The sequence below is a fragment of the Pseudomonas paraglycinae genome (genome assembly GCF_021601625.1).
GTDB classification, from domain to species: domain Bacteria; phylum Pseudomonadota; class Gammaproteobacteria; order Pseudomonadales; family Pseudomonadaceae; genus Aquipseudomonas; species Aquipseudomonas paraglycinae.
On record NZ_BQHR01000023.1, the window covers coordinates 1 to 56,585 of the forward strand.

55 protein-coding genes (1 of these 55 running past the window's edge) are annotated in these 56,585 nt (G+C 59.2%); 18 read left to right on the top strand and 37 right to left on the bottom strand.

Translation table 11 applies throughout. The features are described 5' to 3' along the window. From L6D82_RS25750 to L6D82_RS25765, 4 genes are all read left to right on the top strand, one after another. Positions 1–502, top strand: a 502-nt coding sequence (locus tag L6D82_RS25750) for an RNase A-like domain-containing protein (RefSeq protein WP_309295561.1), incomplete at its 5' end; no start/stop codon positions are given. Further along, complete coding sequence (locus L6D82_RS25755; protein WP_102688258.1) at positions 492–806, top strand: contact-dependent growth inhibition system immunity protein; 315 nt, start codon at positions 492–494, stop codon at positions 804–806. The genes L6D82_RS25750 and L6D82_RS25755, both read left to right, overlap by 11 nt. A gap of 71 nt (positions 807–877) precedes the next feature. Beyond that, positions 878–1,330: a hypothetical protein gene (locus L6D82_RS25760; protein ID WP_236191920.1), complete on the top strand. Its 453-nt coding sequence runs from the start codon at positions 878–880 to the stop codon at positions 1,328–1,330. After that, on the top strand, positions 1,330–1,746 hold the full coding sequence (locus L6D82_RS25765) for a hypothetical protein (RefSeq protein ID WP_102688259.1): 417 nt from the start codon (positions 1,330–1,332) through the stop codon (positions 1,744–1,746). The genes L6D82_RS25760 and L6D82_RS25765 overlap by 1 nt, the downstream gene beginning before the upstream one ends. A gap of 88 nt (positions 1,747–1,834) precedes the next feature. Here the strand turns inward: L6D82_RS25765 and L6D82_RS25770 are convergent, their stop codons facing one another. Together L6D82_RS25770 and L6D82_RS25775 are read right to left on the bottom strand one after the other, a co-directional pair. Then, complete coding sequence (locus L6D82_RS25770) at positions 1,835–3,625, bottom strand: bifunctional diguanylate cyclase/phosphodiesterase (RefSeq protein WP_236191921.1); 1,791 nt, start codon at positions 3,623–3,625, stop codon at positions 1,835–1,837. Positions 3,626–3,758: 133 nt separating this feature from the next. Further along, on the bottom strand, positions 3,759–5,843 hold the full coding sequence (locus L6D82_RS25775) for a carboxy terminal-processing peptidase (RefSeq protein ID WP_205350856.1): 2,085 nt from the start codon (positions 5,841–5,843) through the stop codon (positions 3,759–3,761). Between the two features lie 181 nt (positions 5,844–6,024). Here L6D82_RS25775 and L6D82_RS25780 point away from each other — a divergent pair, with 181 nt between their 5' ends. After that, positions 6,025–6,987: a zinc-binding dehydrogenase gene (locus L6D82_RS25780; RefSeq protein WP_236191922.1), complete on the top strand. Its 963-nt coding sequence runs from the start codon at positions 6,025–6,027 to the stop codon at positions 6,985–6,987. A 45-nt stretch (positions 6,988–7,032) separates the two neighbouring features. Here the strand turns inward: L6D82_RS25780 and L6D82_RS25785 are convergent, their stop codons facing one another. The 6 genes from L6D82_RS25785 to L6D82_RS25810 all read right to left on the bottom strand — a co-directional run bounded on the left by L6D82_RS25785 (position 7,033) and on the right by L6D82_RS25810 (position 12,388). Then, positions 7,033–7,686, bottom strand: coding sequence for an HAD family hydrolase (locus L6D82_RS25785; RefSeq protein WP_011333172.1), 654 nt, complete (start codon positions 7,684–7,686; stop codon positions 7,033–7,035). A gap of 34 nt (positions 7,687–7,720) precedes the next feature. Continuing rightward, positions 7,721–8,710: an ABC transporter ATP-binding protein gene (locus tag L6D82_RS25790; RefSeq protein WP_085748482.1), complete on the bottom strand. Its 990-nt coding sequence runs from the start codon at positions 8,708–8,710 to the stop codon at positions 7,721–7,723. Continuing rightward, positions 8,707–9,507 (bottom strand): ABC transporter permease, encoded by an 801-nt coding sequence (locus L6D82_RS25795; protein ID WP_007960203.1) that lies wholly within the window; start codon positions 9,505–9,507, stop codon positions 8,707–8,709. Before L6D82_RS25795 ends, L6D82_RS25790 begins: the two co-directional genes overlap by 4 nt. Then, positions 9,494–10,330, bottom strand: a complete 837-nt coding sequence (locus L6D82_RS25800) for an ABC transporter permease (protein WP_162130491.1) — start codon at positions 10,328–10,330, stop codon at positions 9,494–9,496. Before L6D82_RS25800 ends, L6D82_RS25795 begins: the two co-directional genes overlap by 14 nt. A 5-nt stretch (positions 10,331–10,335) precedes the next feature. Beyond that, positions 10,336–11,142 carry an alkaline phosphatase family protein gene (locus tag L6D82_RS25805; RefSeq protein ID WP_102718288.1) on the bottom strand — a complete coding sequence of 269 codons (807 nt, stop codon included), beginning with the start codon at positions 11,140–11,142 and terminating at the stop codon, positions 10,336–10,338. Positions 11,143–11,323: 181 nt separating this feature from the next. Beyond that, positions 11,324–12,388 carry an ABC transporter substrate-binding protein gene (locus L6D82_RS25810; RefSeq protein ID WP_102718287.1) on the bottom strand — a complete coding sequence of 355 codons (1,065 nt, stop codon included), beginning with the start codon at positions 12,386–12,388 and terminating at the stop codon, positions 11,324–11,326. Between the two features lie 351 nt (positions 12,389–12,739). Between L6D82_RS25810 and L6D82_RS25815 the strand changes: the two genes are divergently transcribed. From L6D82_RS25815 to L6D82_RS25825, 3 genes are all read left to right on the top strand, one after another. Continuing rightward, complete coding sequence (locus tag L6D82_RS25815) at positions 12,740–13,453, top strand: UTRA domain-containing protein (protein WP_085732333.1); 714 nt, start codon at positions 12,740–12,742, stop codon at positions 13,451–13,453. A 579-nt stretch (positions 13,454–14,032) separates the two neighbouring features. Further along, the gene (locus tag L6D82_RS25820; RefSeq protein WP_236191923.1) at positions 14,033–15,904 is read left to right on the top strand and encodes an S-type pyocin domain-containing protein; all 1,872 of its coding nucleotides are present in this window, start codon (positions 14,033–14,035) and stop codon (positions 15,902–15,904) included. Continuing rightward, on the top strand, positions 15,894–16,145 hold the full coding sequence (locus L6D82_RS25825) for a bacteriocin immunity protein (RefSeq protein WP_102718285.1): 252 nt from the start codon (positions 15,894–15,896) through the stop codon (positions 16,143–16,145). The genes L6D82_RS25820 and L6D82_RS25825 overlap by 11 nt, the downstream gene beginning before the upstream one ends. 55 nt (positions 16,146–16,200) lie before the next feature. Here L6D82_RS25825 and L6D82_RS25830 read toward each other — a convergent pair whose 3' ends face one another. The 8 genes from L6D82_RS25830 to minC all read right to left on the bottom strand — a co-directional run bounded on the left by L6D82_RS25830 (position 16,201) and on the right by minC (position 23,900). Further along, positions 16,201–18,360 carry a mechanosensitive ion channel family protein gene (locus L6D82_RS25830; protein WP_236191924.1) on the bottom strand — a complete coding sequence of 720 codons (2,160 nt, stop codon included), beginning with the start codon at positions 18,358–18,360 and terminating at the stop codon, positions 16,201–16,203. A 76-nt stretch (positions 18,361–18,436) separates the two neighbouring features. After that, positions 18,437–18,613 (bottom strand): hypothetical protein, encoded by a 177-nt coding sequence (locus L6D82_RS25835; RefSeq protein ID WP_007960078.1) that lies wholly within the window; start codon positions 18,611–18,613, stop codon positions 18,437–18,439. A 132-nt stretch (positions 18,614–18,745) separates the two neighbouring features. After that, complete coding sequence (locus L6D82_RS25840; protein ID WP_236191925.1) at positions 18,746–20,035, bottom strand: M18 family aminopeptidase; 1,290 nt, start codon at positions 20,033–20,035, stop codon at positions 18,746–18,748. Positions 20,036–20,204: 169 nt separating this feature from the next. Further along, positions 20,205–21,047 (bottom strand): protein kinase family protein, encoded by an 843-nt coding sequence (locus L6D82_RS25845; protein WP_085748488.1) that lies wholly within the window; start codon positions 21,045–21,047, stop codon positions 20,205–20,207. Positions 21,048–21,199: 152 nt separating this feature from the next. Beyond that, a complete protein-coding gene (locus tag L6D82_RS25850) occupies positions 21,200–21,835 on the bottom strand; it encodes an RluA family pseudouridine synthase (protein ID WP_007960072.1) in 636 nt (211 codons plus the stop codon). Between the two features lie 91 nt (positions 21,836–21,926). Beyond that, positions 21,927–22,181, bottom strand: a complete 255-nt coding sequence (gene minE / locus L6D82_RS25855; RefSeq protein WP_007960071.1) for a cell division topological specificity factor MinE — start codon at positions 22,179–22,181, stop codon at positions 21,927–21,929. Beyond that, positions 22,181–22,993 (bottom strand): septum site-determining protein MinD, encoded by an 813-nt coding sequence (gene minD / locus L6D82_RS25860; RefSeq protein ID WP_007960065.1) that lies wholly within the window; start codon positions 22,991–22,993, stop codon positions 22,181–22,183. Before minD ends, minE begins: the two co-directional genes overlap by 1 nt. Positions 22,994–23,162: 169 nt before the next feature. Beyond that, the gene (gene minC / locus L6D82_RS25865) at positions 23,163–23,900 is read right to left on the bottom strand and encodes a septum site-determining protein MinC (RefSeq protein WP_102688301.1); all 738 of its coding nucleotides are present in this window, start codon (positions 23,898–23,900) and stop codon (positions 23,163–23,165) included. Positions 23,901–24,017: 117 nt separating this feature from the next. Here minC and L6D82_RS25870 point away from each other — a divergent pair, with 117 nt between their 5' ends. Continuing rightward, positions 24,018–24,950 carry a lipid A biosynthesis lauroyl acyltransferase gene (locus tag L6D82_RS25870; RefSeq protein WP_007960061.1) on the top strand — a complete coding sequence of 311 codons (933 nt, stop codon included), beginning with the start codon at positions 24,018–24,020 and terminating at the stop codon, positions 24,948–24,950. A gap of 35 nt (positions 24,951–24,985) precedes the next feature. After that, positions 24,986–26,158, top strand: a complete 1,173-nt coding sequence (locus tag L6D82_RS25875) for a patatin-like phospholipase family protein (protein WP_085748490.1) — start codon at positions 24,986–24,988, stop codon at positions 26,156–26,158. A gap of 114 nt (positions 26,159–26,272) precedes the next feature. On the opposite strand, the gene L6D82_RS25880 is transcribed toward L6D82_RS25875, so the two are convergent. The 8 genes from L6D82_RS25880 to puuE form a co-directional block, all read right to left on the bottom strand. Next, entirely contained in the window at positions 26,273–27,058 is a 786-nt protein-coding gene (locus L6D82_RS25880) for an outer membrane protein OmpK (protein WP_085748491.1), read from the bottom strand. Between the two features lie 372 nt (positions 27,059–27,430). Next, positions 27,431–28,216, bottom strand: coding sequence for an outer membrane protein OmpK (locus L6D82_RS25885; RefSeq protein WP_011333187.1), 786 nt, complete (start codon positions 28,214–28,216; stop codon positions 27,431–27,433). Positions 28,217–28,302: 86 nt separating this feature from the next. After that, the gene (locus L6D82_RS25890; protein ID WP_085608811.1) at positions 28,303–29,661 is read right to left on the bottom strand and encodes a nucleobase:cation symporter-2 family protein; all 1,359 of its coding nucleotides are present in this window, start codon (positions 29,659–29,661) and stop codon (positions 28,303–28,305) included. Between the two features lie 168 nt (positions 29,662–29,829). Then, on the bottom strand, positions 29,830–31,143 hold the full coding sequence (locus L6D82_RS25895; RefSeq protein WP_085748492.1) for a urate hydroxylase PuuD: 1,314 nt from the start codon (positions 31,141–31,143) through the stop codon (positions 29,830–29,832). 51 nt (positions 31,144–31,194) lie between these two features. After that, on the bottom strand, positions 31,195–31,698 hold the full coding sequence (locus L6D82_RS25900; protein WP_027613342.1) for an ureidoglycolate lyase: 504 nt from the start codon (positions 31,696–31,698) through the stop codon (positions 31,195–31,197). A gap of 151 nt (positions 31,699–31,849) precedes the next feature. Then, positions 31,850–32,845 (bottom strand): allantoicase, encoded by a 996-nt coding sequence (gene alc, locus L6D82_RS25905; RefSeq protein ID WP_121184460.1) that lies wholly within the window; start codon positions 32,843–32,845, stop codon positions 31,850–31,852. 90 nt (positions 32,846–32,935) lie between these two features. Further along, complete coding sequence (gene uraD / locus L6D82_RS25910; protein ID WP_085748493.1) at positions 32,936–33,451, bottom strand: 2-oxo-4-hydroxy-4-carboxy-5-ureidoimidazoline decarboxylase; 516 nt, start codon at positions 33,449–33,451, stop codon at positions 32,936–32,938. Then, complete coding sequence (gene puuE / locus L6D82_RS25915) at positions 33,448–34,374, bottom strand: allantoinase PuuE (protein ID WP_007960032.1); 927 nt, start codon at positions 34,372–34,374, stop codon at positions 33,448–33,450. The genes uraD and puuE overlap by 4 nt, the downstream gene beginning before the upstream one ends. Positions 34,375–34,803: 429 nt before the next feature. Here puuE and uraH point away from each other — a divergent pair, with 429 nt between their 5' ends. Then, positions 34,804–35,157 carry a hydroxyisourate hydrolase gene (uraH, locus tag L6D82_RS25920; RefSeq protein WP_011333195.1) on the top strand — a complete coding sequence of 118 codons (354 nt, stop codon included), beginning with the start codon at positions 34,804–34,806 and terminating at the stop codon, positions 35,155–35,157. A gap of 108 nt (positions 35,158–35,265) precedes the next feature. On the opposite strand, the gene L6D82_RS25925 is transcribed toward uraH, so the two are convergent. The 6 genes from L6D82_RS25925 to L6D82_RS25950 form a co-directional block, all read right to left on the bottom strand. Beyond that, positions 35,266–36,801: a hypothetical protein gene (locus L6D82_RS25925; RefSeq protein ID WP_236191926.1), complete on the bottom strand. Its 1,536-nt coding sequence runs from the start codon at positions 36,799–36,801 to the stop codon at positions 35,266–35,268. A 6-nt stretch (positions 36,802–36,807) separates the two neighbouring features. Then, positions 36,808–38,418, bottom strand: coding sequence for a hypothetical protein (locus tag L6D82_RS25930; protein WP_236191927.1), 1,611 nt, complete (start codon positions 38,416–38,418; stop codon positions 36,808–36,810). A 171-nt stretch (positions 38,419–38,589) separates the two neighbouring features. Beyond that, on the bottom strand, positions 38,590–42,273 hold the full coding sequence (locus L6D82_RS25935; RefSeq protein WP_236191928.1) for a calcium-binding protein: 3,684 nt from the start codon (positions 42,271–42,273) through the stop codon (positions 38,590–38,592). 199 nt (positions 42,274–42,472) lie between these two features. After that, positions 42,473–43,102, bottom strand: coding sequence for a LysE family translocator (locus L6D82_RS25940; RefSeq protein ID WP_007960020.1), 630 nt, complete (start codon positions 43,100–43,102; stop codon positions 42,473–42,475). Between the two features lie 87 nt (positions 43,103–43,189). Then, positions 43,190–44,539, bottom strand: coding sequence for an NCS2 family permease (locus L6D82_RS25945; RefSeq protein WP_007960018.1), 1,350 nt, complete (start codon positions 44,537–44,539; stop codon positions 43,190–43,192). A 196-nt stretch (positions 44,540–44,735) separates the two neighbouring features. After that, entirely contained in the window at positions 44,736–45,179 is a 444-nt protein-coding gene (locus tag L6D82_RS25950) for a MarR family winged helix-turn-helix transcriptional regulator (RefSeq protein ID WP_236191929.1), read from the bottom strand. A gap of 82 nt (positions 45,180–45,261) precedes the next feature. Between L6D82_RS25950 and L6D82_RS25955 the strand changes: the two genes are divergently transcribed. Next, positions 45,262–46,428 (top strand): aminotransferase-like domain-containing protein, encoded by a 1,167-nt coding sequence (locus L6D82_RS25955; protein WP_085748498.1) that lies wholly within the window; start codon positions 45,262–45,264, stop codon positions 46,426–46,428. Between the two features lie 31 nt (positions 46,429–46,459). On the opposite strand, the gene L6D82_RS25960 is transcribed toward L6D82_RS25955, so the two are convergent. The 5 genes from L6D82_RS25960 to L6D82_RS25980 all read right to left on the bottom strand — a co-directional run bounded on the left by L6D82_RS25960 (position 46,460) and on the right by L6D82_RS25980 (position 49,232). After that, the gene (locus L6D82_RS25960) at positions 46,460–46,831 is read right to left on the bottom strand and encodes a glutathione S-transferase N-terminal domain-containing protein (RefSeq protein ID WP_007960011.1); all 372 of its coding nucleotides are present in this window, start codon (positions 46,829–46,831) and stop codon (positions 46,460–46,462) included. A 103-nt stretch (positions 46,832–46,934) separates the two neighbouring features. Then, entirely contained in the window at positions 46,935–47,480 is a 546-nt protein-coding gene (folE, locus tag L6D82_RS25965; RefSeq protein WP_003204506.1) for a GTP cyclohydrolase I FolE, read from the bottom strand. A 77-nt stretch (positions 47,481–47,557) separates the two neighbouring features. Continuing rightward, entirely contained in the window at positions 47,558–48,115 is a 558-nt protein-coding gene (locus L6D82_RS25970) for a Smr/MutS family protein (protein ID WP_085748499.1), read from the bottom strand. Between the two features lie 74 nt (positions 48,116–48,189). After that, positions 48,190–48,510: a hypothetical protein gene (locus tag L6D82_RS25975; RefSeq protein ID WP_007960009.1), complete on the bottom strand. Its 321-nt coding sequence runs from the start codon at positions 48,508–48,510 to the stop codon at positions 48,190–48,192. Positions 48,511–48,641: 131 nt separating this feature from the next. Beyond that, positions 48,642–49,232: a cysteine hydrolase family protein gene (locus tag L6D82_RS25980; protein WP_011333204.1), complete on the bottom strand. Its 591-nt coding sequence runs from the start codon at positions 49,230–49,232 to the stop codon at positions 48,642–48,644. Between the two features lie 239 nt (positions 49,233–49,471). On the opposite strand from L6D82_RS25980, the gene prmB reads away from it, so the two are divergent. Then, positions 49,472–50,380 carry a 50S ribosomal protein L3 N(5)-glutamine methyltransferase gene (prmB, locus tag L6D82_RS25985; RefSeq protein ID WP_236191930.1) on the top strand — a complete coding sequence of 303 codons (909 nt, stop codon included), beginning with the start codon at positions 49,472–49,474 and terminating at the stop codon, positions 50,378–50,380. A 42-nt stretch (positions 50,381–50,422) separates the two neighbouring features. On the opposite strand, the gene L6D82_RS25990 is transcribed toward prmB, so the two are convergent. Further along, positions 50,423–51,214 carry a hypothetical protein gene (locus L6D82_RS25990; protein ID WP_085649374.1) on the bottom strand — a complete coding sequence of 264 codons (792 nt, stop codon included), beginning with the start codon at positions 51,212–51,214 and terminating at the stop codon, positions 50,423–50,425. 96 nt (positions 51,215–51,310) lie between these two features. Next, positions 51,311–52,264, bottom strand: a complete 954-nt coding sequence (locus L6D82_RS25995) for an alpha/beta hydrolase (protein WP_102688278.1) — start codon at positions 52,262–52,264, stop codon at positions 51,311–51,313. Positions 52,265–52,394: 130 nt separating this feature from the next. Between L6D82_RS25995 and aroC the strand changes: the two genes are divergently transcribed. The 5 genes from aroC to mtnC all read left to right on the top strand — a co-directional run. Next, positions 52,395–53,486 (top strand): chorismate synthase, encoded by a 1,092-nt coding sequence (aroC, locus tag L6D82_RS26000; RefSeq protein WP_011333207.1) that lies wholly within the window; start codon positions 52,395–52,397, stop codon positions 53,484–53,486. Between the two features lie 31 nt (positions 53,487–53,517). Then, positions 53,518–54,663 (top strand): MFS transporter, encoded by a 1,146-nt coding sequence (locus tag L6D82_RS26005; protein ID WP_011333208.1) that lies wholly within the window; start codon positions 53,518–53,520, stop codon positions 54,661–54,663. Next, positions 54,660–55,286 (top strand): methylthioribulose 1-phosphate dehydratase, encoded by a 627-nt coding sequence (locus tag L6D82_RS26010; RefSeq protein ID WP_007959997.1) that lies wholly within the window; start codon positions 54,660–54,662, stop codon positions 55,284–55,286. The genes L6D82_RS26005 and L6D82_RS26010 overlap by 4 nt, the downstream gene beginning before the upstream one ends. Before the next feature lie 91 nt (positions 55,287–55,377). Next, positions 55,378–55,923 carry a 1,2-dihydroxy-3-keto-5-methylthiopentene dioxygenase gene (locus tag L6D82_RS26015; protein WP_039770173.1) on the top strand — a complete coding sequence of 182 codons (546 nt, stop codon included), beginning with the start codon at positions 55,378–55,380 and terminating at the stop codon, positions 55,921–55,923. A 4-nt stretch (positions 55,924–55,927) separates the two neighbouring features. Further along, positions 55,928–56,585 carry the 5' portion of an acireductone synthase gene (gene mtnC, locus L6D82_RS26020; protein ID WP_236191931.1) on the top strand. It continues 26 nt past the right edge of the window, so 658 of the gene's 684 nt are visible here — the first part of the coding sequence; its start codon is at positions 55,928–55,930; its stop codon lies off the right edge, out of view.

Below are 56,585 nucleotides of genomic sequence, written 5' to 3' on the forward strand. Positions count from 1 at the left end.
GGCGGGTGGGTTGAATCAGTACCGGTATGTGCCGAATCCGACGGGGTGGGTGGATCCGTTGGGATTGAGCTGCAACTGCCCCGGAGCCATTGCTGCTGATGGACCTTATAGTGAAATTGTTCCTGGTGGAGGCTTAGAAGCCCATGAGTCGCGCGGTGGACATGCTATTGCGAGACATGTAGATAGATCGGAGGCTCAACTCAGGGCTAGGCTAGCGGCCGAGCCGAACATACCTATTGCGTCAACATTTCTAAATAGATCAGAAGCTGAAGCTGCACTCTCGAATGTTATTAGAAACAACAAGGTGGCAATTGATAATTTTGTGCAGGGTAATGCAAGCAAACTTGTAATTAATGAACAGGTTTCTGCTCCTGCAGGGGTGGGTGTAGTGAGGCAGAGCGGAAGGTTGGAACCTTTGTCTAGCATAAGATTGGTGTTGCGACGAGATGCAACTTCACCGCTTGGATACTTTATTTTGACGGGGTTTGTAAATGACAATTGAAGATTTTCCTAGCCTTTTTCAGTTTCTCGGGGCCTATTTTCATGAGGACTGGATGTGTGAGTTTGACTCGGCAGATGATGTTGTTAAATCTTTCATAGCGGACTCGGAATCTCGCGTACTTGAGAAGGTGGTAAAGGAAATCGATTCTCTTTTGGCGATGAAAATTTCAGAAAATGAAACTCGAGATTTTTTGCTGAAAAAAAATGGTTGTTGTTATTGCTATTGGAATGAGTGGCAAGACGGAAATTCGTGGTTGAAGCACATTTCTGTACTTTTTAGTGAGGCTTCGCATAGTAATATTTAAGTGTTTCTGGGGTTTTTAGTGTTATTTGATATTCGTTGGGTAAGAAAGTGGTTTTGAGAGGAGTTGGTATTGTGGTTGAGCAGAGTCGTAAAGTTGGTTTTTTATCTAGGATTTTGTTTTTTTGTAAAGGTATAGGGTTTTTTGTGATGCAAGGGGCGAAGCTTCAGTTTCAGGAAGTTGAAGAGTCTGCTAATAATAAAAAAGAATTAAACCTGGGGGCTGCTGCTAAATCTAAAAAATTCCGAGGAGTTCATAGTTCTCGATTTTTGAGCCACAAAGCACAGATGAATGCATATAACGAGGCTGTGACGAGAGAATCCAGAAAAATGCCCCGCTTCACGGGAGAGGATAGTATGGGAAATCTGGTAGTGAGAATGGAAACTGAAAATATTGGTGAAGGATATGAGCCAAATCCTGCAGATCCATCTGATCCACGCTACATTTCTGAAATGAACGGCTTTGAAATGAGATTTGATTTCGAGACGCTAAAGCCTTGGGCTCTTTATCCGATAGAGAAAGCATAATGTTGATGCATCCTTATCTTGATATTCCTTATCGTCCAAGGTTGTCTCACTTTCTCGGTGGGTTTGATACATATGATCGCGAGGAGAGCTTGGGTGAGACGCTGTCTGCATACGATCCGGAGGATCCATCAGACAGAAGTATTTTAATATCCAGGTACGTAATCAAGCGGTTTTCGAAACTGAGCCATCGGCATAAGTTCGTTTTGTTTGCTGTCTTGGGAGAGGCGCTTGAAGAAAGTGGTGATGTCTTTCAAGAGGTGCTGGAGCATGATCCATACTCTCACTCCTTGCTACCAGACGGCTGGGATGAGATGAATGATCCAAGGGCATTTTTCGAAGGTATGTACTTTCAGTTGTCCGAAGCATGGATGGACGAGCTTTACAAAGCCAGTCAAGAAGACTTATCAACTTGGTAGGCGCGACTTGGTGGTCGCTGCGATTTTGTAAGTTTTGGGGGCATTCATAGGGTGAAGATGCTGGTTGCACGAATTCGGTTATGTCGAATCACCGATGTCCGAGTGTAAGTGCTTCTGTAGATGGCTGAGCGAAAAGGCTATCAATCAAATGCACGCTATACCCCGGAACATTCTTCGCATGATGCTTCGCCTGCGAAGCCATTTCCGCCAACTGACTCGCATCCAACTGCGCACACGCTTCGGGATGCAAATGCACCACGCCAATGGACAATGACAGCAACGGAAACTCCTGACGAATGCCCTGGCGGTTCGGCGCAACAAAACACCCAGCCTCCAGATGTTCCGGGCGGTAGAAACGCCGGCATTGGCTCTGGAAATCATCAAGCAATTGGTTCAGCCGTTTGCGCCAATCCTCCGGGCCGAGCACCAACAAGAAATCATCCCCCCCAATATGCCCGACGAAATCGCGGGACGGGTCGACGCGTTCGTTGAGGCATTGCGCCAGACACAGCAGCACCTCATCCCCGCGCCCATACCCATAGATATCGTTAAAGGGTTTGAAGCTGTCGATGTCGACATAACAAATGACCGACTCGCGCCCCTGTTGCAGCAGGCGGGTGAGGCATTGCTGAATCGGCACATTCCCCGGCAGCAAGGTCAGCGGATTGGCATAGCGGGCCTGCTGGATCTTCAGTTCGGTGATCAGTTTGAGTACGTCAATCACCCGGCCCAGGCCCAGGTAGCTGCCGTTGAGGGTGATGATGAAATCTTCTTCGATGCGTTGTCGGGCGCGGCTGGTGATCAGGCGGCTGACCTGTTGCAGCGACTGGCTCATTTCCACGGCGAGAAAGTCGTCGTTCATCAGGCGGCTGATCGGTTTGCGGGCGAACAGGTCGGTGGCGAACGGTTTGAGCAGCGCATCGGACAGCGAGTGACGATGAACGATGCCGCATGGCTGACCCTGTTCGTCGAGCACCGCCAGTGAGTTCAGGTTGGCCTGACGGCGGAAGGCTTCCAGTACGGTAGCGGTCGGTGTGTCGCGATTCACGGCCGGTTGATCGTTGAGCAGGGCGCTGAGGTCGCTGCCTTCATCGTTCAATGTGACGGCGCTGCTGTCGTGCTTGGGCATCAAGGCGCGGGCATCGCGCGGCGGGTGTTCCTGAGGGCGGCCGAGCAGGTATCCCTGCACCAGATCCACACCCATCTCGGTCAGCACCGCCAGTTCTTCCGGCAATTCGATGCCTTCGGCAATCACCTGCGCCCTTGAGGCCTTGGCGATTTGCAGGATCGATCCGACAAACTCGCGCTTCAACGCGTCCTGATGAATGCCGTCGATAAAGTGCCGGTCGATCTTCACGTAATCCGGCCGCAGCTCCGACCACAGGCGCAGGCTCGAATAACCAGCCCCAAGATCATCGAGGGCAATCGAAAAACCCATCGCCCGATAGTGATGCAGCGCAGTTTGCAGCAACTGAAAGTCATCGATCGGCGTTTGTTCGGTGAGTTCGATCACCACCTGACTCGGCGGGATACCAAAATCCTGCAGCAGCTGCAGCGTGCGCCCCGGCTGGTGCGCGGCTTCAAGCAGGGATTCCGGGGAGACATTGAGAAACAGCTTGCCCGGCAACTGCTGTTCGTTGAAACGGCGACAGGCGCTTTGGCGGCAGGCGATTTCCAGTTCGCTCAAGCGTCCGGCCTGGCGGGCCACGGCGAACAGGGCGATGGGGGAGTGCAGCGGGCTGTTGGACGGGCCGCGGGTCAGGGCTTCGTAGCCGAGAATGCGCCGTTCAGAGAGGCAAATGATCGGCTGGAACAGGCTGTGTAATCCGCTTTGAGTCAGGATCGAGCTCAAGGCACTCAGCTGTTCGGTCGTGGTCATGGCAATCTCTGGCGATAAAAAAAGGACTGGGAGCGTTCTCGATGAAGAGAACAGCTCCCAGTCCTTTATTGCACGACAGAATGATGACTGTTTGATGACGATCCGGGGATCGCCAGCATTAAATTGCCATCACCTACTTCTTTGCCACCTGATTGCTCAGCTTCAGGTAATCCAGCAGCACGCGCCCGGTCTCGCTCAGGTAGGCGTCGTCTTCCGGTTTGACCTTGTCCGGCTCGGCGGCTGCCAGGGCGTCGTCGTCTTCTTTTTTCAGCTCTTTGAGCGGTTCTTCGCCTTTGGCCTTGCGACGGATGTTTTCCATCGCCAGTTGCTTGGCGTCGATGTCGGCGTGCTGGGCACGGCGTTCGGCTTCATTGAGGCTGACGGTTTTCTCTTCCAGCAGCTTCTGCGCCAGGGCCAGCTTGTCGCGGATGAACACGAACTCCGCGTCCTTGGCGGAACGGGTGTCATGCTCGGATTTCAGCTGGGCCAGGTACGGCTTGAATGGATCGCTTGCCGGTTTGATCGCCGCGCGGATGGTGTCCCACGGCATGGCTTCCGGCAGGGCGCTTTCGCCGATTTCCTTGGTGTCAATGATCGACGGGTAATCGATGTCCGGCAGTACGCCCTGATGCTGGGTGCTCTGACCGGAAACCCGGTAGAACTTGGCCAGAGTCAGTTTCAGTTCGCCATGGTTCAGCGGCTGAATGGTTTGCACGGTGCCTTTGCCGAAGGTCTGGCCACCGATGATCAGCGCACGGTGGTAGTCCTGCATGGCGCCGGCGAAGATCTCCGAAGCCGAGGCGGACAGGCGGTTGACCAGCAGCGCCATCGGGCCTTTGTAGAACGCGCCCGGGTTTTCATCTTCAAGTACATCGACCCGGCCATCGGCGTTACGCACGAGCACGGTAGGGCCCTTGTCGATGAACAGGCTGGTCAGCTCGGTGGCTTCCTGCAGGGAACCGCCGCCGTTGTTGCGCAGGTCGATGACCACGCCGTCGACTTTCTCTTTCTGCAGTTCGGTCAGCAGCTTCTTGACGTCGCGAGTGGTGCTCTTGTAGTCCGGATCGCCGGCACGAAAGGCCTTGAAGTCGAGGTAGAAGGCCGGAATCTCGATCACGCCGAGCTTGTAGTCTCGGCCGTCCTGTTTCAGGTTCAGCACGGACTTCTTCACGGCCTGGTCTTCGAGCTTCACCGCTTCACGGGTGATCGGCACGATCTTGCTGGTCTGGTCGTTCGGCGCATTGCTCGCCGGGATGACTTCCAGACGCACCACGGTGCCCTTCGGGCCACGGATCAGCTTGACCACTTCATCCAGACGCCAGCCGACCACGTCGACCATCTCTTTGTTGCCCTGGGCAACGCCGATGATCTTGTCGGCCGGAGCAACCTGCTTGGTCTTGTCGGCCGGGCCTGCCGGCACCAGACGCACGACTTTCACCTGGTCGTTGTCGCTCTGCAACACGGCGCCGATACCCTCGAGGGACAGGCTCATGTTGATGTCGAAGTTCTCCGCGTTATCCGGCGACAGATAGTTGGTGTGCGGATCGTAAGACATGGCGAAGGTGTTGATGTACGCCTGGAAGATGTCTTCGGCGCGGGTCTGGTCCAGACGCGCCAGTTGATTCTTGTAGCGCTTGGTCAGGGTTTCCTGGATCTGCTTCGGCTCTTTGCCGGCGATCTTCTGCCGCAGCACCTCGTCCTTGACGCGTTTGCGCCACAGGTCATCGAGTTCGGCGGTGGACTTGAGCCACGGAGCGTCCTTGCGATCGATCAGCAAGGTTTCCTTGGTGGTGAAGTCCATCTTGTCGACGCCTTTGTTCAGCTCGGCAAGGGCGAAGTCCAGACGCGCTTTCACGCGGTCCAGGTAGCGCTTGTAGATGGTGAACCCGGCGTTGAGGTCGCCGCTCTTGAGGAAGTCGTCGAACTGGGTCTTCCACTTGTCGAATTCGGCGATGTCGCTAGCCATGAAGTAGCTGCGCGACGGGTCGAGCAGCTTGATGTAGCTGTCGTAGATGATCACCGAGCGCGCATCGTCGAGCGGCGGCTTGCTGTAGTGGTGACGCTTGAGCAACTCGACGACGTTCAGACTGGCAATCACTTCGTCGCGATCAGGCTGCAACTTGTCCCAGCTGTTGGCTGCGAATGTGGTGCCCGACACCGGCAACAGACCGATACCGATGAAAAGAGCGAGGGCGGTGCTGGGGAGCAGATGCTTCATGCTGATTCGACGCGGGGACAATTGATAACGCATATTAGGCCGTCTTTGAAGTCGCCGGTACCTCTACGCTCTGTACGATAACTGCTGTTCAGCGTTCGTTCAGACCCCAGGGCCGGTCGCATAATGCAAAAAGCCCGGCGCTACAGCTTCGGGCTCAGTCCAGACTCACTATGGAGGCACTGTGAAGGCATTGCAAGGCGTTGAAGGTCAAGTGGCATGGGTTGATGAACCAAGTCCTACATGTGATGTAGGACAAGTTCGCATCCGGGTGGCGGCAGCGGGCCTCAATCGCGCGGATTTATTACAGAAAGCCGGACTTTATCCGCCCCCTCCGGGTGCCAGCCAGGTGCTGGGTCTTGAGTGTTCCGGGGTGATCAGCGAGGTCGGCGCAGGCTCGTCCTGGCAGGTCGGTGACCGGGTTTGCGCCTTGCTGGCCGGGGGCGGGATGGCGCAAGAGGTGGTCGTCGACGGAAGGCATGTGCTGCCGGTTCCGGAAGGTGTATCGCTGATCGAGGCCGCTGCGTTGCCCGAGGTGTACGCGACCGTCTGGCTGAATGTGTTTCAACTCGCTGCGCTCAAACCGGGTGAGAAAGTTCTTCTGCACGCCGGAGCCAGTGGTATCGGTTCAGCCGCCATTCAACTGTGCAAAGGTTTCGGCAATCCCTGCTGGGTCAGCGTCGGCTCGGCCGAGCGGCTGGCCTACTGTGAATCGCTGGGGGCCCAGGGCGGGGTGGTTCGCACCGACGATCTGGAAAGCCTGCGGGATTTCGGGCCGTTCGATGTGATTCTGGATCCGGTGGGCGGCAATTATTCGGCTTTGAACCTCAAGTTGATGGCTCAGGACGGCCGCTGGGTGCTGATCGGCCTGATGGGCGGCCGCGAAGCGAAGCTGGATCTGGCCCAGGTGCTGGCCAAACGCGTGCAACTGCTGGGCTCGACCCTGCGCAGCCGTGACGATCAGTTCAAGGCCGATCTGTTCAGCGATCTGAGTCAGCACGTGTGGCCGCTGTTTTCCGAAGGGCGCCTGAAGCCACAACTGGCCAAGGCATTCCCGATCAAGGATGCCGAGGCAGCGTTCGCCGAGCTGGCAAGCAACACGGTGGCGGGGAAGCTGGTGCTGGTGATCGACGAAAGCCTGAGCTGATCGTCGATGCTTGTGGGAGCAGGCTTGCTCCCACAAGACAACCGCTTACTTCCAGAGGTGGATCGGCCAGCCGGACTTCTCGGCCTCTGCAAGCAGCACCGGATCCGGATTGACCACATGCGGGTAATCCACTTTCAGCAGCAGCGGCAGATCATTGCGTGAGTCGGAATAGAAACTCGCGCCCTCAAGGTTTTCCTCTTCGGCATCCAGCCATTCCAGCAAGCGGGTGATTTTGCCTTCGCGGTAGGTCAGGGTGCCCACGGTGTGGCCGCTGTAAACGCCATGCGCCACTTCCAGTTCGATCCCCAGCACCTCGTCGATGCCCAGTCGATCGGCAATCGGTTTGACCAGGTGCGTGCCCGAGGCCGAGATCACCAGAATCCGGTCGCCGGCCTTGCGGTGGGCAGCAATGGTTTTGGTCGCATCGCTGAAGATGATCGGCTCGATGAAGTCTTCCACCCACGGTCCGACCAGATGCTCGACTTCTTCCGGGGTGCGCCCGATCAGCGGCTCGAGGCTGAAGTCCATGTAGTCTTCCATGCGCAACTTGCCATGGCTGTAGGCATCCATCAGCTCGTTGTTCCGGCGCATGAACGACTCGGGATCGACCCAGCCCAGGCGCCCCATCTGCTCGCTCCAGAGGGTGGCGCAGTCGCCGTGGATCAGGGTTTCGTCCAGATCAAAAATTGCCAGGGCCATCAGTTCAGTTCCCTCTTGGGTGTCAGCAAAGTCATCAGGCTACCTCACACAGAGCGGTGGGATCGATGGAAAGTGACAGGCGCTGACCATCGGGATGCAGATCCGCCGCCGAACGGTTGAGCACATCCACCACCAGTTCCACGCCCCGGGCTTCGACGCGGTAGCGGATCACGTTGCCCAGCAGACTGTGGCTGCGGATTTGCGCATCGGGTTCACCGCTGAGGCTGAGTTCAATGGCTTCCGGGCGAATCGCGATGCGATGGTTGATCGGCCGCTGCAACAGCTTCGACGCGCTCTCGGCATCCAGCAGGTTGTAGTTGCCGATGAAGCCGGCGGCGAATACGTCGACCGGTGCGGTGTAGAGGGTTTCGGCATCGCCGCTTTGTACGATTTTTCCCTGATTCATCAGGAAAATCCGGTCAGACATGGTCAGGGCTTCTTCCTGATCGTGTGTGACGAAGATCGTGGTCAGGCCAAGTTCGCGCTGGATCTGACGGATCTGTTCGCGCAGGTGTTTGCGAATTCGCGCATCGAGGGCCGACAGCGGTTCATCCAGCAGCAACAGGCGCGGACGGGTCACCAGCGAACGGGCGAGGGCGACACGCTGACACTGGCCGCCGGACAGCTGATGCGGATAGCGACTGGCGAAATCGTTGAGTTCAACCAGTTTCAACACTTCGGCAACCCGCTTGTGGCTGTCGTCGGCGTTGACCTTTTGCATGCGCAGGCCGAAGGCGACGTTCTGTTCGACGGTCATGTTGGGGAACAGCGCGTAGCTCTGGAACACCATGCCGATCCCGCGCTTCTGCGGGGTGAGCGGCACGATGTCGACGCCATCGAGCAGAATCTTGCCGCCATCCACCGGCGTCAGCCCGGCGATGCAACGCAGCAGGGTGGATTTGCCGCAACCGGACGGACCAAGCAGGGTGACGAATTCACCCTTGTTGATTTCGCAGTTGATGTCGCTGAACACCGTGGTGCCCGCGTAGTTTTTCTGAAGGTGTTGGACGCTGACATAGCTCATTCGCTTTTGTCCTTGTTCAAGATGTTGGCGACCCAGGTCAGGACCAGCACGAAAAAGAAGTAGGAGATCACCAGCGCACTGGTGAAGTGGCCGCTGCTGTTGCGCATGTTGTTCAGATAAACCTGCAGGGTTTCGTAGCGGGTGCCGACCAGGATGTTGGCGAACACGAACTCACCGAACAGGAACGAGAACGACAGCAGCAACGCGACCATCAGGCCTTTGCGCAGGTTCGGCAGCACCACCAGGAAAGCTGCCTGAAAAGTGCTGGCGCCAAGCAGTTGGGCGGCGTCCATCAGGTCGCGCAGGTTGATCGCTTGCAGGTTGTTGGTGATCGCCCGGTACATGAACGGCAGCGCCACGGTGAAGTAGCAACCGATCAGGATCCACGGCGTGCCGACCATCGCGAACGGCCCGGAACCGTAGAGCTGCAACAGGCCCACCGACGACACCACCGGCGGTACGGCGAAGGGCAGCAGGATCAGGATGTTCATCAGCGCATCGAGTTTCGGGAAGTGGTAATGCACCACGAACAGCAGCGGCAGGATCAACACCACCGACAGGATCAGCGCGCCGACGCACACCAGCAGCGACTGACCGAAGGCGTGCAGAAAACGCGGATCGCTCCACAACTGGATGTACCACTTGAAGGTGAAACCGCTGGGCAGGATGGTGGCCGACCAACTGCTGGCGATCGAGTAGATCAGCGTGCCCACCAGCGGCAGCAGCAGGATGGCGAACAACAGATAGACCACGACGCGGTGGTAGACGCCGGCCGGGCCGGATTCAGCGCGAGACATGGTAGCTCCTCTTCAGCAGCAGTTGATGCACGACGGTCACCAGGGTCATCAGCGCCACCAGCACCACGGCCAGGGCGCTGGCCAGGTTCGGGTCGAGGGAAATGTCACCGGAGACCATCGCCGCAATCCGGATCGGCAATACGTTGAAGTTGCCGGTGGTCAGCGCGTAGACCGTGGCGTAGGCGCCAAGGGCGTTTGCCAGCAGGATCACGAAGGTGCCGAGCAGGGCCGGAGTCAGTACCGGCAGGCCAATGTGGCGCCAGAACTGCCAGCCGTCAGCGCCGAGCAGTGCGGCGGATTCGCGCCAGTCTTCACGCAGGGCGTCGAATGCCGGGTACAACAGCAACACGCCGAGCGGAATCTGGAAGTAGGTGTAGAGGATTATCAACCCGGTTTTCGAGTACAGGTTGAAGTCCTCGATGATCCCGGCCTGCTTCAACATGATGGTGATGCTGCCGTTGAAGCCGAGCAGGATGATGAACGCAAACGCCAGCGGCACGCCGGCGAAGTTGCTGGTCATGTTGGCGAAGGCGTTGACGAAGTTGCGCAGCTTCGAATCGACCCGGCGCAGGGAGTAGGCGCCCAGCACCGCGATGATGATGCCGAACACACTCGACCAGAAACTGATTTCGAGGCTGTACTGGATCGCCTGCAAATAGAACTTCGAACTGAAGATCTTGCTGAAGTTGGCGAAGCCCCAACCGAATTCTTCCGATTGCAGGCTGTTGATCATCACCCAGATCAGCGGGGCGATTTCGAACACGATAAAGAACAGTGCGAAAGGCACCAGGCACAGGGCGGCCAGCCATTTACCGCGAGTCATTGAGTTCACTTGAGTAACTCCCGGCACACAGGTTTGTCGTGGGGCACGCCGAGCAGTTCGCAGACGGTGCCGCAGATGTCGGTCTGCTTCGGTGCAGCTTCGCTGTCCAGGCTGAAGGCATCACCGAATACGAACAACGGCACCTGGCGTTCTTCCGGCAGCAGGCCGTTGTGCGAGCGGTCGTTGTTCATGCCATGGTCGGCGGTCACCAGCACCTGGCAGCCGGCGTCGAGCCAGCCTTGCAGGTAGTCGGCGAGGATGATGTCGGCGCTGCGCGCACTGTTGCGGTATTGCGGGGTGTCGAGGCCGTGCTTGTGCCCGGCGTCGTCGATGTTCATCGGGTGGATCAGCAGAAAGTCCGGTGCATGGCGCAGGCGCAGGTTTTCGGCGTCGGCGAACAGGTGCGAATCCGGGTAGTGATCGTTCCAGTAGAAGTGGCCGTGCTGGATCGGTAGCGTCGGGTCATCGGTATGCCGATCCCGTGCTGCCACGAACGGCGAGCGGTTGTAGAGCTCGCTGACCCAGTGGTACGCCGCGGCGGCGGTTTTCAGACCGGCATCACGGGCGTAGTGATAGATGCTGCGCTGGTTGGACAGGCGCGAGACGTTGTTGTGGACGATGCCGCTGTCGATCGGCGGTACGCCCGTGAGGATGCATTCGTAAAGCGGTCGGGACAGGGCCGGCAGCTCGCACTCCAACTGATAGAGCGCGGCGCGTCCTGCGCCAACGTAAGCCTGCAGATGCCCCATGGCGTGACGCGCAACCTCGTAGTTGAGGCCGTCGAGCACGACAAGGATGACGGTGTGCTTCATAGGGGCAAAAACTCCGCGAAACAGAAAATTTCAGATTCAACCCGGATCCCCCTGTGGGAGCGGGCTTGCTCGCGAATGCGGAGTGTCAGTCAATAATTTTTTGACTGATCCACCGCTTTCGCGAGCAGGCTCGCTCCCACATTTGGATCTCCAACAAATCACATAGCGGTGATTCGCCGGCTTACTTCATCTCGACGATGACTTCTTCGTTCCACTTCTGCGGCAGGGCCTTGGAGGTTTTTTCCCACGCATCGGCGTCCTTGATCGGGGTGACCTTCTTGTACTGATCGTTCGGCAGCAGCTTGGCTTTCACGTCTTCCGGCAGTTGCAGGTGCTCGGCGCGGATCGGGCGGGCGTTGCCGCGGGCGAGGTTGGTCTGGCCGGCGTCGCTGAAGATGTATTCGCGGGTCAGCTTGGCGGCGTTCGGGTTTTTCGCGTACTTGTTGATGATGGTGGTGTAGCCGGAAATCACCGAACCGTCGGACGGGATCAGCACCACGTAGTCATCCGGATTGGCCATTTTGGCCTTGTAGCTCAGGCCGTTGAAGTCCCAGACCACGCCGACTTCGATCTCGCCTTTTTCCATGGTGGCGATGGTCGGGTTGGCCATCGACAGGCGCCCCTGCTTGGCGATGTCTGCGAACAGCAGCAAGGCCGGCTGGAGGTTTTTCTCGTCGCCGCCGTTGGCCAGTGCTGCGGCGAGTACGCCGTTGGCAGCCTGTGCGGCAGTGCTCACGTCACCGATGGAAACCTTGTATTTGCCGCCCTTGAGGTCAGCCCATTTGGTCGGTACTTCGGAGCCGTGCAGCAGCTTCTTGTTGACGATGAAGGCGATGGTGCCGGTGTAGGCCAGTGCCCAGTTGCCGTCCTTGTCCTTGGCCCAGTCTGGCACTTGATCCCAGGTGGTCGGCTTGTACGGTTGCACCACGCCTTGCTTGACCGCGATCGGGCCGAAGGCCGCGCCGACGTCGCCGATGTCGGCGGTGGCATTGTCTTTTTCAGCGGCGAACTTGGCGATTTCCTGGGCCGAGCTCATGTCGGTGTCGATGTGTTTCAGGCCGTATTTCTTGGCCAGGTCTTCCCAGGTGCCTTTCCAGTTGGCCCAGTCATCGGGCATGCCGACGCTGTTGACGGCGCCTTCCGCTTTCGCAGCGGCTTCGAGGGTTTTCAGATCATCAGCCGCCATGGCGGCGGTGCACATGGCAATGGTCGAGCCTAACAGTGTTGCCAGGAAAAGCTGTTTCATTCCGAAGCTCCTTGGTCGTGTTCAACGCTGCGATTGCGGTTTGTGTTGGTCTAGGTCAGCAATACCTGAGCCAATGTAGGGGGGCTGGATGACACTTTGATGTCGGCGGATACCTGACCCGCGCTTTATTTCTCCTGTATCGACGGCTGCCCGCTAAGCGTAGACCACCCGCAAAGTCCCGGTGGGCAAGGGACTTGGCCGATGTATTGCAAGTTGTCAGGGCGACCGTTCGGTAGTTTTGTCATCTCTCGGTCATCTGCACTGCCTAGGCTTGCAACATGACCAAACGGCGCAATAGCTGTGCGGTTTTGCCCCGAAACAGTGCTGGTCTAGTCCAGATAGGTAACGTTGATGCGCGATGAGGCAACAAAAGCGGTGACAGCGATTGGCCAGATCCTTCAGGAGCAACTCGACCATGGGTTGCTGGCGGCGGGGAGCAAGTTGCCGGCCGAGCGCAAGCTCAGTGAGTTGTTCGGCACGACGCGGATTACGGTACGGGAAGCCTTGTTGCAGCTGGAGGCGCAAGGGCAGATTTATCGCGAGGAGCGGCGGGGCTGGTTCGTGTCGCCACCGCGTCTGGCCTATAACCTGATGCAGCGCAGTCACTTTCACGCGATGGTCAGTGCGCAGGGGCGGGTGCCGTCGACCGAGGTGATTTCGGCTCGGTTGCAGCCAGCGTCAGCGGCGGTCTGTGCGTGGTTGCAGTTGCCGGCGTTGTCGAGCGTGATCCAGATTTGCCGGTCGCGGCGGATCGATGGGCGGCTGGTGTTGTATGTGGAGCATTATCTGAATCCGCAGTTTTTTCCGGGGATTCTGGAGTTTGATTTGAATCAGTCGATTACCGAGCTTTATGCGCGGCATTACGATTTGCACTATGGGCGGGTGCGGTTCGAGATTGTGCCTACGTCTTTATCGGTCGATGCGGCGGCTGCTTTACGGGTTTCGGTGGGGAGTCCGGGGTTGAGGATTGCTCGGGTTAATTATGATCAGTCTGGGCGGTTGATTGATTGTGATCTGGAGTTTTGGCGGCATGATGCGATACACGTTGGGGTTGATGTGGTTTGATCGCTTTGTGTGAATATCCGTTGCTGCGGTAACGGCTTCTTAGGGTTTCGCCCTTACGGCGAGTCACTTTTTTCAAACGCCAAAAAAGTAACCAAAAACGCTGGGCCCCGGCGTTCGGCACCTCGCCTGGGCTCGGTGTTCCTTCGTTACGGGATTCATCCGGGGGCATCGCCTACGGTTTGCTTCGCTGCACCTCCTCTCGATGCATGCGGCTGCGCCGCACGGTCGCTGCGCTCCCCCCCCCCCGGATCAATCCCTCCACTCAGCCTTCCGATGGGGCCGGCACGTCAAAAGCTTTTCTTGAGCTAACGCTCATCGTGTTCTGGATATGTGCCTCTTAAGCGTTGGTTTAGCTGTTTAAGTTGGATTTTTTCAATTGGGCGAATCCGGATTTTAATTTCTGGACGTTTCCTACTTGTTGTTCGGCTGCATCTGACGCGACAGATTTTTTTGTGCGAGGTACATATATACCGCAGTCCGTGGTTGTTATTTCCATACATTTCTCCAGGCGCCGGACGCAATGTTTGAATTTGTTTCCGGTTGTCGAGCACTGCATTTAATTCAAGGAGGAATGTATTTATGGCACGGCGTGGAATTGAGCTTCCAGCTTCAATCGTGAGGCCGGACAATCAAGATGTTTATGTGCACTACTTAGGTCTCGGTGATGGCTCCGGGCCGGCAATTGATTTTGCCCCCTTGGGGGAAATACTGGATATGGAAAATACCTACAAGGCATTTTCCGGAAGTTTACCTCAAATCCTTGAAGTTGAACTTGCCCAGGTCAGGGCTGGCGGTGATTCGAGTTCATTGCCTCCCTTGGACACGCTGGCGCGTGAGCTGCGTTTCCGGGATGCGCTGATCGCCAGAAAGTTTGGTGCGCTGATCGCGGCGAAGGACATTGCGATTCAGCGGTTTGGTCATGCGCAGGTCGAAACGTTTTTCAATGGCGGTCGGTTACCGCAGGTCAATCGGCGTGGCGGTAACGTCAGCGTTCGCCAGGCCTATAGCGAGTTGTTCAATGCCAAGTTGCTGGTAGAAGGCATCGGCCAGTTGAACAGTCAGTCCGCAACTGTCAGGAATGTAATCGCGGCTGTGCAGGTGCAAGAGGCTAATCGAATTGCACATGAGCAGGCGCGCATCGCTGCGCAGAATCAGGCTCGGCTTGTGGCCGAGGAACAGGCGCGTGTAGCTGCACAAGCGGCAGAAATCGCCCGGCTGGCGGCCGTTGATGAAGCTCGTCAAAAGGCTGAAGAGCAGGCGCGACGTGAAGCCGATGAGCATGCACGGCAACTGCTTGAGGATCGATTGCGCGACGCGGATCGGGCGCGCCGGGAGGCGCAAGCCTTCCATTTGCAGGGCGCTGCCTGGAATCCGCAACTTGTATTTTCGACGTCGACCGGGCCGGTTTCCATCCGCGAGAGCGCAAGGTCGAGATTGCGGGCGGCCATCCGTTCCGCGTCGGCCGGATTATCCGCTCTGGCCGCGGGCACGGTGTCGGGTTTGATGGTGGGTGTTGCAGCACTGGTTTACTCGCCCGCGCTGGGAAACGGTGAGCTGCCCAAGCGGTTTCTGGTCAGCGTGCCGTTGTCCGATCTGCTGTCCGGTCCCGTGCCAGACTTGGGTCAGCTCGCGGCTACCGGTGGTTCTCTGGATTTGCCCGTGCGTGTCAATTCCAGAGCTGGCGAGGGCGATCACACCGAGCTGCTGGTCATTCCAGTCGATGGCGTCAGGTTTCCCACCGGCGTGCCGGTGATTGCTGCCGTTCACAACCCGCAGGACAACACCTATCGCGCGACGACCACCGACATTCCATCAGAAACATTGGTATGGACGCCGTCAATTACGCCCGCTGACAGTTCGACTGTATTGCCCGTTCCCGAACCGGATCCTGCGCAATATACCGGCGGCGACATCGTCCCTGTCGAGGGGCGAATTGATCGTCATCCTGATCTGGGTGATTTTGATTTCAATGACTGGATTCTGGTTTTTCCACCGGATTCCGGCATCCCCCCGCAATACATCATGTTCCGGGATCCGCGAAACGATTCCGGGATTGCTTCCGGGTACGGAGAGCCAGTGGCGACGGGGTGGCTCGAGGCGGCTTCGCAAGGCAATGGTGCGGCGATTCCGGCGCAGATTGCAGAGCAATTGAGAGGTCGGCAGTTCAGCGATTTCAGGACGTTCAGAGAGTCCTTCTGGAAAGCAGTAGGGGCAGACTCCGAGCTCTCTTCACAATTTGGCAATACCAATAGAGAGCGGTTAATGCGCGGGCATTCTCCATTTACCATTCCTGGTGAGCAGGTAGGCGGTAATAAAGTTTATGAAATTCATCATCTGGATTTCATCAAGAATGGAGGTGCGGTCTACGATATGGATAACTTAAGATTGTTGACACCTAAGCAGCACGTGGAAGTTCATTCTGCTAGTGGAGGAGAAAGAAATGCATCGTAAACTCGAAGACTATACGGAGTCAGAGTTTCTTGAGCTTTTGAAAGGTCTCTGTTATGTAACCAGCTGCAGTGAAAGAGAATACATGGTCCTTGTTGAAAAGTTTGACGCTGCAGTGGATCACCCAAGGGGTAATGGAATTATTTATTATCCGCTGGATGGCGAAGATGATAGCCCTGAAGGAATACTCCAAACGCTGAAGAGCTGGCGTGCGGAGAACGGGATGCCCGGATTCAAAGGGTAAGCCCAAATCAAAGGACCCCAATCGAAGTGCATTCCGATTGGGGTTTATTCGGTAACTATTTTTCAGTCTCCACTCCACCGCCCGCCGTGATCACCTGCACATTCATCCTCGGCGTCGCCAGGTCCAGCCCGGCCTCGTCCAGATGCCGTTTCAGCGACAAATTGAACGCCCGTGAAACCTCCCACTGTTTGATCGGTGCGGTCTTGAACCTTGCGCGCAATATCGCGTTGCCGGATTCAAAGCTTTCCACGCCCTGAAATTCCAGTGGCGACCAGATGTTGCGTCGCTGCAGTGGGTCGGTGCGCATTTTCTGGCCGACGTCGCGCATCAGTTTGATGGCTTCGTCGATGCTCATGTTGAAGGGCACCGCCACGCGGAAAATCGCGTAGCCGAATTCGCGGGAGTAGTTTTTGATGCTTTTGATTTCGCTGAACGGGATGGTGTGGACGATGCCGTCGATGTCCCGCAGGCGTACGGTGCGGATGGTCAGGCCTTCGACGGTGCCCAGGTGGCCGCCGACGTCGACGTAGTCATCGATGGCCAGAGAGTCTTCGATGATGATGAACAGGCCGGTGATCAGGTCGGCTACGAGCGACTGGGCGCCGAAGCCGATGGCCAGGCCGATCACGCCGGCACCGGCCAGCAGGGGCGTGACGTTCATGCCCATGTTCGCCAGCGCGACGATCAGGGCGATGATGAAGATCGCCACGAACAGCACGTTGCGGATCAGCGGCATCATGGTTTGCGCGCGGGCGTTGGCCAGGCCTTTGCGAGAGCGGGTGAGGGCGTGGTGCACGGCGGTGTCGCTGAGGATCCAGATCAGCCAGGCGAAGATCAGCGTGCCGATCAAACTGAACAGTTTGACGCTGACGTCGTGGCCTTCGCCTTCGGTGAAGCCGATCAGCGACATGCCCCACACCCGCAGGCCGAGTTCGATGAAGGCCAGCCACACCAGCAAATGGGCGAGGGTGTAGAAGAAGCTTTTCAGGCGCTCGGAATACAGCGCGTGGCGTTTCGGCCCGCGTTGGGGTTTGAGGGCGTGGCGGCGGACGAGGCCGTTGATGACCATGCACAACACCAGCAGCACGGTGCAGATCAGCGACTGGCGCAAGGCGGTGCTGGTGTCGCCGGCGGAGACGAAGGTGGCGAACAGCGAAATACCCACCAGCACCAGCGCCGGGACGTACCAGAAGGTGCCGAGGATTTCGATGGTGTCGCTGAGGGCGCGGCGGGTCAGGCGGCGGGACAGGGGCTGGTTGCGGATCAGGTGGGCGATCGGTCGGCGGAAGCGCAGGATGAACAGGCCGGTCGACAGCGCCGCGAGGACATTGGCGACGGTGGCGGCGGTGTGGGCCAGGTGCACACCAAGGCCGGCCACCAGGCGCGGATCGCTCAGGGCTTCACCGAACGCGGCGAAGCTGCCGATCAGCCACAACGGCCGAAAGGCCTGGTGACGCAGGATGTACAGCGCGCGGTGCCGGTGCGGACCGTCGAGTACGGAGAAGGCGATCACGCAGATGGCCGAGAAACAGGTGCCGACCACCAGTGCGTAAGCCAGCACCATCGCCAGGCTTTTGCCCAGTGACGAGGGTAGTGCGTAGCTCATGTAGACCGTGATCACCAACGCGATCAGCCAGGGCCCGAGCTTGCGCAGGGCGAAGCGCAGCATGTCGAGGGCCCGGGGGTTTTGCGGCAGTTCTTCGGTCAGGCCGAAGCGCATGCGTACCCGGTGGCCGAGCCAGATCAGCGCGGCGGCGAGCAGGCTCCAGACCGCGAGGATCACGGCGAAGGCGAAGATGATCGGCAGCCATTCGCTGGCCGGCAGCATCAGGCCTTTAAGCTCGTCCTGGGCCATGTCGAATTCGGTGGACCAGCGATTGAGCGGGCTGTCGGCGCCGGTGAACTGTTTTTCGAAAGTGGCGAGGGTGCCGCCGATCAGTCCCAGCACACCTTCTTCGGGGCTGGCCTGGGCTTTTTTCGTGGCGTCGCGCAGTTTTTTCAGGTCGGTCAGCAACTGGGCGCGTTGCTTGTCGTTTTCCAGCGACTTGATGACTTCGTCCAGCGACTGGCCGAGCGGTTCCTGAGCCTCGGGCTGGGCCTTGCCGGAACCCGTGAGCAGTCCCGGCAGACCGGCAGCGTCGGCGGGCGCCGGCGACATCAGGGTCATCAGGCAGACGAGAAACAGGCAGGGCAGGGCAAAAAGACGAGCGAACACTAGGCGGTCAACCTCGCAAGGGGCGGATCGGGCGAGTGTACGAGCCCGCCAGATTCAATGCGAGCCGGGCGCGGATTTATTCGTTAAGTTTGGCGAGGATCTTGTAGACCACGGTGGCCAGGATCATCAGCATGCCGATCCACATGGCGAAGACACCGGCGTTCTTGTCACGGAAGTTGAAGCCGATGGCCAGCAGAATCATTCCGCACAGGATGGGAATGAGCATGGAGTGGAACGCAGACATCGAGATCATGGCGACAGCCTTGTCGAAGGGAATGATTCAAGTCTAGGTGGGTTTTCGATGGACGGTGCTGATGTGTATCAGAAATGAGCCGGTTTTACGGGCCGGGGGATCGCAGCTCCACGCTGCGATCCCGGCTGCTTGCTACGGCAATTCGCGACTGGCGTAGAACGCGCTCAGCACTTTGACCAGGTGGGCCAGGTCATGGCTGCCGCACAGTTCGCGGATCGAGTGCATGGCGAAGGTCGGCAGGCCGATGTCGACGGTGCGCACGCCCAGGTGGCTGGCGGTGATCGGGCCGATGGTCGAGCCGCAGCCCATGTCGCTGCGCACCACGAAGCTTTGCACCGGCACTTCTTCGGCCATGCACAGATGGCGGAAGAAACCGGCGGTTTCGCTGTTGGTGGCGTAGCGCTGGTTGCTGTTGACCTTGATCACCGGGCCGGCGTTGAGTTTCGGGCCGTGGTTGGCGTCGTGCTTCTCGGCGTAGTTCGGGTGCACGCCGTGGGCGTTGTCGGCCGAAACCAGCAGGGATTTCTGGATGGTGCGTACGAATTCGTCACCTTCCGGCAGCAGACGGCGCAGGGTCTGTTCCAGCATCGGGCCGTCGGCGCCACACGCCGAGCAGGAGCCGACTTCTTCGTGGTCGTTGCACACCAGCACGCAGGTTTCTTCGGTGTCGGTGGTCAGCAAGGCTTGCAGGCCGGCGTAGCACGACAGCAGGTTATCGAGGCGTGCGCCGGCGATGAAGTCGCCATGCAGGCCGATGACCGCAGCGCTCTGGGTATCGTAGAAACTCAGCTCGTAATCGAGCACCACGTCGGCGTTGAGGCCGTGTTCGCGAGCCAGTTGATCGGTGAGTACCGCGCGGAAGTCCACGCGCTCGTCACCGGCGAACTGCGCGAGAATCGGCGGCAGTTCGGTCTGGGCGTTGATGGCCCAGCCTTGGTTGGCTTCACGATTGAGGTGGATGGCCAGGTTGGGAATGATCGCGATCGGGGCCTTGAAGTCGATCAGCTGGCTCTCGACTTTGCCGTCGCGGCGGAAGGTGACGCGGCCGGCTAGCGACAGGTCGCGGTCGAACCACGGCGCCAACAGCGCGCCGCCGTAGACTTCGACACCGAGCTGCCAGAAGCCCTGGCGTTGCAGTTCAGGTTGTGGCTTGACCCGCAGGCACGGGCTATCGGTGTGGGCGCCGACCAGACGGATGCCGTCGTGCAGCGGCGAGTTGCGGCCCATCTTGATCGCGACAATCGAGGAATCGTTACGGGTGACGTAGTAACGACCATTGGCTTCGGTGTGCCAGGTTTCGCGCTCGTCGAGGCGCACATAACCGGCGGCCTCCAGGCGTTGAACAAGGCTGGCGGTGGCGTGGAACGGGGTAGGGGAGGCCTTGAGGAAGTCGATCAGGCCTTGGTTCAACTCTTCGCGCATAAGAAGCTCCAGACAGCAATGGGCGGGAGTTTAACGCATCACTCCGCCCCATTGGGACGTGGTTGCGCGGGTATTGTCAGGAGTGATGACCGATGCGCTTGTGCCCCACCCTTCATGACGGCCGATTTGCTGGTCACACACATGCTTCAAGGTGTTGCCTGGCAGGGTCTCAACCGGTGATCAGTCTGCCATTGAGGAAGACTTCACGGCGTTGCTTGCGACCGATGTCTTCATGCTTGCTCGACTGATAGACCGCTTCGAACTTGTCTCGAGATAAATCGGGCAGCGCACTGAGGTATTGATCGACCAGTTGATCGTAGGCGGCTTCGGTAATGAATTTGTAGACTTCCCGACGATAGAAAAAGCCCAGTTGAAAACCGAGTGTTTCACTCAAGTGCGCGGTCGGGCCGGCGAAGCAGTTTTCAAAGTCGATGGCTTTCAGTGGTCTGTGCGTTTGCTCGGGCACCATGATGTTGCCCACCCAGAAATCCATGTGAGTGATGTTTTTGCTGGCCAGCGAGCTGAGCAGTTGAAACGCGTCGAGGATGAAAGCTTCGATGTTCTGGGGATTGCGTCTGATGCACTGAGCGCCATCAATATGGCCTTCGAGCAGGTGTGTCAGAAGGAAAAATTCCTCGGTCAGGCCAAGCCTGCTGCGGGTATAGCCATAGCCCTTCAATGGCGGCATATCCACGCCCCGGCGCTGAGCTTCGAGGGAGTTCATCAACTCTTCGAGCGGCCAGTCGAAGCGCCCGTTGCGTTGCGGTTTGTTCAGGCTCACCCGCACCTTTGCCTTGAAAGTGTCCAATGGCTGGACCTTGGCAAAGAGCGGGGTTTCACACGAGGACAGCGGTGCGCTGGCCCGGGTCAGTTTGCGCGCGCGACGTTTTTTTATCAGCTGCTCGAGGGCCTCGCGCGCCGGGATGCTGGGTGGTTCGCTCAGGTGCAGGGTAGTGTTACCGAATGCATAGATGATTGGATATTCGGATTGGAGCGTTTTACTGCATAACACGGGAAAAGGCCTCCTGCCTGATGTCGAGGTGCCAAAATTTATAATTGATTACAATTTTATGACAGTTCTTTACGTCAATCTATTGCCGGTGGGATTTTGACAGGACAAAAAAAAGCCCTTCATCAGGAAGGGCTTTCAGAGGCAGACGCGATTCAGAAGGGTGCCGGGCATTCGAAGCGCAAACGCTCGCCGCTTTGCGGATGAGTGAAGCTGAGCATGCTCGCGTGCAGGCACAGGCGGGGCCACGCCGCCAAGGCTTGCTCGTGGGCGTAGAGGCCGTCACCGAGTAACGGGTGACCGATCGATAGCATGTGCACGCGCAACTGGTGCGAACGCCCGGTGATCGGCGTGAGCTCGACACGACACCAGTCGCCACAACGCTCCAGCACGCGCCAGAAGGTCAGGGCGTGCTTGCCGAGTTCGTGATCGACCACGTGGCGCGGTTTGGTCGGCGGGTCGTAGCGCAATGGCAGGTCGATGCTGCCGCTGTCCAGTTCCGGCTGACCCCAGCAGAGCGCAGTGTAGGCTTTCTCTGTTTCACGATCGTGAAACTGGCGCGACAGTTCGCGGTGGGTATCGGCGTCACGTGCGAGCAGAATGATCCCCGAGGTTTCCCAGTCCAGGCGATGGACGATACGCGCTTCCGGGTAGCCGTTTTCCTGCAGGCGGGTGATCAGGCAGTCCTTGTTGTCGTCGGCCCGGCCAGGGACGGAGAGCAACAGGGTGGGTTTGTTCACCACCAGTACGGCGGCGTCCTGATGAATGATTTGGACGTTGGACAACGGCATTAAAACAGCCTCGTAACAAATGCCAACGGCGGCTCAGGGCCCCTCCGGTGTCGGAAGGGCCCTGAGCCGCCGTCGTTCCTGCCGGATCGACTCAGCGATCTGGCAGGGTGATGTTGAGTTCCAGAATCGAGCAGCTGCCCTGGCTCTCCAGTGCCACGTGTACGTCGTCGTTGCCGATGTTGACGTATTTGCGGATCACTTCCACCAGTTCCTTCTGCAAGGATGGCAGGTAGTCAGGGGTGCTGCGCTGGCCACGTTCATGCGCCACGATGATCTGTAGACGCTCTTTCGCGACCGAGGCGGTACTTGGCTTTTTGTTGGCACGAAAGAAGTCAAAAAGGTTCATTACCTACCTCCAAACAGACGCTCGAAGAATCCCTTCTTCTCGACATTCAGGAACCGGTGTTCTTTTTCCTTGCCCAGCAGGCGATCAACGGTATCGCTGTAGGCCTGGCCGGCGTCGCTCTGATCATCGAGGATCACAGGTACGCCCTGGTTGGAGGCCTTGAGTACGGCCTGGGATTCCGGAATGACGCCCAACAGGCGTACGGCGAGGATTTCCTTGACGTCTTCGACGCCGAGCATTTCGCCTTTTTCGACGCGCTCCGGGTGGTAGCGGGTGATCAGCAGGTGTTCCTGGATCGGCTCTTCGCCACGTTCGGCGCGACGGGACTTGCTGGCCAGCAGGCCGAGCATGCGGTCCGAGTCACGTACCGATGACACTTCCGGGTTGGTCACGACGATCGCTTCGTCAGCGAAGTACATGGCCAGGTGGGCGCCTTTCTCGATGCCGGCAGGGGAGTCGCAGACCACGAACTCGAATTGTTCCTTGAGCTCCATCAGGACTTTTTCCACGCCTTCGACGGTCAGTGCGTCTTTGTCGCGGGTCTGGCTGGCGGCCAGCACATAGAGGTTTTCCAGGCGCTTGTCTTTGATCAGGGCCTGTTGCAGGTTGGCTTCGCCGTTCACGACGTTGACGAAGTCATACACCACGCGGCGCTCGCAACCCATGATCAGGTCAAGGTTACGCAAGCCCACGTCGAAGTCGACGATCACTGTTTTGTGGCCGCGCAGAGCGAGGCCGGTACCGATAGCGGCGCTGGTGGTGGTCTTACCCACACCACCCTTGCCGGATGTAACCACGAGAATCTTGGCCAAGGTGTTTCACCCCTAAGGAAGAAGGACTGTTCAGCCCCTGAAAAACATCTCTAGAAAACTACTGCAGTCGGACAGCCTTGGCTGGAATTCGGCTTTTGGCCTTTTTCCTACTTCGTTTGAGCCGTTTTCGCTACGTTTTAGAGATGCTTGGAAAATGCGGCAGTATCCGTTAAAGCCGAATGATGTTCAACACGTCGCCCGACAGGCTGACCTGTACGCCCGAGCCCCACATCGGATCGCGACGCAGGTCCTCGGAAACCTTGTAATGGCCTGCGATGGAGATCAGTTCAGCGCTCAATTGCTGACAGAAGATCCGCGCCTTGGTGTCGCCCTTGACCCCGGCCAGCGCACGACCGCGCATCGGGCCGTATACATGGATGTTGCCATCGGCGAGAAGTTCCGCCCCCGGGCTGACCGAGGAAACCACGACCAGATCGCCACCTTGTGCATATATCTGTTGGCCACCACGTACTGGCGTGGTGATGACGCGGGTCGGTTTGACGGCTGGCTCCGGTGGTTTTTCCGGCTTCTTCGGTGCGACGGGTTCGGCGCTTTCCAGCGGTCGTTCGCGGGCGCCGGACGGCGGTAGCACCGGGATGTCGATGGCGATGGCGGCGGCGATGTCTTCGATGCGGCTGGCGCGGATCGCCAGGGTGCGCAGGCCGTGCTGGCGGCACACGCGCATCAGGCCCGGCAGGTCGACGGCGCCTTCGCTTGGCGGCAGTTTGTCCAGCGCCAGAACCAGCGGCGCGTTGCTGAAGAAATTCGGTGCCTGGGCGACTTTGGCGGCCAGTTGCCGATCGAGGCTGTCCAGGTTATTGCGGGACAGCTCCAGCACCGTAATGGCGAGCATGCTGCCCTTCAGCTGGAACACGGGATCTTGGTCTAGCGGTTCGGTTTGGCTCATGTCGGCATACAACGGCTTGTCACTAAAAGTGCCGAGACTTATAACGAGAACGCCCGCAGGCCGCAAGCCGGGTCGAACGATGTAGAATGCGCGGCCACTGTATTTACGGAAGCTTTAATGGATCGCCCGCGTTTTCGAAAAGCATTTCTTGCCCCACGCTTCTGGCCGCTCTGGTGCGGCCTCGGGCTGTTGTGGCTGATCGTGCAGCTGCCGTATCCAGCCTTGCTGGCCATCGGTCGTTTTCTTGGTGCCCTGATGTATCGCTTCGCCGGCGACCGGCGGCGCATTGCCAAGCGCAATCTGGAACTGTGTTTCCCGGAAAAGTCCGCCGCCGAACGCAAGCGTCTGCTCAAGGAAAACTTCGCGTCCACCGGCATCGCCTTCTTTGAAATGGCGATGAGCTGGTGGTGGTCGCGTCAGCGCCTGGCGAAACTGGCTCATGTCGAAGGTCTTGAGCACCTGCAAAAGGCCCAGCGCGAAGGCAAGGGCGTGATTCTGATGGCGGTGCATTTCACCACCCTGGAAATCGGCGCAGCGCTGCTCGGCCAGCAACACACCATCGACGGCATGTACCGCGAACACAAGAACCCGTTGTTCGACTTCGTCCAGCGTCAGGGCCGCGAGCGGCACAACCTCGATTCGCTGGCGGTGGAACGTGACGACGTGCGCGGCATGCTCAAGCTGCTGCGCGCGGGCCGGGCGATCTGGTACGCACCGGATCAGGACTACGGCGCCAAGCAAAGCATTTTCGTGCCGCTGTTCGGGATTCAGGCCGCGACGGTCACCGCCACCAGCAAGTTCGCCCGGTTGGGCAAGGCACTGGTGGTGCCGTTCACTCAGGAGCGTCTGGCCGACGGCAGCGGTTATCGTCTGGTGATTCATCCGCCGCTGGAAGGTTTCCCGGGCGAGACCGAAGAGGAAGATTGCATCCGCATCAATCAGTGGGTCGAAGGCGTGTTGCGTGAGTGCCCCGAGCAATACCTGTGGGCACACCGGCGCTTCAAGAGCCGGCCACCGGGTGAGCCGAAGCTGTACGCCAAACGCGGTTGATTGACCCATCCCCATAAGCACCACGGAGCGTTGCGATGAGCCCAGCTGAACCGGTCACAGGTTTGATTCTTTCCGGCGGCGGGGCTCGGGCGGCGTATCAGGTGGGGGTTCTGGCGGCGATTGCCGAATTGCTGCCGTTGGGGGCGGACAATCCGTTTCCGGTGATTGTCGGCACGTCGGCCGGGGCGATCAACGCGGTCAGCCTGGCCAGCGGTGCCACGGATTTTCGCGCCGCCATCGAACGCCTGACGCTGTTCTGGCAAGGCTTTCGCAGCCATCGCGTGTTGCGCAGCGACTGGCCGGGGGTGATCCGCCAGGCCAGTCGTTTCGTCAGTCACAGTCTGTTGGGCATGGGCCGGCAAATGCCGGTGGCGCTGCTCGACAGTTCGCCGCTGCGTCATCTGCTCAACGAAAAACTGCATCTGCCCGGCATCGCCGAGTCCATCGCGCGCAAGCAACTGCACGCGGTGGCGGTGACGGCGTTCGGCTACGAGTCGGGGCAGGCGGTGACCTTCTACGAGGGCGGCGGGACTATTGACTCCTGGCTGCGTCATCGGCGCATCGGTGTACCGACGCAGTTGGCGGTGGAGCACTTGCTGGCCAGTTCGGCGATCCCGCTGTTGTTCGCGCCGGTGAAGATCGGCGATGAATATTTCGGTGATGGCGCGGTGCGGCAGTCGGCACCGATCAGCCCGGCACTGCACCTGGGCGCGAGTCGGGTGCTGGTGGTGGGCGTCAGCGGCAACCCGCGCGGTTTCGATCCGGCGCAACCGCTGGAACGCACCTACACCGGGCAGCAGCCGACGCTGGCGCAGATCGGCGGGCACATGCTCAACAGTACGTTCATTGATAGCCTGGAAAGCGATATCGAGTTGCTTCAGCGCCTGAACCAGTTCAGTCATCTGATGCCCGAAGGCACGCCGACCCGCGCGCTGGGTGTGGCGCCGGTGGAAGTGCTGGTGATCTCGCCGAGTCAGCCGATCGATGAAATCGCGGCGCGGCATCGCCAGGAACTGCCGGCGGCGTTGCGGTTGTTTCTGCGTGGGCCGGGAGCGACCAAGACGAGCGGGGCAGGGGTGTTGAGTTACTTGCTGTTCGAGGCGGGGTATTGCAGTGAATTGATCGACCTTGGACGGCGCGATGCCTTGGCCAAGCGCGATGAGCTGTGCCGGTTTCTCGGGATTGGCGAGGCGCTGGTTCCGGCTTGAGATTAGTGGTGCGGCAATCGCCAGCAGGCTGGCTCCCACCGGGATTTGTGTCGTGCACAAAACCAATGTGGGAGCGAGCCTGCTCGCGATGGCGTCCGTGAAGACGCCGCACTATCAGAAGTGGAACTTCACCAGGAAGCTGGTCACGTTCTGATTGGTGGTGAAGGCCTTGGTGTCGTCGATACCGTACTTGTCTTTCCAGTAGTCGTATTCAACACCGACGTACAACTGCTTCTCGCCGAAATTCAGCGCCTTGCCCAGGTCGTATTTGACCTGAGGGTTGAAGTGCAGGTTGGCGTGGTATTCGCCTTTGTTGTTGACGTCGTTGTCGACCACCCAGTCCATGTAGCCGTCGATCAGGATGTTCGAATCGCCCACCGGAATGGTGTAGGACCAGACCGGCGTGATCTGCCAGACGTTGTCACCCGCACGCGAGCCTTCGGTGTGACGCTGGTAGAAGTTCAGCTGGAAGTAGTCGAAGCCCGGAATGGCCAGGTCGAAGCCCGGGCCGATCAGGTAGGACTCGGTGTCACCCTCGCCGAACTCGTAGGTCATCGCCAGCAGGACGTCCTTGATCGGGCCGAACTCGATCTTCTGGTCGAGCACCTTGCCCAGCGAGATGCGTGGCTGGAACTCGCCGTAGTAGGTGTTCGGACCGTTGTTGAAGTCCTTGTCACCGTTGTAGAAGATCTTGTCGAGGAAGAAGAAGTTGTCCCCGTACTTCCACGCATCGGCGTGCTCGAAGGTCACGGTCTGCTGGATGGCCGGGTTGACCTTGAAGTCTTTACCGTAGAGGTAGGTCAGGCTGTTGTTCTGCCATTGCAGCAGGCCGTCGGCCATGGCCTGACCCCCTGCCAGCAGCGATCCCGCAAGCATCAGGCTGGTGCACATACGTTTCATTCGGTTGCTCCCAAAGTAGGTGTTCCACGTTTATTTTTTTGAGTCGGCGCTCTGGTGTGGCGCCTTTTTTCGTTGCTGCAAAAGTCATCCATCCGGTCAGCTTTCATGCTGTTAGCAAGAGCTGAGCCAAGGCTTTTCGAAAAGCAAAAAAACGCCCGTCGGCTGCTGAAAAACAGTCGATTGAGCGTGTTTTCGGGATGCCTCGGTACTGACCGAAGCCTGGATAAGTTGGCTTTTCGGTCAGGAATTAAATTCGGGCTTTTTTTTAGACCGAATTCAGGAGGCCGCGGAGAATACTGACTCAACGGCCAGGCCTCAAGTGCCCCGCAACAGAGCACCGACGACAGGTAGGGGGCACGGTTGCGGGTCATCTTAGAAGTGCACCTTCACCAGCAGGCTGGCGGTGTTCTGGTTGGTGTCGAAACTGTGGGTGCTTTCGACCCCGTATTTGTTTTTCCAGTAGCTGTATTCGGTGCCGACGTACACCTGCTTTTCACCCCAGCCGAGGGCTTTGCCCAGGTCGTATTTGATCTGCGGGTTGATGTGCAGGTTTGCGTGATAGGTGCCACGGGAGTTCTGGTCGTTGTCGACCACCCAGTCCAGATAGCCGTCGATCAGCAGGTCGGAATTGCCCACGGGAATGCTGTAGGACCAGCCGGGCGTGATCTGCCAGACGCCGTCGCCCGGGCGCGGGCCTTCGGTCTGGCGGCGGTAGAAGTTCAGGGTGAAATAGTTGAAGCCCGGTACCTTGAGGTCGAAGCCGGGGCCGATCAGATAGGCCTCGCTGTCGCCTTCGCCGTACTCGTAGGTCATGGCCAGCAGCACGTCCTTGATCGGGCCGAACTCCAGCTTCCTGTCGAAGATCTTGCCGAACGACAGGCGCGGGCTGAATTCGCCGTAGAACGCGTGGGGGCCTTTGTTGCGGTCTTCCTGGCCGTTGTAGAAGATCTTGTCGACGAACAGGAAGTTGTCGCCGTACTTCCACTTGTCGGCGTGCTCGAACGTCACCGTCTGCTGGATCGACGGGTTGATCGCGAAGTTCTTGCCGTACAGGTAGCTCAGGCTGTTGGTCTGCCACAGCAATAAATCGCCGGCCATGGCTTGCGATGCGGCCAGCAGGCCGCCGCTCAACAACACGTTGGTTTGAGTCCGGATCATCTGTTGCTCCCTCTTGTTTTTATTGTTTGAGGCAAAGCTGTCGCGAGGGGGCAGGCTTGGGCGAGCCCCCTTTTTTTCTCTTCGGATCAGTGCGGGTGTGCGTGGCAGTCGTTGATCGCGGCGCGTTCGGCGCCGCCGAGGATGTTGAACAACAGGTTCAGCGTCAGCGCGCTGAGGGTGGCCATGGCGATCCCGCTGTGGGTGATCGGGCTCATCCACAACGGCAGGTGGGCGAAAAATTCCGGACGCACCACCGGGATCAGGCCCATGCCGATGCTCACGGCTACCAGCAATTGATTGCGGCGGTCGCCGATGTCGGCTTCCTGCAGGATCTTGATGCCGGTCGCTGCCACCATGCCGAACATCGCAATCGCCGCGCCACCGAGCACCGCCGGTGGAATCGACGCCACCAGGAATGCCGCTTTCGGCAGCAGGCTCAGGACGATCAACAGACCGCCGGCAACGATAGTCACTGAACGGCAACGCACGCCGGTCATCTGCACCAGGCCGATGTTCTGCGCGAAGGAGGAGTGGGTGAAGGTGTTGAAGAAGCCGGCAACGAACGATGCGCCGGCATCACACAGCAGGCCGCGACGCAGCATGCGCGGGCAGACTTCCTGGCCGGTGATCTTGCCCAGTGCGAGGAACATCCCGGTGGACTCGACGAAGATGATCACCACCACCAGGCACATCGACAGGATCGGTGCCAGTTCGAACTTCGGCATGCCGAAATGCAGCGGGGTGACGAACTGAACCCACGGCGCGTTGGCCATGCCGCTCAGGTCGACCATGCCGATGGCGCCGCAGAGCACGTAGCCCAGGCACATGCCGATCAGCACGGAAATGTTGACCCAGAAACCGCGCATGAAGCGGTGGATCAACAGAATGGTGGCCAGCACCAGTGCGGCGATGGCCAGGTAAATCGGTGAACCGAATTGAGCAGCACCAGCGCCGCCACCGGCCCAGTTCACGGCCACGGGGAACAGCGACAAACCGATCGAGGTGATGACCGTGCCGGTCACCAGAGGCGGGAAGAAGCGCACGACCTTGGACATGAACGGCGCGATGATCATGCCGAAGAACCCGGCGGCGATGGTGGCGCCGAAGATTCCCTGCAGACCGATGCCGGGCATGCCGGCCATGGCGACCATGCTGCCGACGGCGGCGAAACTGGCGCCCATCATTACCGGCATGCGAATGCCCATCGGGCCGATGCCCAGAGATTGCACGATGGTGGCGATGCCAGCGACCAGCAGGTCGGCGTTGATCAGGAAGGCGATTTCTTCACGACTCAGGCCAGCGGCCTGTCCAATGATCAGCGGTACCGCGATGGCGCCGCCGTACATCAGCAGTACATGTTGCAAACCGACCAGGATCAGTTGCAAAAGGGGCAAACGCTGAATGGCGGGTGCGTCGGGGATGCGCGCTTTGGACAGCTCGGACATGCAACACCTCGGATCTTTTTTATTCTTGTGATTAACAGCTGCCGGGTTGCTCACAGCTGTTTCTTTGCATCAGGTAAGCCGCGTTGCGGCTAATCGCTGGCAAGCCAGCTCCCACACAGGCAGTGCAAAACCCTGTGGGAGCTGGCTTGCCAGCGATGCTTTTACTGCTTAGTTGGTCTGGGCTCCCTGGGCGATCCATGCACCGATCAGGTCACGTTCCTGCTGGGTCATCTGTGTGATGTTGCCCAGTGGCATGATCTGCGTGGTGATGGCTTGCGCCTGGATCCGTGCCGCGTTCTGGCGGATCTGCTCGGGGGTGTCGAACATCACGCCGGCCGGTGCAGCGCTGAACAGCGGGCTGGTCGGTTTGGCCGAGTGACAGACCGCGCAGCGTTCCTGGATCACGTTGTGCACCTTGTCGAACGCAGGACCGGCGTTGGACGCCTGAGCCGGAGCGGCGGCCGGTGCAGCAGGGGCGGCCGGTTGTGCAGCTTCAGCCGGTTTCGCGCCACCACCCAGCGCCGTTTCCGGCAGTGGCTGGTACTCGATTTTCGCAGGCGCCTTGGCCACGTCTGGAGCGGTCGACATCGGCGCAGGGCCGGTGACGTACGCCAGACTGATCATGCCCACCGCTGCCACAGGCAGGGTCCAGGCAAACTTGTGGCTGTCGTGACGGGTGTTGAAGTAGTGACGCACCAACACCGCCAACACTGCGATCCCGGCCAGGATCAGCCAGTTGTACTGGCTGCCGTAAGTGCTCGGGAAGTGGTTGCTGATCATGATGAACAGCACTGGCAGGGTGAAGTAGTTGTTGTGACGCGAACGCAGCAGGCCTTTAGCCGGCAGCGCCGGATCCGGCGTGCGGTTCTCGGCAATCGCGGCAACCAGTGCGCGCTGGGCCGGCATGATGATGCGGAACACGTTGCCGACCATGATGGTGCCGATGATCGCGCCGACGTGCAGGTACGCACCACGACCGCTGAACACCTTGCTGAAGCCAAACGCCGCGCCGATGATCAGCACGAACAGGATGAAGCCGAGCAGGGCAGGTTTTTTGCCCAGAGGCGAATCGCAGAGGAAGTCGTAGATGAACCAGCCGGCGATCAGCGAACCGATGCCGATGGCCACGCCTTCAGGGCCGGTCAGGCCGCTGCCGGGTGCCACGAGGTAAAGCACGGGGTTGGAGTAGAACACCACGCACAGCAGCGCGATCCCCGACATCCAGGTGAAATAGGCTTCCCATTTGAACCAGTGCAGGTTCTCCGGCATCGACGGAGGGGCCAGTTTGTATTTTTCCAGGTGATAGATGCCGCCGCCGTGGATCGCCCACAGATCACCGGCAAGACCGGTTTTCGGGTTGACGCGGTTGAGGTTGTTCTCCAGCCAGACGAAGTAGAACGACGCGCCGATCCAGGCCACGCCAGTGATCATGTGAACCCAGCGCACGCTCAGGTTCAGCCATTCCAACAGATGTGCTTCCACAGTCTTTACCTCTCGCCCGTCACTCTTGTTGTCGAGTGATCGGACCTTCTCTTATTGGTGGGGGGCGAGGATCAAACGCTCATCCTCTTTGAAAAAATGCTCATCGCAGTTATTGCCTGTGCCACTGCGATCAACCACCAGGAAGTCATCCCGCTTTTCGATCGTCAGCACCGGGTGGTGCCAGACGCCGCGATGGTAATTGATGCCCTGCCTGCCGTTGGTGACGAAGGCGCGGACCAAGCCTGATACAGGTACATCGCCAAGTGGCGCGACCACGATCAGAAAGGGGTTGCCGAGCAGCGGAATGAAAGCCTGGCTGCCCAGCGGATGGCGTTCCAGCATGCTGACGGTCAGCGGCATGTCCTGCGCGTCGGCGCGGAAGATGCTGATGATCGCGTTGTCCTCAGGCGTTGCGGTTTCGACCGTCGCCAGTTTATGGAAGCGCATGGTCGAACCGTTGTTGATCATGAAGTGATCGCTGCCGTCGGTTTCGATCACGTCACCGAAAGGGGCGAAGGCTTCTTTGGTCAGCGGTTCAATCGTCAGTGTGCGCATGCTGTTCTTCTTAATCTCTTGAAAATTGATCGTTCCCACGCTCTGCGTGGGAACGCTGCCATGGACGCTCCGCGTCCACTGTGACGCGGAGCGTCACGGTATGCATTCCCACGCAGACGGTTCGACGCCTCGACGTGGGAACGATCGGGTGTTACTTCGCGACCTTGCCCAAAACGCGCAGGCGGCTCACACCACCGTCCGGGAACACGTTCAGACGGATGTGGGTGATCGGGCCCAGTGCCTTGATCTGCTCGACGAAGGTGTGTTCGGCGTGCATTTCCAGCTTCTGGCTTGGCAGCAGTTCACGCCAGAACAGCGACTGGGTTTCGATCTGGCTGTCAGTGCCGCCCTTGACGAACGCGCCCTGGATCGAGCAGGTGTCCGGGTAGTTGCCCTTGAAGTGCAGGGTGTCGACGATGATTTTTTCGATCTCGCCCGGGTGGCCCAGCGCGACGATCACCCAGTCATTGCCTGGCGTGCGACGACGTGCGGTTTCCCAGCCGTCGCCCATGTTGATGCCACGGCCCGGGTTGAGGATGTTGCTCATGCGGCCGAAGTGTTCGTCGGAGCAGGCGAGGGCGCGGCCACCGTTGAGGGCTGCTGCCAGGTCCACTTGCTCGTTGTCGCCAACCGCCGACCAGTCGCGGAACGGAATGCCGTACACGCGCAGACGGGCCACGCCGCCATCCGGGTAGATGTTGAAGCGCAGGTGGCTGAACGCCTTTTCGTTGCTGATTTCGTGGTAGTGGTGGCTGTTGCCCTGCAGCTCGACGGCCGACAGCACTTCAGTCCACTGGGTGTTTTCGTCCGGCTCGCCCGACGCCAGGAAGCAGGCTTCCAGCGAGGCCGATGGCGGGAAGTTGCCGGTGAAGAATGAAGTGTCGATGTCCACGCCTTTGATCGAACCCGGTACGCCCAGGCGGATCACCGCGCTGTCGTAGCCTTCGAAGCGCTTGCGGCGCGATTCCCAGCCGTCCATCCACTTGCCGTTGTCATCGAACACGCCCTCCTTCCACACGGCCGGGGTCGGCTGAAACAGACGATTGGCGTCTGCGAACCAGTCATCGGTGACCGAGATGATTTTGGTGCCCAGACGGGCATCGGCCAGGTTGACGAACTTCTCGAAAGGTACGGCGTAAGCTTTCATTCTTCTTGTCTGCCTTTAAATAAGTGGCTTGGGATGCTTGCAGGGCCCTGGGAAACACAAGCGTTCTAGAGGTTTCTCGGGCCAGGCTCGCTAGAGAGTCAGTAATCGGAACAGGGCGATCTTGTTGATCTCCGCCAGCGCGCATTTGAACTCGGTGTCGACCGGGTTGTGAATGCGCGTTTCGAACGCCGCGAGGATCTGATGCCGGTTGCTGCCTTTTACCGCCATGATGAAGGGAAACTTGAACTTGGCTTTGTAGGCGTCGTTCAGCTCGGTGAAGCGCTGGAACTCTTCGGCCGTGCATTGGTGAATACCGGCGCCAGCCTGTTCATTGGTGCTGGCTTCGGTCAACTCGCCCTGGACGGCAGCTTTGCCGGCCAGGTCCGGGTGAGCGTTGATCAGTGCCAGCTGACTGGCGTGATCGGCGCTCAACAGGATGTCGCTCATGCGCTGGTGCAGGGTTTCGATCTGGTCGATCGATGCGTCCTGGCCCAGGTCGAAGGCCTTCTCGGCCACCCATGGCGAATGTTCGTAGATGTCGGCGAAGGCTTTGACGAAGGCGTCGCGGCTCAGGGTCGACGGTTGCAGGGTTTGAAAGGTGCTCATTTGGCAGCCCCTTGGTACGGGTGGGTTTCGTGCCAGTGACGCGCGATGTCGACGCGGCGGCTGAACCACACCTGTTCATGACTTTTAGCGTATTCGATAAAGCGCTTGAGCGAAGCCAGACGCGCCGGACGGCCCACCAGACGGCAGTGCAGACCGATCGACAACATCTTCGGTGCTTCGGCGCCTTCGGCATAAAGCACGTCGAACGCATCTTTGAGGTATTCGAAGAAATCGTCGCCCTTGTTGAAACCCTGGACCTGGGTGAAGCGCATGTCGTTGGTGTCCAGGGTGTACGGGATCACCAGGTGCGGCTTGCCGGTCGGGTTGTTCGGTTCCCAGTAGGGCAGGTCGTCGTCATAGGTGTCGCAGTCGTAGAGGAAACCGCCTTCTTCCATCACCAGGCGACGGGTGTTCGGGCCAGTGCGACCGGTGTACCAGCCCAGTGGGCGCTCGCCGGTGAGTTCGGTGAGGATGCGGATCGCTTCGAGCATGTGCTCGCGTTCCTGCGCTTCGTCCATGTACTGGTAGTCGATCCAGCGGTAGCCGTGGCTGCAGATCTCGTGACCGGCCTCGACCATCGCGCGGATCACGTCCGGGTGACGCTGGGCGGCCATGGCCACGGCGAAGATGGTCAGCGGAATGTCGAATTCCTTGAACAGTTTCAGGATCCGCCAGACGCCGGCACGGCTGCCATACTCGTAAAGCGATTCCATGCTCATGTTGCGCGCGCCTTGCAGAGGCTGAGCAGCAACCATCTCGGACAGGAAGGCTTCGGATTCTTTGTCGCCGTGCAGAATGTTGCGCTCGCCGCCTTCTTCGTAATTGAGTACGAACGACAGGGCGATCCGGGCATTGCCCGGCCAGTGTGGGTGAGGAGGGTTACTGCCGTAACCGATCAGGTCGCGTGGGTAGTCAGCGCTCACTGCAGTCTTCCTTCTTATTCGTTGACAGATTGTGTGGCGCCCTGAAGTTTGAATGGCAGGCTGGCGTCACAGCGATGGGCTGATTGTATACAACTTTATTCTCAATTTGTAAGCCTGAATTTTCGCATTTTTCACCGGCTGTCATCTTTGCTGTTAATGGCGTGAACCTGCAAGAAACCTGCCTGACCAGTCAGCTAATGGATTGGGGGTTCAATGAATGCGAGGTTATGGGGCAAATTACCGGGAAATCGAAGGATGGCGGGGGTAGCAGCAAAAATGTCGTTTTTATTGTGTACAATTTTTTTGAAAAATGTCTTAATCAATCGCTCGCCGCAGCTTTTCGTGCTCCGAAACGGTGCGGTCTCCTTTTCAACTGACTTCGGGAGGCGCGAAGTCTGACTGCTCCACGCAGGCAGGCGCGCAGAATCAATGGGACGTTTGACAACACACGTTTTGGACGCTGCACACGGTTGCCCTGGCAGCTCGATCAAGGTCGAGCTGTACCGCGTTGAAGGTTCGCACCTGGAATTGGTCGCCAGTGCGCTTACCAACAGCGATGGCCGGGTCGATGCGCCACTGCTGCAAGGCGATGACTATCGTACCGGTGTCTATCAGGTTCAGTTCCACGCCGGCGATTACTACCGCGCCCGTGGCGTCCAGTTGCCGGAGCCGGCATTCCTGGACGTGGTCGTGCTGCGGTTCGGCATCTCTGCCGAACAGGATCACTACCACGTACCGTTGCTGATTTCGCCTTACAGCTATTCCACCTATCGGGGCAGCTGACCCCCAAGCAGCTGCCCCTGCCGGGAAGCGACTGCGCATATAGCTTCTTTGGTCTTTCGCCCGCTCACACTGCGGGCTTTTTTTCGTCTGTCATTCAGCAATCTGCGATCACAGCCGTGGGTGCCCGTCGCGCACGATAAACACTGTGTCGTCAGCGTTTGCAAGCGTCTGCGGGCCGCCCCTGAGCCAGACGACTTTGTTTCTGGCATTTGCTGCGATCACCGCTGCCGCCGCCGGTGCGCCCACCTGAATATGCAGGCGCAAGCTGGCGCTGTTCTGATCGACATTCAGAGTCTGGTTGATCTTGCGGCCCCGGATGCGATGCAGGCTGATGAAGAATACATAGTCATGCCCGGTGCGCTTGAACACCAATGCCGGATACGAGTTGGAAGGGCTAGGATCGAACACGGCGTAACCGTTACGGGTCAGCAGCGTCGCCATGAAGCGTTTGAGATCCACCGCCGATTGGGTATTGGTCGAATACAGCCATTCCTGGCGAAACAGCGCCGGATCGAAATCCAGTCGCTGCAGCGGACCACCCGATTCCGGCGTCGGTAGTTCGATCACACGGATCGTTCCAGCGCCCGACGTTGGCAGGATCGGCAACATCAGCAACGGATCCGCCAATTGCGGGCGTGGAGTGTCGTTTCCGGTTTCCCAGTCGTTGAAGGTTTGTCGCAGCAAGGTCAGTCCCGAACCGGTGGCGGTATTGGTTCCGTTTGCCAGCACAAACTGGTGAAACGCGACATTCTCCTGCGAACTCGCGGACAACTCGGGAAAGTATCGAGCGACGTAATTCGTCAATGGACGATCGAATGGCAACGTCGGATCGATTTGCCAATGATGGGCAGGCGGAACCTGAATGGCGCCTCGCGGCTGTTGCTGCGGGTCCAGTCGGAGTGTGCGCTCCAGCAGGTCGAAGTCGTAGATCAGGTGACTCGGGTTCTTGATATAGACGATCGGATCTCTCGCATCGCCTGGCGGAATGACTTTGTACTGGATACCGTCGACGCGAATGTCACCCGGGGTGGCATGTTGCGGGTCGATGCCCCAATCGCTCCACGGCGTCTCTTCCAGGCGAGAGCGTTTTGACGGTACGGCTGACGGTTCATCATCCGGCAATCGGTGGCGTGTGATGGTCAGCCTGGAAGTATCTGGCGCGGTTTCCACGGGAACCGGGCGCCACATCAGCGTCCCTTCAACCCGCTCCAGCAACGGACCGGACGCGAAGAGTTCGTTCGATAAACGAGCTCTTACTCCATCCTGTGCATCGGGGTCGATCAGCACGGTGCCACCCTCGACAAGATCGACATAGGCATAGCGTCCGGCGGAACGAATGCCGCTCGGCAAGTCGGGAGGCGGCAACCTGTTGACCAGCCCGGGTGCAAGAAAATAACTGCCGATCGGCCTTTGCGCGGTGCTGGCCCTGACCTGTGTCTCGGCAGGAAGATCGTAGATTTCGATCATCTGACGGCGAGTCACGGGCGGCGCAGGCAATTGCCAGGCCGGATGCGTGAGGGTTGGGTCGATCAAGGTGTCGGGCGTCAGGCGTGGGGGGACTGGAATGTCCGGCGTGGTGTCTCGCACGACAGGCGTGGAGTCCGGTGTATCCGTTTTCGGTCGGGTGGGGCGTTTGGGGCTCATTGATGATCAGCCTTCGCGAAGAATGAAGAGGGTGGGTTGGTCCGGACTCGGTCGTTGAATGCCGCCCACCAGATAGTTGATTTTGTCTTGTGCCAGCAGGGTGTTCAGCCGTTGCCGTCCGGTTTCGTCGAGTGTCATCAGCGCTGCCGAACTGGTCAGTTCGGAACCCGGTCGGGTGTATCGGGGGATGAAGTCGGAGGAGACGAGCGGGAGCTTCAGTACGAAAAGCGAGTCCAGGCCTTCCCGACGGAAAACCAGCGAGTTTTCCAGCAGCAGGGGATCTGGCGGACTGACCGTGTAGCCGCTCTTGACCAGAATTTTGTAGAAGAGCTTTTGCAAGCTCGCAGCCCCCGGTTCAGCCGTATATTCATTCCATTGCTGCGAAAATTTCTGCGGATCAATATCGACTCGCTGCAGGCTCGGCCCGCTTATCGGGGGCAGTACGATCCCTCCCCCGAAAGTGCCGTCATCGATGATGGGCTGGATCGGCAGCAACATCAGCGGATCTGCGAGCTGTCGGTGGGCGGGGATGGTCCTGTTTTCCCAGTAACGGAACGTCTGGCTCAGTGCCTGCAATCCCTCACCATTGATCACTTCGGCGCCACGTGACGCGCTGAACATGGCCTTGGCCACGGCCCTGGCGGATTGCCCGGACAAGTACTCGAAGGTATCGGCGACGTATTGCGTCAGCGGTTTTTCGAATGGCAGGTGATCGTCTGCAACGACCCACCGGTTGTCCGGGGCACGGGCTGCCCAGCGCGGTTGCAGCGTGCGATTGTCTACGAGCATCTGTTCGAAAGCTTCGAAGCGTTCCGGGTTGAAGCGCGGGTGCTTGATGCAGACGATGGGAGTATTGGAGCGAACGATCTGCGACACGATCGGGTAGTGCAGCCCATCTACTTCAACCGATTGACCGCTGGTGGGTTTTGTCGGTTGACCCCAGCTTCGCCATGGCTTGCTGGACAGGTCCAGTGGTTGCTGGATGGTTGTCGAAGCCTTGTCGGCGAACGGGTCCGGATCGGTCGACGCGTCATCCTCATTCAGTCGCGGGCGTTTGCTCGGACCGGCTTGCTCGTCCGGCTCGTCGACATGCGGGCGACGTGCCGCGATGGCTTGGCGTTTTTGCCACAGATTCGTGCCATGGATCCGCTCGACTTGAAAACCGGATGGCGTCAACTCGCTGGCCGAGGTCAGTTGATAGCGGCCGTCAGGGTGTTGATGAACCATGGCAGTGCCTTCGCGCATGTCGACATAGGTTCGTTCACGACCGTCACGGCGAATGCCTTGCGGTGAGTCTGCTGCCGGGGTCAGCCTGAGGGCCAGATGAACGGGAATGAACACGGGTGATGTCGGCCTCGCCGAGGCGTCAGGTGCAATGACTGACCCGTGTGGATGCTGGCGGGTCAGCATCTCGCTGACCTCGACCGAGGGCTGTTTGCCCCCGCCATGGTCTGCCGTGTGTTGCGATGAATGTCCGGCGAACGTCAGCTCGACGCTTGGCAAATGCGTGCCGGGGCGAATGTTCGAAACGTGATCGACATTGACAGGAGGCGTGTCTGTCAAGGACCTGGGAGGCGACGAACTCGCGGGAGGAATCTGCTTGGGTGGCTTGGCCATTTGAAGTGCTCCGATGTACGACTGATTCAGCGGTGTAAAGCCATGGAGTGGTGCTGGCTAAAGGGGGCTGAATGATCGTCAAAGCAGGCTTCTGGCGTGTGGTACATATATCAATTGGCGCAAGCGACTGATGCAAAGCATTTCCAGCGGAGTCCGTGACTCCCGAGGGCGTCAGTTGTAGTGCGATTGTCCGGATAAAAGCCAGGCGAGGTGTTTCGCCTGTTCCAGTTTTGCCGGGTAATCCAGCGAGAGATCGCCCATCAGCCTGACGCAATGTTCGCGCAGGACTCTCAAGGCGTGGTCGCCCAGCGGGGGAGAGTAAGCGAGGCCGATCTGTGCCACTTCTTCGAACAGTTTCAGTTGGTGGGTGCAGTGGTTGGTTGTCTGCAGATCCTGGCGGTCAATGGTGCGGGACTTGTCTGTGTCGAGCATCCATTTGCGCTGTGTCAGGTGATACCGCAGTGCACCGAGGCTGCCATCTTTCATGACCATGTTGCGTACAAGTATGTGGTCTTCCGGATGTTGCTTCAGCCCGGCAGGCAAGGGAGTCGAAACGTCGGTTGCCGGTACCAGGAACCGTGCGTCTATCGCTTCGATATAGACCGCCTCGAAAATCAGATCGACCGCCCAGACAATGCCCTGCGCGGTTATCACGCGAACCTGGTCGATCAGGTCGCCCGTGTTCTGGTATTGCGGCAGATAGATGATCGTCTGGCCGATCTGCAACTGGTTGTCGATGAGCCTGATCTCCACCTCGCCCAGGCTGGAGGCGTCGAATTCCCAGGTCGAGGAAAAGGCCAGTTGCTGGCTCGCGGTCGCCAATGCGCCTGGCGTGGAAATGCGCAACGACATGCCGGGGTTGAGGTGGACGAGGTACTTCGAACCTTCACCGGTGAGGCTTTCCACGGCAGTCTGTTGCGCAGCCGGTTTGAGCATGACGCACTTCTCCCCGCTACCTAGCGCATGTGTCTGGTTGTCGAGCGGTTGCAGGTATTGATGCGTTCCCGCTCTGGGGGAAAGTGGCAGAGGCACGTTGCTGGTCCAATGCATCGGGCCGCTTATTTCAAACGTGTCGTTCAAAAAATGACTGTCGGTGACAGGGGGTTGGATAAGTCGATAAGACGCGCCGTCGTTCATGATCAGAATGAACGAGTGGTTGGTTGCCAGCTCGGGGGCCTTCAACCGGGGCTTGAGATCGCGCATGCCGGACACGGTCGAAGAGGCAAGATTTTTGATCGATAGCTGTTTGCTGCCGAAATGCAGGGTCAGCCCGCATTCCTTGTACATGATGTAGTTGAAATGAGTTCCGCGCATGAGGTCGGCGTTGTAATAAGCCTCGACGTGAGTCAGTTCTGTGCTGGCACAATCGATGTGCAGCGTAGTGACCCCTGTATTACCGGGCGTTGTTACCTGGAAAACCGTCTGGATATTGTTGCGTGACAGCCAGTAGCTCGAACTTCTGTCGTTGGGGACGGTGAGCTGCTTATCAAACACAATGACCGGAAGCTGGCGTGTTCCCTGTCGCAGGATCACCACTTCCACATCGACCGCTAGCGGCGTTTCTATGCTGGCTGGAAGTTCCGGCACGAGATGAAATCCATCTTTGCTGATGAAGGTCAGTTTTCCATTCTGTAGCAATCGTTTGTCCCCGGTTTGCTGGTAGACATTCTTGATCCGGACAATTTTCTTGCTGGTATCGTCGAATTCGAATCCTGACGTGATGACCAGTTCCCGTTTTTCAATCTTCCAGCTTTCGATCAGCTCGCAGGGCCAGTCCAGCGCAATGATGCTTTCATCTGCGCCGTCTTCAATAATCGATACCATGCCGGGGACGTGAGCGATTGCGTAGGCATCCTTGCCTTTGCCGCCATTGGCCGATACGTAACTGCCGAGTAAATAAATCTGGTCCTCGCCGGGGCCTGCATCAATCTCGTCGCGACCACGGGACTTGATGATGTTCGGACCGTCACTGCCGATGACTTCATTGGTTGCACCGGCCAGCGTTTCGACGTTTTCGATACTTTGCAGATGACTGTGCAGCCTGTAGGCCTGCTCTTTTGGAGTGAGCGGCTTGACCAGCAGCGACATCTCGCCCTTATGCAAATCAACTCGAAATCCGTAACGATCTTCGTTGGTTTGCGGAAAGTGCCCCGCCAGTTTCAGCGTGTCGTTACCTGCATCACCTTGCAATTCGGAAATCAGTGTTTCTTGCGTGCCGGTTTTCAGCAGGTCGGCAGCGCCCTCGAAGATGAACTCGTCGGCTTTCTCGCCACCGTTCAGGGATTTATGGCCGGCACCGTAATAGAACCTGTTCGGTTTTTTCTTTACCCCCAGAATCGTGTCGTTACCGCCACCGATAAACCATAGGATGTCTTTGTCGTCGGCAGAAGTTCCAAACACTGCCCCGGGTGTGCCTTGGGTGACGCCTGCATGTGCGTCGATGTTGTCGTTGTTATCGCTGATTCGTGGACGCTTGATGGTTTTGTACTTCGGGTTTTCCGGGGTCCACTCATAAGTCGCGACCTGGAGTGATTCGACTTCCACCCGGAAACTGCCATTGATGATGGCTTCGGTCTGATCCTTGAGTGTTTCGTCCAGCAACTTGCGAGCGGTGGTTTGAAGTTGTTGTGAATGTCGGGCAGCCGATCTGGCAATGAGGTGACGATCTTCAATGCTTTCATCCGGGCTGATGCCCCAGAAAGCGAACCAGCCGGTACGCAGACGCTCTTCGGTGGTCAGCGTGATGTAATCGTCAATGTCATCGACTACATTGATTGCCGCCCAGACTCGCGATCCCGCGACCAGCAGCAAACCCGCGACCAGCCCGATCGGGCCGGCCGAGGAAAATCCGGCCAGGGCCGCGGCGCCGAGCAGCACGGTCATGGTTGCGCTGGTGACGCTCAGCCCGGCATTCACATAATTATTGATCGACTCTTTCCCGGTTGTCCTGGCTGCCGCTTTGAAACCATCCACTGCAGAAATGACATCGAACGGCAGCGTCAGGGCACCGCCGATCAAGCCACCGCCGCGACCCAGCTTGAGGGCGAAACTGGTTTTGGCAAATCCCTTGTAGGCACTCTCGCTGGCTTTGAGCATTTGTGTGGCTTTGCGGGCGACGGCCAGATCGATCGCTATCGAAGCGACATCGGCGGTGAACGCCGAGCTGTTGAACACAATGCCATACGAATCCTTGTCTCTGATCGCATCCTGCAGACCGCGAAGACCACTGTAGATACCGAACGCCTGAAGTCCGATACCGGTGCTGGCCATGGTTCGGCTGCTTGAGCGTTTGACCCAGTTGGGAAGTGGCTCCTCGATATGGGCATGGCGGATATTGAGTCTCTGCGCCGAGTTCAGAAGTTGTTTCAGCTTGGCCTGATAAGCACCTGGATCGGTTTGAGTATCGAGTGGATCAATCAACAAGGGAGGTGCCGTGAGAGGGCGTCGGCTGGCCATTTCGAAGAGCAGGGCCGGCAGTAAATAGTCGTCTGCGCCGGTCGTTGTTTTCATCCGCGCTTCAATGGCGACCGGGTCAAATTGCAGGGCGTTGATAAAGCGCTTTCCTGGGGTACGGAAAAACGTGTTCTTGCCATCCAGGGGTTGCCCGTCGACCGTTGCGCCCAATGTGTCCAGCGCTCTGCGGCTAATGGAGTATTCGCCTATCTGCAGCGGGCCGAAGACTTGGTCCACGGTTTTAAGCTGCGCTCTTTTGTTTTTGAGCGCAGGAGAGGGCGGGCGGGAATTGTCGTCGTCATAGTCGATCGTTGAAGGTTGCCGTTCATTGGCGACAAGTTGCATGTCGGCAATGTCTGCGTCGTTATATTCGATCGAGGACGGGTGAATAAGCGTGGCCATTTGAACATCCTTGTTCTGAGATGAGGTTGTGCTGCGCCGTCATCTTAGGAAAAGGGTTCAAACGAAGTACATCGGCGGGGTGTTGCGGTGTGTTGCGTTTTGGAAGCGGAAGTTGCTGCCAGTTTCGATGCAGGACGTGAGTGTCGAAACTGGCAGTCAGATTCAAATCATCTGAGACTCAAAACATTGTCTGCAAGTATCAGTGCCCGCTGAGCAGCGATGCGGCACCGGCACCGCCGAACAATCCGGCGCTGATGCGGTTGAACCAGCTCTGGCCCTTGCCACTGCGCAGGTAACGCGCTGCACCATGGGCACCGAGGCCGTAGGTCAATTTGCACAGCAGATCGAGCAGCGTCCAGGTGGCGATCATCACCAGCAGTTGCGGCAGGAACGGTTGCTCGGCGCTGAGGAATTGCGGCAGAAACGCGGCGAAAAACAAAATGTCTTTAGGATTGCTGGCGCCAAGCACGAAGGCCCGGCTGAACAATGCGCGGAACTTAGGAACCGGTGCGGCCTGAGGCACTTCGGCCCCCACCGACGGCTGGCGCGATTGCTGCCAGCTCTGCCAGGCGAGGTAGAACAGGTAAATCGCGCCGACGATCTTCAGGGCGCTGAACAGTTTTTCGGACGCCAGCAGCAGGGCGCCCAGCCCCAGCGCCGAGGCACTGAGCAGGCAGATCGAGGCGAACACGCCACCGAGAAACGCCGGGTACGATCGACGCAGACCGTAATTCAGACTGTTGCTGATCATCAGCAACGACAGCGGCCCCGGAATCAGGATCACCACCAGCGCAGCGCCGCTGAACAGCAGCCAGGTTTCCAGACTCATCACTTGCTCCTTTTTATCGTTATCAAGAATGTGCAAAAGCCCCACCCGGTGGGGTGAGGCTGTTTTGAAGCGTGAACCGCGTAGCGCTTACAGGAAGATGAACTTGGCGATGAAGATCGCGCAGAGCACCCACAGGCTGACGGAGATCTCTTTGTATTTACCGGTGCCGGCCTTCAGCGCGACATAGGTAATGAAGCCCAGCGCGATACCGTCGGCGACCGAGAAGGTCAGCGGCATCATGATCGCGGTGACGATCGCCGGAATGCTGTCGGTCGCTTCGTCCCATTCGATGTGCGCCATGCCGCCCATCATCAGCATCGCTACGTAAATCAGCGCGCCAGCGGTGGCATAGGCGGGAATCATGCCGGCCAGCGGTGCAAAGAACATCGCGGCTATAAATAGCACACCCACGGTGACTGCGGTAAGACCAGTCCGACCACCAGCCGCTACACCGGCGGCACTTTCCACGTAACTGGTGACCGGCGGAACGCCGACCACTGCGCCGAAAACGCTGGAGGCGGAGTCGGCTTTCATGGCGCGGGACAGGTTTTCGATGCGGCCGTCAGCGTTCACCAGGTTGGCGCGCTGGGCGACGCCCATCAGGGTGCCGGCGGTGTCGAACATGTGCACGAAGAGGAAGGCCAGGACCACGCTGATCATGCTGACGTTGAACACGCCGGCGACGTTCATGGCCATGAAGGTCGGCGCCAGGCTTGGCGGGGCGGACATGATGCCCTCGTAGTGCACCAGACCAATCCCCCAGCCAGCCAGGGTCACGGTGATGATGCTGATGAGGATCGCGCCGAACACTTTGTGATAGCTGAGGATCGCGATCATCAGGAAGCAGATGGCGGCAAGCAGCGGGCCGGGTTCACGCAGCGAGCCGAGTTTGATCAGGGTGGCCGGGCTATCGACGACGATGCCGGCGGTTTTGAGGCCGATCAGCCCGAGGAACAGACCCACACCCGCGCCCATCGCATAGCGCAGGCTCACCGGAATGCTGTTGAGCAGCCATTCGCGAATCCGCGAAAAGGTCAGGATCATGAACAGCACGCCCGAGACGAACACCGCACCGAGGGCCGTTTCCCAGTTGTAGCCCATGGTGCCGACCACGGTGTAGGTGAAAAACGCGTTGAGGCCCATGCCCGGCGCCAGGCCTACCGGCCAGTTGGCGTAGAGGCCCATCAGCAGGCAGCCCAGCGCGGCGGCGATACAGGTGGCAACGAAGGCTGCACCGTGATCGATCCCGGCATCGGCCATGATGTTCGGGTTGACGAAAATGATGTAAGCCATGGTGATGAAGGTTGTCAGACCGGCAATCAGCTCGGTCTTCACCGTGGTGCCATGCAAGCTGAGTTTGAAGATGCGCTCCAGCAGGCCATTGCGTAACGGCGGCGAGAGTTCCAGCGTCGATGCTTCGGATTTGCGGCTTTCCACAGCGAGTACTCCTCAAGAGTTTTATTGTTATTTCCAGGACCGGACCCATGAGGGGTGGCAGCGGCCCTTTGAGGCATACGCGAATTTGTTGACCATGCGGTCAGGAACTCGCACGCTGTGGATTATGCTTTTGTGTACAAATAAAGCAAATATTGTTTTTGGTTTTGTAGACGAAAAGACTGGCGATCAAGCTATATCACTCGTTCGGGCGATTGGCTCCCAGCGCCAGATTCACCGCCAGCCAGCCGTTGACCGCCGTTTCGCCGGCTTCGGCAAAGACGCGTTCAAGCAATTTCACCTGTTCCCGACGCAGAGCCTGTTCAAATTTCGCGCCTTCAGCAGTCAGCTCCAGCAGGCGTTTACGCTTGTCAGTCTCGGACGCCACGCTGTCCACGAGATGCATTTCCTGCAATTGCCGCAACGGCATGTTCAGCGCTTGCTTGCTGACGCCGAGCAGCGCGAGCAATTCCTTGACGCTCAGGTTCGGGTAGCGGGCGATGAAAAACACGATGCGTTGATGCACGCGGGACAAGCCGCGACGCTCGAGCATTTCATCGGCCTTGGCGGTGAACGCCTGGTAACCGAAGAAAAACGCTTCCATGGCTTGTTGCTGGCTGGCGCAGTTTTTAAGGTCAAGCATATTGACGTTTCCAGAGAGGGTGTCGTAATTTCAGTCAACAAGTTTGACTCATTTTTCCCATGCCTCGCTAGCGGTGACTTCCATGGCTTTTTCCGAACGTGTCTCGCGCCTCAAAAGTTCTCTGATCCGTGAAATCCTTGCCGCGGCTCAGCGCCCGGAGGTCATGTCATTCGCCGGTGGTTTACCGGCCGAAGCGATGCTGCCGAAAGTTGAATGGGCTGAGATGCCGCTGTCTCTCGGCCAGTACGGCATGAGTGAAGGCGAGCCAGCACTGCGCGAAGCGCTGGCGGCAGAGGCGAGGGCGCTGGGTTTGCCGTGTGAGGCGAGTCAGGTGCTGGTGGTCAGTGGCTCCCAGCAAACCCTCGATCTGGCGGCCAAGCTGTACATCGACAAGGGCACCGAAATCCTGCTCGAAGCGCCGACCTATCTGGCGGCCTTGCAGATTTTCCAACTGTTCGGCGCCGATTGCCTGACCGTGCCGCTGGAGGCTGACGGTCCGAACCTTGCGCAATTGCGTCAGCGCCTGGAACAGCATCGCCCGGCGTTCATCTATTTGATTCCGACCTTCCAGAACCCGTCCGCCGTGCGCTACAGCGAAGCCAAGCGCGAAGCCGTTGCGGCATTGCTCGACGAATTCGGCGTGACCCTGATCGAAGATGAGCCTTATCGCGAGCTGACCTTCGACGGCGGCAGTGCCCAGCCGATTGCCGGACGCCTGAAAAAATCCAGCTGGATCTACACCGGCACCGTGTCGAAAACCCTGCTGCCAGGTCTGCGCGTCGGCTATCTGATCGCCAGCCCGGATCTGTTTCCGCATCTGCTCAAGCTCAAACAATCGGCGGATCTGCACACCAACCGCATTGGTCAGTGGCAGGCGTTGCAGTGGATCGGCAGTGAGAAATATCAGCAGCACTTGAGTGAATTGCGTGGCTTCTACCGTCAGCGTCGCGATGCATTTCAATCAGCGCTGGAAACTCACTTCGGCGATCTGGCGGACTGGAACACACCCCAGGGCGGGCTGTTTTTCTGGCTGACCCTGAAGCAACCGCTGGACACCCGCACCTTGCTGAACACCGCGCTGGCCAATGATGTGGCGTTCATGCCGGGCGAACCGTTCTTCCCCGAGCCGGATCGCAACCCCGGCCACCTGCGCCTGAACTTCAGCCACATCGATCCGGCCCGACTGGACGAAGGGCTCAAACGTCTAGCGGCGGTGGTGCGCCAGGCACAGGCCGCGCAGGCAGCATGAAAAAACCGGCCTTCAGGCCGGTTTTTTTGATTCAGACCGCTGCGAACCGCTTGTTCAGATATTCGATGATCGTGTTGGACTCATACATCCAGGTGGTCTGGCCGTTCTCTTCGATGCGCAGGCACGGCACCTTGATCTTGCCACCCTGTTCCAGCAGGGTCTGGCGATCCTGCTCGTTGTTTTTCGCATCCTTCAGGGCCACCGGAACGTTCAGGCGGCGCAGGCTGCGGCGGGTCTTCACGCAGAACGGGCAGGCGTGGAACTGATACAGGGTCAGGTCCTTTGCGGCGGCATCAACCTGAGCCTGGGCAGCGGCGGGGCGCTGCTTCTTGCCCGGGCGGGTGAGGAAATCAACGAAGATGATCAGTTGGCCGAGGCCGACACGAAGCGCTTTGACGAACACGTTACAAGCCTCACAGGGACATTGAAGAAGGCGCGCAGCTTACCCGATTTTTCACGGACGAAAAAAAACCGGCGATCAACGCCGGTTTTTTTTGTGTCACGCATTACTTGATCAGGCTGAGAAACTCGCTGCGGGTCGCCGCGTTTTCACGGAACTCACCGAGCATCACCGAAGTGATCATCGACGAATTCTGTTTCTCGACACCGCGCATCATCATGCACATGTGCTTGGCCTCGATCACCACGGCCACGCCCAGCGCGCCGGTGACCTGCTGGACCGCATCGGCGATCTGGCGGCTGAGGTTTTCCTGGATCTGCAGGCGGCGGGCGTACATGTCGACGATCCGCGCGACCTTCGACAGGCCCAGCACTTTGCCGCTCGGGATGTACGCGACGTGGGCCTTGCCGATGAACGGCAGCAGGTGGTGTTCGCACAACGAGTAGAGCTCGATGTCCTTGACCAGCACCATTTCGCTGTTGTCGGAGCTGAACAGGGCACCATTGGTGACCTCTTCGAGCGTCTGTTCATAACCGCGGCAGAGGTACTGCATGGCTTTGGCGGCACGCTTTGGCGTGTCGAGCAGGCCCTCGCGGGAGACGTCCTCGCCCAATTGGCCGAGAATCGCGGTGTAATTCTGTTCCAGGGACATGAAACTACCTGTGGGGATTTTCGCAAAGGGCAAGGGTACGGTGGCGGACACGACCCTGCAAGTTCGGTGTGACGGGATTATTCGTCGCGGCCTTCCATCATGGTGCGTTTGAGCATCACATACACGGCGCCGGCACCGCCATGTTTCGCCTGGCACGAGCAGAAACCGAGCACTTGCGCATGCTGGCGCAGCCAGGTGTTGACGTGGCTTTTGATCATCGGCCGCTTGCCGTCCAGACGCACGGCCTTGCCGTGGGTGACGCGCACGCAGCGGATTTCGAATCTGGTCGCTTCGGCGAGAAAGGCCCAAAGGGTTTCGCGGGCTTTTTCCACGCTCATGCCGTGCAGGTCGAGGCTGCCTTCGAACGGAATCTGCCCGATCTTGAGCTTGCGCATCTGGCTTTCCTGCACCCCGTCGCGGGCCCATATCAGCTCGTCTTCGGGACCGACGTCGATCACGAACTGATCGGACAGGCCGTCAACGGTAGTGGTGTCGGTGCGCACGGTGGCGGACTGGCGCAGCTTGGCGATCCGGTCACGGTCAGCCTTGGGTTTGCCGGTGTCGGCGCGGTCGTGCTTGATCGGCTTGACGCCTTGGATCGCACTTTTGAACAGGGAAAAATCGTCGTCTTGCATGTCAGCCTCCGCGAAGGGCGGCCAGTTTACCCAAACAGACACAAAACGGCCCGGCAAAAAGCCAGGCCTTCGATTCAATCGTGTTTTTTCATCAGATGCGGGGACATGTTCAGCTCCCGCGATTGCCGTGCGCGACGCCGGCAACGACGCCACAGGGCCACGCCGAAATACAGGAACAACAGGCCGACCGCGAGAATGATCGCCGAGCCGAGCGGTGTTGCATTCAGATCGCCGAGCGCCGGCGGGCGCCCCAGCAGGCTGGCGGCCCCGGCCATCGCCAGCAGCACGCCGAACGTGGCCAGAATGGCCGCGATCGCCGCGCCGAATCGAAATCGCCAGTTGCTTTGGCCTTTGGGCCGCAAGCGGCGTGCGTCAAATCCATCGGATAACTTCATTCCGACCTTCCTCAATGGGTATCGGCCCTTCGACCGGGAGTTGACCGGGTTGTTCCTGAGGCTAGGGTAATTGAAGCAAATGCGAGGTTTTTGCAGATGAGCGGCGAGCTGAGCCGCTCATTTACGGTCGATCAGATCAGGTCCTGAGTCAGCGCGAGGGTGGCGAAGTTGTCGGCCATGATCGCCATTTCCGCTTCCTGTACCTGTTCGGCGCTGAGTACGCGGCCCTTGAACGGCAGATCGCGGGTGGCGCAGGCGTCTTCGACCAGGGTGCAGCGGAAACCCAGGTTCTTCGCCGCGCGCACGGTGGTGCTGACGCTGGAGTGGCTCATGAAACCGCAGACGATCAGGTCCAGCGAGCCGATGGTTTGCAGACGATCGTAGAGTTCGGTGCCGTGGAAGGCGCTCGGCAGCAGTTTGCCGATGATGGTTTCATCGCCCTGGGGTTCCAGGCCGGGGATGAACTCGCCGCGTTCGCCCTGCGGGTCGAACAGACCGCCGACGGTGCCGAGGTGGCGCACATGCACGATCGGTCGGCCGGCTGCGCGGGCGGCGGCAACCAGTTGTTTGATGTTCGCGACAGCCGCGTCCATGCCGCTCAGGGCCAGCGGGCCGCTGAGGTACTCTTTCTGGGCATCGATGATGACCACGGTGGCATGGCTCAACGTGGCCGCTGCGTAACCGCGACCGCTGAGTTGAAACATCGTTTTTGGAACGGACATTCTGGGGCTCCTTCGGGTGGGGCTTTTGCGACATTGTCCTCTGGCTGAGCGGTTCTGTGAATCGCTACCATCGTAGACACCGTCGTTGCTGGCCTGCAGCCTTGTCAAGTTACACGATCTGTTCAATAGCCGAGGGGAAAATCGGAAGCGTCCTACCGTCGCCCCGGAATCTTTCCTGCGTCGTCGCGGCGCGTTTTGGCTGCTAGAATCGCCAGTCGTTTTTTCTGGAGTTCTGCCCCGTGATCACTTCCCGACTTCGTACCCTGCGCGACCACATCCGTTGGGCCGTCAGCCGCTTCCATGGGGAGGATCTGTTTTTCGGCCATGGCACCGACAATGCCTGGGACGAAGCCCGGCAGCTAGTGCTCGGTGCCTTGCACCTGCCATGGGAAATCGCCGACAGCTATCTGGATTGCGCGCTGGAGGACGATGAGCTGGTCAATCTTCAGCGCCTACTCAAACGCCGCATCGAAGAGCGCATTCCGACCGCTTACCTGCTGGGCGAGGCATGGTTCTGCGGCATGTCGTTCATCGTCGATGAGCGCGTGCTGATCCCGCGTTCGCCGATTGGCGAGCTGATCGAAAACCGTTTTGCCCCATGGATCGGCGACGAACCCGCGCGCATTCTCGACCTGTGCACCGGCTCCGGCTGCATCGGCATCGCCTGCGCCTACGAGTTCCAGAACGCCGAAGTGGTGCTGGCGGATCTGTCGTTCGAAGCGCTGGAAGTGGCGAACCAGAACATCGAGCGTCATGGCGTCGATGAGCGTGTGTTCACCGTGCAGGGCGATGGTTTCGACGGCCTGCCGGGTCAACGTTTCGACCTGATCGTGTCGAACCCGCCCTACGTCGATGCGGAAGATTTCGTCGACATGCCGGACGAATACCAGCACGAGCCGGAACTGGGCCTGGCCTGCGGCGATGACGGTTTGAACCTGGTGCGCCGGATGCTCGCCGAAGCGGCGGATCATCTGACCGAGAAGGGTTTGCTGATTGTCGAGGTGGGCAACAGCCAGGTCCACGTCGAGGCGCTGTACCCGGAAGTCGATTTCGCCTGGCTGGAGTTCGAGCGCGGCGGGCATGGCGTGTTCATGCTGACCGCCGAACAGTGCCGCGCCCATCAGGCACTGTTCGCTTCCCGCGTCTGACCTGAACCGATCGTTCCCACCTCCGTGGGAACGATCATTGGCTTAGCGGTGCGTAGCAATCCAGATCAGCAACCCGGCCTGAAACACCGCAAACGCCACCAGGCAAGTAATGGTGAAACGCAAACCGGCGTCTTCACGCTTGAACTTGCTGACCTTGTCTTCCTGCTTCTTCAGCTTCACTTCCTGTTCGGCCAGATTCTGCTCGGCCTGCTGCAACATCTGCGCAGCTTCAAGAATTTCGACGATCTGCAGCTTTTCGCTGTTCCAGTCACCCAACAGGTCGCCGACCTTCACTTCTTTGACGCTACCCTTCAAATGCTGGGCATCGGCGTAAACCACATCAAAGCCGTGCACTCGCAGAAAGTGATCGCGGCGCAGGCGAGTGTCTTCGTTCAGCGCGTCCTTGTTGTTCAAGTCCATGCCGTCGACGGTGTAGGTGGGCCAGCGTTTTTTCGCCCAGTTGATGCCCTGGGCAGCCATGAAACGGCCGATGCCACGGTTCATCGGTTCGATCTGCAAACCGCTGTCCGGGCCGAAGTGCACGCGTTTGGTCGTGTGATCGACCCACACGTCCAGATGATTCTGCTCTTTACGCACGCGCTGAGCGGGCAACTTGATCGCCATGCGCATCAGGCTGTGTTCTTTGCCGTTGCGCTCGGCGTAACCGAATTCAACGAAGCGCAGTGGCCGCCCGCCGGTGTTGCGGTCGGTCTGCAACGGCGCCAGGCGGAGCATCTTGTGGTGCTCGACGTGGACATCCGCCCATGGCAGCTCGACCGCTGGCGGTGCGTCTTTTTCAGCGGTGGTGTCGGGTGAAGTCTGGGTATCAGTCATAACGGCGAGATCCTGTCCAAGCTGCTTGCCGCCAGCCAGTACGCTGGCGACAAAGGCTTATCGGCCGTTTTTCAAAGTCCTAGAGGGTAAAAGAGCTTAACGGGTGCGAAGTCCGTCAATAAATTCAAGGACGCGTGTCCCCAGTTCTGCCGCCAGGGGCAAATTCGGGTCCTTGTAGGAGGCCAGTTGCCGCTTCACGTCGTTGGGCACGATGCGCAACACGTGGTTCATGCCTTCGATCAGCGCCAGTTGCGCGTCCGGTTTGGCGGCCTTGAGCAATTTCGCATCATCGACCTGGACCTGAATGTCGTTGCTGCCTTGCACGATCAGCGCCGGCATTTTCAGCTGGGCGAAGGCCGCCGCCGGATCCTGACGGAACAGCGAAATCAGGTACGGCTGCACACTCGGACGGAAGATCACCTGCAACGGCGCCGGCACATTGTCGTCGGTGCGCCCGGCCTTGAGGCTGTCGAGCAGTTCGTTGCTGCGCAGCATCAGCGGGGGAGGGAGGCTGCGGGCCAGTTGCCGACGCAGCACCTGATCGATCGGTCGGGCCGTGCCGGAGAGCGAGATGACCGCCGCCGCGTCGACCTTTGGCGCCGCCAGGCTGGCAATCAGCGCGCCTTCGCTGTGGCCGAGCAGGATCAACGGGCCGAAGCGCGGATCGGCTTTCAGCTTCTGACCCCAGGCCACGGCGTCCGCCACATAGGCTTCCACCGACAGGTTTCGCTCGTCCGGGGTTGCCGCAAGGCTGGCCGCCACCCCGCGCTTGTCGAAACGCACGCTGGCGACATTGTGTTTGGCCAGCACCCAGGCCAGTCGCTTTAGGCTGTCATTGCGCCCGCCATCGGGGTTGTTTCCGTCACGATCGGTAGGACCCGAGCCGGAAAGGATCAGGACAACCGGCACGGGGCTGTCGGATTTCGGCAGCAACAGCGAGCCGAAAAGTTCGCCATTGTCGGTAGTCAACGTGACCGGTCGTTGCAGGACAGTTGCCTGGACGAAGCCGGTAAACAGGGAAAGGCTCAAGATCAAAACTCGCAGCATCATCACGCCATCATTTGCCAAGGTGCCGGTTGGACTCACCCACACCGCTAAGGTTCGAGGATGAACTACTCGGTTAGCCTGCGTATACTGGCGCGCATCACGAATTTGGGTTCGATTTCACGGAGCGTCCTGCATGTCCGGCAATACCTACGGCAAGCTGTTCACTGTCACCACCGCGGGCGAAAGCCATGGTCCGGCGTTGGTCGCCATTGTCGACGGCTGCCCGCCGGGCCTGGAGATTTCCCTTGAGGACCTGCAACGCGACCTCGATCGTCGCAAGCCGGGCACCAGCCGCCACACCACCCAGCGCCAGGAAGCCGACGAAGTCGAAATCCTTTCCGGCGTGTTCGAGGGCCGCACCACCGGCTGCTCCATCGGCCTGCTGATCCGCAACACCGACCAGAAGTCCAAGGACTACTCGGCGATCAAGGATCTGTTCCGCCCGGCCCACGCCGACTACACCTACCACCACAAATACGGCGAGCGCGATTATCGCGGCGGCGGTCGCAGCTCGGCGCGGGAAACCGCCATGCGCGTCGCGGCCGGCGCCATCGCCAAGAAATACCTGGCCAGCCAGGGCATCGTCATTCGCGGCTACATGAGCCAGCTCGGCCCGATCGAAATCCCGTTCAAGACCTGGGAATCGGTCGAGCAGAACGCCTTCTTCAGCCCGGACCCGGACAAGGTGCCGGAGCTGGAAGCCTATATGGACCAGCTGCGTCGCGATCAGGATTCCGTCGGGGCGAAGATCACCGTGGTTGCCGAAGGTGTGATGCCGGGCCTGGGCGAGCCGATCTTCGACCGTCTCGACGCCGAACTGGCCCACGCACTGATGAGCATCAACGCGGTCAAAGGCGTGGAAATCGGCGCCGGTTTCGCCTGCGTTGCCCAGCGCGGCACCGAACACCGTGATGAGCTGACTCCGGAAGGTTTCCTCAGCAACAACGCCGGCGGCATTCTCGGCGGGATCTCTTCGGGTCAGCCGATCGTCGCGCACCTGGCGTTGAAGCCGACCTCGAGCATCACCACCCCGGGCCGTTCGATCGACATTGACGGCAACCCTGTCGATGTCATTACCAAGGGCCGTCACGACCCATGTGTCGGTATCCGCGCTACGCCGATTGCCGAGGCGATGATGGCCATCGTGCTGATGGATCACCTGCTGCGTCACCGTGGCCAGAACGCCGATGTGCGCGTGAGCACCCCGGTGCTGGGTCAGCTTTGATGGGTGATCTCAAAGCCGCCGCGGTCTGACCGTGGCGGCGCTCCCGTACTGGCGGCTGTCCAGTTTCTATCTGTTCTATTTCGCCTTGCTCGGTTCGACGGCGCCGTTTCTGGCGCTGTACTTCGATCACCTCGGATTCAGCGCCGCGCGCATCGGCGAGCTGGTGGCGATCCCGATGCTGATGCGCTGCGTGGCGCCGAACATCTGGGGCTGGCTCGGCGATTACACCGGCAGGCGCCTGGCCATCGTGCGCTTCGGCGCGGTGTGTACGCTGCTGACGTTCTCATTGATTTTCGTCAGCAAGACCTACGCCTGGCTGGCGATGGTCATGGCGTTGCATGCGTTCTTCTGGCACGCCGTGCTGCCGCAGTTTGAAGTCATCACCCTCGCGCATCTGCAAGGCCAGACCTCCCGCTACAGTCAGATTCGGCTGTGGGGTTCCATCGGTTTCATCATCACTGTGGTCGCCCTCGGTCGCCTGTTCGAATGGCTCAGCCTCGACATCTACCCGGCGGCGCTGGTGTTGATCATGGCCGGCATCGTGCTCAGCAGTCTGTGGGTGCCGAACGCTCAGCCGCCTCAGGGCAACCGGCCGACAGGCGAGGGCTTTCTCAAGCAATTGCGCAATCCTGGGGTGCTGGCATTCTACGGTTGCGTGGCGCTGATGCAGATGAGCCACGGGCCGTATTACACGTTTTTGACTCTGCACCTTGAGCGACTGGGTTACAGCCGTGGCGTGATCGGCATGCTCTGGGCGGTCGGCGTGGTGGCGGAAGTGCTGATGTTCATGGCCATGAGCCGGATCCTCGCGCGTTTTTCCCTGCGGCGGGTGCTGATGGCGAGTTTTCTGCTGGCGGCGTTGCGCTGGTTGCTGCTAGGTTCGTTCGCCGAGTTCCTCTGGGTCTTGCTGTTTGCCCAAGTGCTGCACGCGGCGACCTTCGGCAGCTTTCATGCGGCTGCCATCGCGTTCGTGCAACGTAGCTTCGGCGCGCGCCAGCAAGGACAGGGCCAGGCGCTGTATGCAGCGCTGGCCGGCACCGGTGGCGCGCTCGGCGCGTTGTATTCCGGCTACAGCTGGAATGCCCTCGGCGCGACATTGACCTTTAGTATTGCCAGTCTCGCAGCGCTCGCCGCTGCCGTTATCATTGCCATTCGAATGCAAGAGGACAGGCCATGAGCCTTACCCGTGAACAGCTTGCCCAGCAAATTGTCGACGCCGGGCGTTTTCTTTATGGTCGCGGCTGGTCGCCGGCCACCAGCAGCAATTACTCGACGCGTCTGTCGCCGAGCGAAGCGCTGCTGACCGTGTCCGGCAAGCACAAGGGCCAGTTGGGCCTGGACGACGTGCTCGCCACCGACCTGTCCGGCAACAGTCTTGAGCCCGGCAAAAAGCCGTCCGCCGAAACCTTGTTGCATACCCAGCTCTACAGCTGGCGCCCGGAGATCGGCGCGGTGTTGCACACTCACTCGGTGAACGCCACGGTGCTGTCGCGACTGACGCCGCAAGACTTCATCGAGTTCGAAGACTACGAACTGCAAAAAGCTTTCAGCGGCATCTCGACCCACGAATCCCGGGTGCGCGTGCCGATCTTCGACAACGATCAGGACATTGCGCGCCTCGCCGCCAAGGTGCAGCCTTGGCTCGACGCCCATCCCGATTGCGTCGGTTATCTGATTCGCGGCCACGGCCTCTACACCTGGGGTGCGCAGATGAGCGACGCGTTGCGCCAGATCGAGGCCTTTGAATTCCTGTTTGAATGCGAGTTGAAGACCCGCAGCGTCATGAACCGCCAAGGCTGACTTCACCAGAACCAGCCCCTTTGCCTGATGAATGCAGTGCCCGACCGGTCTGAAAGAACCGGACGGCAAGGCCGATACCGAGGAATGCCCCATGAGCAGCCTGTCCGTCTATCACGTTTCCAGCCCCGAGATTCCGAACAAGGTGCTGACCCATTTCGAAGACATCGCTTCGACCCTGGCCGAGCAGGGCGTGCGCTTCGACCGTTGGCAAGCCGCCGCGAAGATCCAGCCCGGCGCCAGCCAGGAAGAAGTGATCGGTGCCTATAAAGAACAGATCGATAAACTGATGACCGAGCGCGGTTACATCACGGTCGATGTGATCAGCCTCAACAGCGATCACCCGCAAAAAGCCGAATTGCGCGCCAAGTTCCTCGAAGAACATCGCCATGGTGAAGACGAAGTACGCTTCTTCGTCGCCGGTCGCGGTCTGTTTACCCTGCACATCGACGATTACGTCTACGCCGTGCTGTGCGAAAAGAACGACCTGATTTCGGTGCCGGCCGGCACCAAACACTGGTTCGACATGGGCGAGAATCCGCACTTTGTGGCGATCCGCCTGTTCAACAACCCTGAAGGCTGGGTCGCCAACTTCACCGGCGAAGACATCGCCGGCCGCTTCCCGCGTCTGGAGGACTGAGCCGATGTCGATCAAGGTCATTCTCACCGACATCGAAGGCACCACCAGCGCAGTGAGTTTTGTGTTCGACGTGCTGTTCCCGTATGCGGCGAAGCACCTGCCAGACTTCGTTCGCCAGAACGCCCAGCGTGCCGACGTTGCCGAGCAACTGGACGCCGTGCGCCGCGACAGCAACGAACCGCAGGCTGATGTCGAGCGAGTCGTGGAAATTCTGCTGGCCTGGATCGCCGAAGACCGCAAGGCCACGCCGCTGAAAGCGTTGCAGGGCATGGTCTGGGAGCAGGGTTATCAGGCCGGGCAGTTGAAAGGCCATGTTTACCCGGACGCCGTTGAAGCGCTCCAGCGCTGGCATCAGGCCGGTTATCAACTGTTTGTGTATTCGTCCGGTTCGATCCAGGCGCAGAAGCTGATTTTCGGCTGCTCGGAAGCAGGGGATCTGACGCCGCTGTTCAGCGGCTACTTCGACACCACGTCGGGCCCCAAGCGCGAGGCGCAGTCGTACAGCAACATCCAGCAGGCCATCGGGGTCGAACCAGAGGAGATTCTGTTCCTGTCCGACATCGTGCAAGAACTCGATGCCGCCCAGGCTGCTGGCCTGCAAACCTGCGGCCTGGCCCGTGAAGGCGGGGAGTTGGCAGGGCATGTGACCGTCGACAGCTTCA

Bases quoted from the DNA above. Each gene is read 5' to 3' on its own strand.
- L6D82_RS25755 (WP_102688258.1), top strand. From the start codon at position 492: ATGACAATTGAAGATTTTCCTAGCCTTTTTCAGTTTCTCGGGGCCTAT.
- L6D82_RS25765 (WP_102688259.1), top strand. From the start codon at position 1,330: ATGTTGATGCATCCTTATCTTGATATTCCTTATCGTCCAAGGTTGTCT.
- L6D82_RS25770 (WP_236191921.1), bottom strand. From the start codon at position 3,625: ATGACCACGACCGAACAGCTGAGTGCCTTGAGCTCGATCCTGACTCAA.
- L6D82_RS25775 (WP_205350856.1), bottom strand. From the start codon at position 5,843: ATGAAGCATCTGCTCCCCAGCACCGCCCTCGCTCTTTTCATCGGTATC.
- L6D82_RS25785 (WP_011333172.1), bottom strand. From the start codon at position 7,686: ATGGCCCTGGCAATTTTTGATCTGGACGAAACCCTGATCCACGGCGAC.
- L6D82_RS25790 (WP_085748482.1), bottom strand. From the start codon at position 8,710: ATGAGCTATGTCAGCGTCCAACACCTTCAGAAAAACTACGCGGGCACC.
- L6D82_RS25795 (WP_007960203.1), bottom strand. From the start codon at position 9,507: ATGTCTCGCGCTGAATCCGGCCCGGCCGGCGTCTACCACCGCGTCGTG.
- L6D82_RS25800 (WP_162130491.1), bottom strand. From the start codon at position 10,330: ATGACTCGCGGTAAATGGCTGGCCGCCCTGTGCCTGGTGCCTTTCGCA.
- L6D82_RS25805 (WP_102718288.1), bottom strand. From the start codon at position 11,142: ATGAAGCACACCGTCATCCTTGTCGTGCTCGACGGCCTCAACTACGAG.
- L6D82_RS25810 (WP_102718287.1), bottom strand. From the start codon at position 12,388: ATGAAACAGCTTTTCCTGGCAACACTGTTAGGCTCGACCATTGCCATG.
- L6D82_RS25815 (WP_085732333.1), top strand. From the start codon at position 12,740: ATGCGCGATGAGGCAACAAAAGCGGTGACAGCGATTGGCCAGATCCTT.
- L6D82_RS25820 (WP_236191923.1), top strand. From the start codon at position 14,033: ATGGCACGGCGTGGAATTGAGCTTCCAGCTTCAATCGTGAGGCCGGAC.
- L6D82_RS25825 (WP_102718285.1), top strand. From the start codon at position 15,894: ATGCATCGTAAACTCGAAGACTATACGGAGTCAGAGTTTCTTGAGCTT.
- L6D82_RS25835 (WP_007960078.1), bottom strand. From the start codon at position 18,613: ATGATCTCGATGTCTGCGTTCCACTCCATGCTCATTCCCATCCTGTGC.
- L6D82_RS25840 (WP_236191925.1), bottom strand. From the start codon at position 20,035: ATGCGCGAAGAGTTGAACCAAGGCCTGATCGACTTCCTCAAGGCCTCC.
- L6D82_RS25850 (WP_007960072.1), bottom strand. From the start codon at position 21,835: ATGCCGTTGTCCAACGTCCAAATCATTCATCAGGACGCCGCCGTACTG.
- minE (WP_007960071.1), bottom strand. From the start codon at position 22,181: ATGAACCTTTTTGACTTCTTTCGTGCCAACAAAAAGCCAAGTACCGCC.
- minC (WP_102688301.1), bottom strand. From the start codon at position 23,900: ATGAGCCAAACCGAACCGCTAGACCAAGATCCCGTGTTCCAGCTGAAG.
- L6D82_RS25870 (WP_007960061.1), top strand. From the start codon at position 24,018: ATGGATCGCCCGCGTTTTCGAAAAGCATTTCTTGCCCCACGCTTCTGG.
- L6D82_RS25875 (WP_085748490.1), top strand. From the start codon at position 24,986: ATGAGCCCAGCTGAACCGGTCACAGGTTTGATTCTTTCCGGCGGCGGG.
- L6D82_RS25880 (WP_085748491.1), bottom strand. From the start codon at position 27,058: ATGAAACGTATGTGCACCAGCCTGATGCTTGCGGGATCGCTGCTGGCA.
- L6D82_RS25885 (WP_011333187.1), bottom strand. From the start codon at position 28,216: ATGATCCGGACTCAAACCAACGTGTTGTTGAGCGGCGGCCTGCTGGCC.
- L6D82_RS25890 (WP_085608811.1), bottom strand. From the start codon at position 29,661: ATGTCCGAGCTGTCCAAAGCGCGCATCCCCGACGCACCCGCCATTCAG.
- L6D82_RS25900 (WP_027613342.1), bottom strand. From the start codon at position 31,698: ATGCGCACACTGACGATTGAACCGCTGACCAAAGAAGCCTTCGCCCCT.
- alc (WP_121184460.1), bottom strand. From the start codon at position 32,845: ATGAAAGCTTACGCCGTACCTTTCGAGAAGTTCGTCAACCTGGCCGAT.
- uraD (WP_085748493.1), bottom strand. From the start codon at position 33,451: ATGAGCACCTTTCAAACCCTGCAACCGTCGACCCTGAGCCGCGACGCC.
- uraH (WP_011333195.1), top strand. From the start codon at position 34,804: ATGGGACGTTTGACAACACACGTTTTGGACGCTGCACACGGTTGCCCT.
- L6D82_RS25925 (WP_236191926.1), bottom strand. From the start codon at position 36,801: ATGAGCCCCAAACGCCCCACCCGACCGAAAACGGATACACCGGACTCC.
- L6D82_RS25930 (WP_236191927.1), bottom strand. From the start codon at position 38,418: ATGGCCAAGCCACCCAAGCAGATTCCTCCCGCGAGTTCGTCGCCTCCC.
- L6D82_RS25935 (WP_236191928.1), bottom strand. From the start codon at position 42,273: ATGGCCACGCTTATTCACCCGTCCTCGATCGAATATAACGACGCAGAC.
- L6D82_RS25940 (WP_007960020.1), bottom strand. From the start codon at position 43,102: ATGAGTCTGGAAACCTGGCTGCTGTTCAGCGGCGCTGCGCTGGTGGTG.
- L6D82_RS25950 (WP_236191929.1), bottom strand. From the start codon at position 45,179: ATGCTTGACCTTAAAAACTGCGCCAGCCAGCAACAAGCCATGGAAGCG.
- L6D82_RS25955 (WP_085748498.1), top strand. From the start codon at position 45,262: ATGGCTTTTTCCGAACGTGTCTCGCGCCTCAAAAGTTCTCTGATCCGT.
- folE (WP_003204506.1), bottom strand. From the start codon at position 47,480: ATGTCCCTGGAACAGAATTACACCGCGATTCTCGGCCAATTGGGCGAG.
- L6D82_RS25970 (WP_085748499.1), bottom strand. From the start codon at position 48,115: ATGCAAGACGACGATTTTTCCCTGTTCAAAAGTGCGATCCAAGGCGTC.
- L6D82_RS25975 (WP_007960009.1), bottom strand. From the start codon at position 48,510: ATGAAGTTATCCGATGGATTTGACGCACGCCGCTTGCGGCCCAAAGGC.
- L6D82_RS25980 (WP_011333204.1), bottom strand. From the start codon at position 49,232: ATGTCCGTTCCAAAAACGATGTTTCAACTCAGCGGTCGCGGTTACGCA.
- L6D82_RS25990 (WP_085649374.1), bottom strand. From the start codon at position 51,214: ATGACTGATACCCAGACTTCACCCGACACCACCGCTGAAAAAGACGCA.
- L6D82_RS25995 (WP_102688278.1), bottom strand. From the start codon at position 52,264: ATGATGCTGCGAGTTTTGATCTTGAGCCTTTCCCTGTTTACCGGCTTC.
- aroC (WP_011333207.1), top strand. From the start codon at position 52,395: ATGTCCGGCAATACCTACGGCAAGCTGTTCACTGTCACCACCGCGGGC.
- L6D82_RS26010 (WP_007959997.1), top strand. From the start codon at position 54,660: ATGAGCCTTACCCGTGAACAGCTTGCCCAGCAAATTGTCGACGCCGGG.
- L6D82_RS26015 (WP_039770173.1), top strand. From the start codon at position 55,378: ATGAGCAGCCTGTCCGTCTATCACGTTTCCAGCCCCGAGATTCCGAAC.